48 protein-coding genes, 1 tRNA gene and 2 pseudogenes (1 of these 51 running past the window's edge) are annotated in these 57421 nt (G+C 73.0%); 24 read left to right on the top strand and 27 right to left on the bottom strand.

Features of this window, described 5'->3' with window-relative positions; all coding sequences use genetic code 11:
* Positions 1–443 carry the 3' end of a beta-N-acetylglucosaminidase domain-containing protein gene (locus ACZ52J_RS29535; RefSeq protein WP_465623090.1) on the top strand. It extends 3361 nt beyond the left edge of the window, so the window shows 443 of its 3804 coding nt (coding positions 3362–3804); its start codon lies beyond the left edge, outside the window; the stop codon is at positions 441–443.
* 145 nt (positions 444–588) lie between these two features.
* Here ACZ52J_RS29535 and ACZ52J_RS29530 read toward each other — a convergent pair whose 3' ends face one another.
* On the bottom strand, positions 589–1233 hold the full coding sequence (locus tag ACZ52J_RS29530; RefSeq protein WP_360506205.1) for an HNH endonuclease: 645 nt from the start codon (positions 1231–1233) through the stop codon (positions 589–591).
* Positions 1234–1735: 502 nt separating this feature from the next.
* Here ACZ52J_RS29530 and ACZ52J_RS29525 point away from each other — a divergent pair.
* Positions 1736–2920, top strand: a complete 1185-nt coding sequence (locus tag ACZ52J_RS29525; protein ID WP_465623088.1) for a mechanosensitive ion channel family protein — start codon at positions 1736–1738, stop codon at positions 2918–2920.
* Between the two features lie 40 nt (positions 2921–2960).
* On the opposite strand, the gene ACZ52J_RS29520 is transcribed toward ACZ52J_RS29525, so the two are convergent.
* The 4 genes from ACZ52J_RS29520 to ACZ52J_RS29505 form a co-directional block, all read right to left on the bottom strand.
* Entirely contained in the window at positions 2961–4205 is a 1245-nt protein-coding gene (locus tag ACZ52J_RS29520; RefSeq protein WP_465623086.1) for a tetratricopeptide repeat protein, read from the bottom strand.
* A 39-nt stretch (positions 4206–4244) separates the two neighbouring features.
* On the bottom strand, positions 4245–4985 hold the full coding sequence (locus ACZ52J_RS29515) for a hypothetical protein (RefSeq protein WP_465623084.1): 741 nt from the start codon (positions 4983–4985) through the stop codon (positions 4245–4247).
* A 442-nt stretch (positions 4986–5427) separates the two neighbouring features.
* Positions 5428–5625, bottom strand: a complete 198-nt coding sequence (locus ACZ52J_RS29510; RefSeq protein WP_465623082.1) for a DUF397 domain-containing protein — start codon at positions 5623–5625, stop codon at positions 5428–5430.
* A gap of 13 nt (positions 5626–5638) precedes the next feature.
* Positions 5639–6490 carry a helix-turn-helix domain-containing protein gene (locus tag ACZ52J_RS29505; protein WP_465623080.1) on the bottom strand — a complete coding sequence of 284 codons (852 nt, stop codon included), beginning with the start codon at positions 6488–6490 and terminating at the stop codon, positions 5639–5641.
* Between the two features lie 188 nt (positions 6491–6678).
* Here ACZ52J_RS29505 and ACZ52J_RS29500 point away from each other — a divergent pair, with 188 nt between their 5' ends.
* From ACZ52J_RS29500 to ACZ52J_RS29465, 8 genes are all read left to right on the top strand, one after another.
* Positions 6679–7032: a hypothetical protein gene (locus ACZ52J_RS29500; RefSeq protein ID WP_465623078.1), complete on the top strand. Its 354-nt coding sequence runs from the start codon at positions 6679–6681 to the stop codon at positions 7030–7032.
* An 869-nt stretch (positions 7033–7901) separates the two neighbouring features.
* The gene (locus ACZ52J_RS29495) at positions 7902–9092 is read left to right on the top strand and encodes an ROK family transcriptional regulator (protein ID WP_360503355.1); all 1191 of its coding nucleotides are present in this window, start codon (positions 7902–7904) and stop codon (positions 9090–9092) included.
* A gap of 135 nt (positions 9093–9227) precedes the next feature.
* Entirely contained in the window at positions 9228–10583 is a 1356-nt protein-coding gene (locus ACZ52J_RS29490; RefSeq protein WP_465623075.1) for an ABC transporter substrate-binding protein, read from the top strand.
* Positions 10584–10610: 27 nt separating this feature from the next.
* A complete protein-coding gene (locus tag ACZ52J_RS29485) occupies positions 10611–11627 on the top strand; it encodes a carbohydrate ABC transporter permease (protein WP_465623073.1) in 1017 nt (338 codons plus the stop codon).
* A 21-nt stretch (positions 11628–11648) separates the two neighbouring features.
* The gene (locus ACZ52J_RS29480; protein WP_465623071.1) at positions 11649–12566 is read left to right on the top strand and encodes a carbohydrate ABC transporter permease; all 918 of its coding nucleotides are present in this window, start codon (positions 11649–11651) and stop codon (positions 12564–12566) included.
* Entirely contained in the window at positions 12566–13879 is a 1314-nt protein-coding gene (locus ACZ52J_RS29475) for a 6-phospho-beta-glucosidase (RefSeq protein WP_465623069.1), read from the top strand. Before ACZ52J_RS29480 ends, ACZ52J_RS29475 begins: the two co-directional genes overlap by 1 nt.
* 98 nt (positions 13880–13977) lie before the next feature.
* Positions 13978–14997 carry an N-acetylglucosamine kinase gene (locus ACZ52J_RS29470; RefSeq protein WP_465623067.1) on the top strand — a complete coding sequence of 340 codons (1020 nt, stop codon included), beginning with the start codon at positions 13978–13980 and terminating at the stop codon, positions 14995–14997.
* 409 nt (positions 14998–15406) lie between these two features.
* Entirely contained in the window at positions 15407–16516 is a 1110-nt protein-coding gene (locus tag ACZ52J_RS29465; protein ID WP_360503369.1) for a hypothetical protein, read from the top strand.
* Between the two features lie 128 nt (positions 16517–16644).
* On the opposite strand, the gene ACZ52J_RS29460 is transcribed toward ACZ52J_RS29465, so the two are convergent.
* Together ACZ52J_RS29460 and ACZ52J_RS29455 are read right to left on the bottom strand one after the other, a co-directional pair.
* The gene (locus tag ACZ52J_RS29460) at positions 16645–17307 is read right to left on the bottom strand and encodes a response regulator (RefSeq protein WP_465623064.1); all 663 of its coding nucleotides are present in this window, start codon (positions 17305–17307) and stop codon (positions 16645–16647) included.
* Positions 17304–18482, bottom strand: coding sequence for a sensor histidine kinase (locus tag ACZ52J_RS29455; RefSeq protein WP_465623062.1), 1179 nt, complete (start codon positions 18480–18482; stop codon positions 17304–17306). Before ACZ52J_RS29455 ends, ACZ52J_RS29460 begins: the two co-directional genes overlap by 4 nt.
* A gap of 134 nt (positions 18483–18616) precedes the next feature.
* On the opposite strand from ACZ52J_RS29455, the gene ACZ52J_RS29450 reads away from it, so the two are divergent.
* Both ACZ52J_RS29450 and ACZ52J_RS29445 read left to right on the top strand, forming a co-directional pair.
* On the top strand, positions 18617–19528 hold the full coding sequence (locus ACZ52J_RS29450) for an ABC transporter ATP-binding protein (protein WP_465623061.1): 912 nt from the start codon (positions 18617–18619) through the stop codon (positions 19526–19528).
* Positions 19525–20370 carry an ABC transporter permease gene (locus tag ACZ52J_RS29445; protein ID WP_465623059.1) on the top strand — a complete coding sequence of 282 codons (846 nt, stop codon included), beginning with the start codon at positions 19525–19527 and terminating at the stop codon, positions 20368–20370. The genes ACZ52J_RS29450 and ACZ52J_RS29445 overlap by 4 nt, the downstream gene beginning before the upstream one ends.
* Positions 20371–20382: 12 nt before the next feature.
* Here the strand turns inward: ACZ52J_RS29445 and ACZ52J_RS29440 are convergent, their stop codons facing one another.
* Positions 20383–20946 (bottom strand): DUF4291 domain-containing protein, encoded by a 564-nt coding sequence (locus tag ACZ52J_RS29440; RefSeq protein WP_465623057.1) that lies wholly within the window; start codon positions 20944–20946, stop codon positions 20383–20385.
* Between the two features lie 148 nt (positions 20947–21094).
* A complete protein-coding gene (locus tag ACZ52J_RS29435; RefSeq protein ID WP_465623055.1) occupies positions 21095–21856 on the bottom strand; it encodes a tyrosine-protein phosphatase in 762 nt (253 codons plus the stop codon).
* Positions 21857–22106: 250 nt separating this feature from the next.
* Between ACZ52J_RS29435 and ACZ52J_RS29430 the strand changes: the two genes are divergently transcribed.
* The 9 genes from ACZ52J_RS29430 (at position 22107) to ACZ52J_RS29390 (ending at position 37590) form a co-directional block, all read left to right on the top strand.
* Positions 22107–22928, top strand: a complete 822-nt coding sequence (locus tag ACZ52J_RS29430; RefSeq protein ID WP_465623053.1) for a GntR family transcriptional regulator — start codon at positions 22107–22109, stop codon at positions 22926–22928.
* Between the two features lie 123 nt (positions 22929–23051).
* A complete protein-coding gene (locus ACZ52J_RS29425) occupies positions 23052–24167 on the top strand; it encodes a PucR family transcriptional regulator (RefSeq protein ID WP_465623051.1) in 1116 nt (371 codons plus the stop codon).
* Between the two features lie 215 nt (positions 24168–24382).
* Positions 24383–25186, top strand: a complete 804-nt coding sequence (locus ACZ52J_RS29420) for a hypothetical protein (protein ID WP_465623049.1) — start codon at positions 24383–24385, stop codon at positions 25184–25186.
* A 97-nt stretch (positions 25187–25283) separates the two neighbouring features.
* A complete protein-coding gene (locus ACZ52J_RS29415; protein WP_360503397.1) occupies positions 25284–27302 on the top strand; it encodes a flotillin family protein in 2019 nt (672 codons plus the stop codon).
* Between the two features lie 99 nt (positions 27303–27401).
* Entirely contained in the window at positions 27402–32138 is a 4737-nt protein-coding gene (locus tag ACZ52J_RS29410; RefSeq protein ID WP_465623047.1) for a DNA repair ATPase, read from the top strand.
* Between the two features lie 93 nt (positions 32139–32231).
* Entirely contained in the window at positions 32232–32987 is a 756-nt protein-coding gene (locus tag ACZ52J_RS29405) for an ABC transporter ATP-binding protein (RefSeq protein WP_465623046.1), read from the top strand.
* Positions 32981–35557 (top strand): FtsX-like permease family protein, encoded by a 2577-nt coding sequence (locus ACZ52J_RS29400; RefSeq protein ID WP_465623045.1) that lies wholly within the window; start codon positions 32981–32983, stop codon positions 35555–35557. Before ACZ52J_RS29405 ends, ACZ52J_RS29400 begins: the two co-directional genes overlap by 7 nt.
* 210 nt (positions 35558–35767) lie before the next feature.
* Entirely contained in the window at positions 35768–36622 is an 855-nt protein-coding gene (locus tag ACZ52J_RS29395) for a methyltransferase domain-containing protein (protein ID WP_465623043.1), read from the top strand.
* 8 nt (positions 36623–36630) lie between these two features.
* The gene (locus ACZ52J_RS29390; protein WP_465623041.1) at positions 36631–37590 is read left to right on the top strand and encodes an aromatic ring-hydroxylating oxygenase subunit alpha; all 960 of its coding nucleotides are present in this window, start codon (positions 36631–36633) and stop codon (positions 37588–37590) included.
* Positions 37591–37931: 341 nt separating this feature from the next.
* Here ACZ52J_RS29390 and ACZ52J_RS29385 read toward each other — a convergent pair whose 3' ends face one another.
* From ACZ52J_RS29385 to ACZ52J_RS29335, 11 genes and pseudogenes are all read right to left on the bottom strand, one after another.
* Complete coding sequence (locus ACZ52J_RS29385; RefSeq protein ID WP_465623040.1) at positions 37932–39629, bottom strand: FAD-dependent oxidoreductase; 1698 nt, start codon at positions 39627–39629, stop codon at positions 37932–37934.
* 63 nt (positions 39630–39692) lie between these two features.
* Positions 39693–40604 carry an AurF N-oxygenase family protein gene (locus ACZ52J_RS29380; protein ID WP_465623038.1) on the bottom strand — a complete coding sequence of 304 codons (912 nt, stop codon included), beginning with the start codon at positions 40602–40604 and terminating at the stop codon, positions 39693–39695.
* A 215-nt stretch (positions 40605–40819) separates the two neighbouring features.
* Entirely contained in the window at positions 40820–41875 is a 1056-nt protein-coding gene (locus tag ACZ52J_RS29375; protein WP_465623036.1) for an alpha/beta hydrolase, read from the bottom strand.
* A 137-nt stretch (positions 41876–42012) separates the two neighbouring features.
* Entirely contained in the window at positions 42013–43281 is a 1269-nt protein-coding gene (locus ACZ52J_RS29370) for an RNA polymerase sigma factor (protein ID WP_465623034.1), read from the bottom strand.
* A complete protein-coding gene (locus ACZ52J_RS29365; protein ID WP_465623033.1) occupies positions 43278–43685 on the bottom strand; it encodes a YciI family protein in 408 nt (135 codons plus the stop codon). Before ACZ52J_RS29365 ends, ACZ52J_RS29370 begins: the two co-directional genes overlap by 4 nt.
* Before the next feature lie 205 nt (positions 43686–43890).
* Positions 43891–44919: an RNA ligase family protein gene (locus ACZ52J_RS29360; protein WP_465623032.1), complete on the bottom strand. Its 1029-nt coding sequence runs from the start codon at positions 44917–44919 to the stop codon at positions 43891–43893.
* A gap of 67 nt (positions 44920–44986) precedes the next feature.
* The gene (locus ACZ52J_RS29355; protein WP_465623030.1) at positions 44987–45763 is read right to left on the bottom strand and encodes a MerR family transcriptional regulator; all 777 of its coding nucleotides are present in this window, start codon (positions 45761–45763) and stop codon (positions 44987–44989) included.
* 191 nt (positions 45764–45954) lie between these two features.
* On the bottom strand, positions 45955–47088 hold the full coding sequence (locus ACZ52J_RS29350) for a serine hydrolase domain-containing protein (RefSeq protein WP_465623029.1): 1134 nt from the start codon (positions 47086–47088) through the stop codon (positions 45955–45957).
* Between the two features lie 199 nt (positions 47089–47287).
* Positions 47288–48534: pseudogene (gene aroA / locus ACZ52J_RS29345) on the bottom strand (3-phosphoshikimate 1-carboxyvinyltransferase).
* 222 nt (positions 48535–48756) lie between these two features.
* The gene (locus ACZ52J_RS29340) at positions 48757–49431 is read right to left on the bottom strand and encodes a response regulator transcription factor (RefSeq protein WP_465623027.1); all 675 of its coding nucleotides are present in this window, start codon (positions 49429–49431) and stop codon (positions 48757–48759) included.
* Positions 49428–50681, bottom strand: coding sequence for a sensor histidine kinase (locus tag ACZ52J_RS29335; RefSeq protein ID WP_465623025.1), 1254 nt, complete (start codon positions 50679–50681; stop codon positions 49428–49430). Before ACZ52J_RS29335 ends, ACZ52J_RS29340 begins: the two co-directional genes overlap by 4 nt.
* A gap of 178 nt (positions 50682–50859) precedes the next feature.
* On the opposite strand from ACZ52J_RS29335, the gene ACZ52J_RS29330 reads away from it, so the two are divergent.
* Both ACZ52J_RS29330 and ACZ52J_RS29325 read left to right on the top strand, forming a co-directional pair.
* Entirely contained in the window at positions 50860–51906 is a 1047-nt protein-coding gene (locus ACZ52J_RS29330) for a DUF3048 domain-containing protein (protein WP_465623023.1), read from the top strand.
* A 118-nt stretch (positions 51907–52024) separates the two neighbouring features.
* Positions 52025–52495, top strand: a complete 471-nt coding sequence (locus ACZ52J_RS29325) for a hypothetical protein (RefSeq protein ID WP_465623021.1) — start codon at positions 52025–52027, stop codon at positions 52493–52495.
* A gap of 39 nt (positions 52496–52534) precedes the next feature.
* Here the strand turns inward: ACZ52J_RS29325 and ACZ52J_RS29320 are convergent, their stop codons facing one another.
* The 3 genes from ACZ52J_RS29320 to ACZ52J_RS29310 are packed head-to-tail and all read right to left on the bottom strand — an operon-like array spanning position 52535 to position 55018.
* Positions 52535–53089 (bottom strand): hypothetical protein, encoded by a 555-nt coding sequence (locus ACZ52J_RS29320; protein ID WP_465623019.1) that lies wholly within the window; start codon positions 53087–53089, stop codon positions 52535–52537.
* A gap of 2 nt (positions 53090–53091) precedes the next feature.
* Positions 53092–54891 (bottom strand): DEAD/DEAH box helicase, encoded by a 1800-nt coding sequence (locus tag ACZ52J_RS29315; protein WP_465623018.1) that lies wholly within the window; start codon positions 54889–54891, stop codon positions 53092–53094.
* Between the two features lie 4 nt (positions 54892–54895).
* Positions 54896–55018 (bottom strand): hypothetical protein, encoded by a 123-nt coding sequence (locus tag ACZ52J_RS29310; protein ID WP_465623016.1) that lies wholly within the window; start codon positions 55016–55018, stop codon positions 54896–54898.
* On the opposite strand from ACZ52J_RS29310, the gene ACZ52J_RS29305 reads away from it, so the two are divergent.
* Positions 55011–55295, top strand: coding sequence for a hypothetical protein (locus tag ACZ52J_RS29305; protein ID WP_465623014.1), 285 nt, complete (start codon positions 55011–55013; stop codon positions 55293–55295). The two genes, ACZ52J_RS29310 and ACZ52J_RS29305, sit on opposite strands and share 8 nt — an antisense overlap.
* Positions 55296–55989: 694 nt before the next feature.
* Here ACZ52J_RS29305 and ACZ52J_RS29300 read toward each other — a convergent pair.
* The 4 genes and pseudogenes from ACZ52J_RS29300 to ACZ52J_RS29285 all read right to left on the bottom strand — a co-directional run bounded on the left by ACZ52J_RS29300 (position 55990) and on the right by ACZ52J_RS29285 (position 57216).
* Positions 55990–56073, bottom strand: a tRNA-Leu gene (locus tag ACZ52J_RS29300).
* Positions 56074–56215: 142 nt separating this feature from the next.
* Positions 56216–56431 (bottom strand): DUF397 domain-containing protein, encoded by a 216-nt coding sequence (locus ACZ52J_RS29295; RefSeq protein WP_465623012.1) that lies wholly within the window; start codon positions 56429–56431, stop codon positions 56216–56218.
* A 79-nt stretch (positions 56432–56510) separates the two neighbouring features.
* A pseudogene (locus ACZ52J_RS29290) lies at positions 56511–56708 on the bottom strand (Scr1 family TA system antitoxin-like transcriptional regulator); the annotation flags it as partial.
* A 49-nt stretch (positions 56709–56757) separates the two neighbouring features.
* A complete protein-coding gene (locus ACZ52J_RS29285; RefSeq protein WP_465623010.1) occupies positions 56758–57216 on the bottom strand; it encodes a Scr1 family TA system antitoxin-like transcriptional regulator in 459 nt (152 codons plus the stop codon).
* Positions 57217–57421 lie beyond the last annotated feature (205 nt).

Genomic DNA, 57421 nt, shown 5'->3' with positions numbered 1-57421 from the left:
ACTTCCCGGCCTCGGCGGTCGCCGACGGCGATCCGAAGAGCCGCTGGTCCTCGCCGGCCAAGGACGACGCCTGGGTGCGGCTGGAGCTGCCGCAGGCGACCCGGCTGGGCTCGGCGGTACTGCACTGGCAGGCCGCGTACGCGAGCTCGTACAAGATCCAGGTCTCGGCGGACGGGAACTCCTGGACGGACGCGGCCACGGTGGACAACGGCAAGGGCGGCGACGAGACGGTGCGCTTCGACGCGCCCGGGGTCCGGTTCGTCCGGGTCCAGGGCGTGGCGCGGGCGACCAAGTACGGCTACTCGCTGTACGGGGTCGAGCTGTACGCGGTGACCCCGCCGGCCGCGCCGCAGCCGCCGGCCGGCCAGCCGGGCCAGCCCGGGCAACCGGGCGGTGCGCCGAGCGCCCCCGCGACTCCTCCGGCGGCGCCGCCGAAGCCGTAGCCATAGCCCGGCGCGCCCCGTCGGCTCGCCGGGCCCCGAAAAAAGGGACCAACGCGGCGGGCCGCCGTGCTCCCCGGTGCGGGGGCGCGGCGGCCCATGAGGCGCGTACCGACGGTGTGACGGGCGAGCCCTTGTGTCGCTTCGGTCAGGCGGAGAGCGGTTCGGGCTGCTCGCCGCGGCGGATGGGGGTGGGGTGGGCGCCGTGCACCCGGCCGATCGGGACCGAGTGGTTCGGCTCGGTATGGTCGAGGTGCTCGTACTCGCCCCACTGCGGGGCGCGCAGTTGGTCCGCGCCGCCGTAGGGCTCCAGGTAGGGGCGCCAGCGCGGGTCCTTGATGCCGGTGCCGATGATCCGCCAGGCGAGTCCGCTGGGCGGTGCGGGTGGGCGCTTCATCCGCCACCCGAGTTCGGTGAGGTGGCGGTCGGCCTTGGTGTGGTTGCAGCGGCGGCAGGCTGCCACCACGTTGTCCCACCGGTGCTGGCCGCCCCGGCTTCGCGGGATGACGTGGTCGACGCTGGTGGCGGCGGCCCCGCAGTAGACGCAGCGACCGTGGTCGCGGGCGAACAGCGCCCGGCGGGTGAGCGGGACGGGCCCGCAGAACGGGACCCTGACGAAGCGGGTCAGACGGACGACGGACGGCGCCGGAAGGGCGCTGGTGGCGCTGTGCAGAGTGACTTCCGAGTCCTCCAGGCTGACCGCCTTGTGGTTGAGGACCAGGATGAGTGCGCGGCGCATCGATACGACGCCGAGTGGCTCGTAGGACGCGTTGAGGACCAGGACATGCGGCACGGATGCCTCCTTGGACGCCTGCGGCGCGTGGCTCGCGCCGGGACGAGCGGTTGGATCGCGCAACGAGTACGCGATCTCCCCCAGTGTCGCCTTACGCCTTTGTACGGCGCCACCACTCCTGTGTAACGGAGCTGACGTGAACTCCGGGTGTGGTCTCTGTCATAGCCGGTATGCCCGGGGAAGGTCGGGTTGCACCCGGGTGCCGGCCGAGCACCGCGCGGGGGCCGCCCGGTGGCCCTCCCGGGGGACGACTCGGCCGGTCGGAGCAGTGTCCGGCCGGGTCGGGGCGGCGTCCGGGGCGGGGTGCGGGGGGAGCGCACCGGGGCGTTGACGGGGCGTCCGGGCCGTTCCGTACGCCCTTCGGCGGCTTCCCGCGAGGCGGCGGACGATCTTCGGCGTGTCCGGGCGGGCGTTCGGCGCCGGATAGGGTGAGGCGCACGGTCCGCGGGCCGCTTGCCGGCGGTGCGGACCCGACACGCCACCCAGCAAGGAAGGTCCGCACGTGTTCAGCTCCGGTGCCACCGGTCTGTCCGACGCGTCCTCGACGCCCTCCGCTCCGACGCCGGCCCCCAGCCCCACCGCGCAGCTGCCGAACCTGGACCTGCGGATCCCGACCAGCGCGCAGGAGGTCTCGGACACCACCAAGCAGGCCGCCAGCTGGTTCGACACCCACTGGCAGAGCTGGCTGGCCTCGGGCCTGCGGATCGTCTTCATCGTGCTGCTGGCGCTGGTGCTGCGGGCCATGCTGCGCAAGCTGATCACCCAGCTCATAGGGCGGATGGCGCGCACCCCGGAGCACCAGGAGGAGAGCCGGCTGGGCGGACTGCTGGCCAACACCGGGGTCGTGAACCCGGAGCGGCGCCAGCAGCGATCGGAGGCGATCGGCTCGGTGCTGCGCAGCGTGGCCTCCTTCACCATCCTGGGCACGGCGGCACTGATGGTGCTCTCCGCACTGGGCGTGAACCTGGCGCCACTGCTGGCGAGCGCCGGTGTGGCCGGTGTGGCGATCGGTTTCGGCGCCCGCAACCTGGTCACGGACTTCCTCTCCGGGGTCTTCATGATCATGGAGGACCAGTACGGCGTCGGCGACGAGATCGACACCGGGGTGGCCAGCGGCACAGTGCTGGAGGTCGGCCTGCGGGTGACCAAGCTGCGCGGCGCGAACGGCGAGATCTGGTACATCCGCAACGGCGAGGTGAAGCGGATCGCCAACATGAGCCAGGGCTGGGCGACCGCCTCGGTGGACGTCCAGATCGGCTACAAGGAGGACCTGCTGCGGGTCGAGGACCTCATCCTGCGGACCGCCGAGGAGCTGGCCAAGGAGGCACCGTACGACGAGCTGGTCTGGGCGCCGGTGTCGATCCTGGGCCTCGAATCGGTCGCGGCGGACTCGGTGATGGTGCGGGTCGAGGCGCGGACCGCGCCCGGCAAGGCCCCGGCGGTCTCCCGGGCGCTGCGGCAGCGGCTGAAGGTGGCCTTCGACAGGGCCGGTATCAAGGTCAAGGAGGAGACCCCGACGGCGGCCGGCGCGGCGGCGGCGAGCGCGGCTGGGGCGGCGACCGGAGTGGTGATCGCGCCGGCGCCGGCGCCGGCGGCCGAGCAGACGGCGCCGTCCGCGCTCAGCGACCCCAACTCGGCTCGCTTCAAGGCCAGCGAGCCGATCCCGGCCCCGAAGCCGGAGCCGTAGGGACACCCTCCCCTCGTAGAACCGACTGCTCCCGCCTTCCCTAACGAGGGACCGGCGGGAGGTTCGTAAGCGTGCGCAGAGCCTGATCACGCGCGCGGAAGCCGAAGCTGACGAGGGTGACGCTCTCTCCGGCACTGAGGGGCGTCCGGCCGTGCGGCGTGAGCGCGCCGTCGAAGACGACGCAGTCACCCGGGGCCAGGTCGCATTCGAGGTGGCCGTCGGCGTTGATGAAGACGGTGGTACTGGCCCGGGGCGCCCTGGCAGGGCGCTCGTGCTTGAGGCAGAGGATCAGGTTGGCCTCGCCGAAGCCGGACTCGTCCACGTGGAAGTCGAGGAACTGCCCTTCCTCCAGGTACGCGATGTAGACGGCGGTGTGCGGCTGCTCGACGTCCAGGCCGGTGGACCGCGCTACGACTGCGGCCAGATCGACTTGTGCGGCGAAGCGGTTCGCGGTCTCGCCGACTGCCGCGTTCCACTTGCCGTTGTGGAGGTATCCGTCAGCGGCTACGGCCTTCTCGGCCTCCTCCGCCATGGCGGCGACCAGCTCGGCGGGGAACGGCTGACCAGGCAGGTGGCGCGGGTGAACACGCTGGTGTGCAGTGAGGCCGCGCACGGCGTCCCGGAGAGCGGGGAAGTCCTCTGCCCACCGGGCCGGCGTCCGGGCCGTGGTGCGGGATTGGAGCCATGAGGTCCACTGACCGCTCCACCGGCGCGGCACCGCGTCGTCGGCCGCCGATGCTTCGGCCTGGCCGATCAGCAGCTCCACCCGGGCGAGCGCGGCCTGGGTGGACTCGATCAGCTCGGCGTCCCCCTTGGCGATCCGTAGCCGCAGCGCTTGTTGCAGATGGTCCCGGGCACCCGCGAGGTCGCCGCGCTCCATGAGGTGCTTGCCGGTGTGCTGGAGCGCGAAGTCGACGAGTTCCGGGTGCCGGCTTCGCGCAGTGTTCAGCGCGCTGCGGTAGAGCGCGTCCGCGGTCTGCACGTCACCGGCATAGCGGTGCGCGTCGGCGAGATTGAGCCCGGTGGCTACGACGGCTCGGGTGTTGCCGATCGCTGCGGCCAAGTCGAGCGACTGCCGGAGGAACACACGGGCCTCCTCGTGGTCGCCCAGGCACATCTGGCCGATGCCGATCCATCTCGTCAGGACCCGAGTACGCGCGGGATCGGTGCCCTCGTACAAGCCCTGCAGTTCCTGGTGGAGTCGGCCGACCGCAGTGGTCAGCTCGTTCCGGTCGGTGGGGACCATCCGCAGGTTGTCGTCGTGGGTGATGAGGTGCTCAAGCACTCGACCCCTCCGTCGTTCGATTCCATTCAGCGTGGCGCACTACAGCTGGTCGGTCTGATGGCGCAGGTCGGCCAACAGCTCCACCCCGTGGGGGGAGAAGTGCTCACGCAGGAGTTCGAGTTCGCGCATGAGGTAGCGGACGGCCGGCAGCGCCTCGCCGTAGGCGCTCTGGAAGCTGGCGCGCTCGTTGGGCGACAGGTCGTCGCGGCGCAGTTCGGTCTGGCGGAAGCGCAGCAGCTCGTTGTACACGCAGGTCGCGTGGAAGGCCCTGTCGATCTCCCAGTACTGGTTGCGGTCCTCTCCCTGCCCGGCCCGCCACCTGATCTCGATCCTGGGGGATGTCCTGGAGGAGTACCCGTCGGCGAAGACCTGGTTCTGGAGGACGTGGAAGCTGATCGACTGATGGGTGCCCTCGTGCAGGATGTTCTCCGCCAGGAAGAGGTGGGACGGCTCCTCGCTGACGGTGTTCGGCGGGATGTGGCGCCGGGCCTTCTCGGAGAACACGATGACGTACGGGAGTGCCGGGTCGCTGGAGCTGGTCAGCGAGGACGAGTGGACGCCCGGCTTGAGGCCCACCCACAGCAGCCCCCGAACGAATTCGCGCACGCGGGCGAACCCCTCAGGGTGGATCAGCGACAGGCGGTCCAGGGCCTGCGTCAGCGCCACGCGGCGCTCTTCGGTGTGCTGGACGATCTCGTAGTCCGTCAGGTTGATCTCGTCGGCGATCTCACCGGGAAGCTCGGCGTCGAACCAGCCGAAGGCGGCCCCGGCTACGGTCACGGGTTCACTGCGAAGAGAACGGGCGTGCTCCGCGTAGGGGGTGCCCGACTTCACCAGGCGCTGTGCAGTGCCATGATGGGCCTCCTGAGCGGGTCGGAGTCGATCGCCTTGAACGATCTTGCGGCACAGGTCGCCACTCGCACCATGAACTTGCTCGAACTTGCTCTGGCATTCCGCTACGACGACCGCTTGCTCGTCAACCCGCTGCCCTGCCACAGGCGAGTGGACACCAGCAGCTGGTTCTACAACTACGCTCACAGCTTCGAATCCATGGCGGTCTTGCGGTCCAGAGCTCCTTCGAGGGGCCCGCACAGCCTGCGACGCCTTGAGTGTGCGCCCAGAGCGGCGGGGCAGCGGCCCGGCATGCTCGTTCTCCGCCAGCGCTCTGGCCCGACAGGTCGGCTGGTCGCTTGTACGTCGATGCTTCCCCCGTCGACTCTCCTTACATTGTCAGATGGTCGAACTCTCCCGCCTTGACGCCGCGCAGGAACGCACGGAGTCCGTCAGGCGATGTGGTGATGACGACGTCGGGGTCATCGCTCTCGCGGATTTTGATGCTGCGGTCAGGGGCTGTGGCGAGATAGATGCAGTTGGCGGTGTCGCCGCTGAATGACGACTTCTGCCAGCCCTGAACGGCCATGATTACTCCCCTCTCAAATGCTCTGGGCGATACGGCGGATGAGGTCGCGGGACGTGTCGGGCTTGAGCGCGCTCGCCTCCAGCCGGTCCAACACGGCCCGATACTTGATCAGTTGCGGCTCGGTGTCAATGAAGTCGTACCGGTCCCCATCGACCTGCACGCTGTCCAACCGGGCGACCTCGGCGGCGAAGTACACGATCCCGGCGCCGGAGCTGGGGTAGCTACCGGTGCCGAACGGGATCACCCGCAGGTCGATGTGCGGGTACTCGCTCATGTTCAGCAGGTATTCCAGCTGATCGCGGGCAACTTCTGGACCACCAAAGCCCATACGCAAGGCGGCCTCGTGGACGACGGCCGACAGCGGGGTCTGTTGCTCGCCGTACAGCACCGCCTGTCGCTTGATGCGATGAGAAACAAGGTGTTCCACTTCGGGTGGAGACAAGGGCGGCACCACATCCCGGAAGAGCGCGCGAGCGTGCTCGGGGGTCTGGAGAAGGCCGGGGATATGGATCACCGTGGCGATCCGCATCGATTGCGCATGGTGCTCGATCTCCGCCAGGTCGAGCGCTCCGGCCGGCAGGATCTCGCGGTACTCCTCCCACCAGCCCCGGGTGCGACCACCGGTCATGTGGGTGAGCGCCTCGATCAACGCGTCATCCACGCAGCCGTAGAGGCGGGCCAGGGTCCGTACCCGGTCCGCGCTCACCGGATATCCGCCGGATTCGATGTTGCTGATCCGGGACTGCGGGATGCCATGCAGTTCCCCGGCTCGCGTGACCGACAATCCTGCCTGCTCGCGCAACCGGCGCAACTCCGTGCCGAGCCGCCGCTGCCGGATGGTCGGCGGATTCTTGCTGGGCGGCATCCACTGCCTCCTTACTCTCAACCGCCGTCGTCGATGCCGTCACCCTCCAGGGTGACGGTGATATGAATTTCTCGAAGGCGGTGGACTACATACTACCGAGTGGCTACTTTTGACTCTGCGTCAGGGATTGTCGCTGCCCGTGGTGGTGGCAGCGCGGCGCCCAACTCCCGTTTACGTAGGAGACTTCCATGACCGCTACGCCCTCGCCAAACCCCCACCCAGCCACACCCAGGCTGGCGGCCGAGCCGACCTTCGCCCAGGAGCTGTGCGAACTTGTGCTCGACACCGCACCCCAGCTCTTCGCCGTCGTCCAGGTGTGCGGCGAGGGCCCTGCGGACGCCGACGGATGGGTCGTCGCCTGGGGGCTCGTCGACAATGACGGGCCGACACACGTGATCGACATCAACGGGCGGGCGCGGATGACCCTCGCATCTCCCGAACGGGCCTTGCGCCACTTCGCCGGGCGACCGGGGATCACCTCGCGGCTGGTCTGGCTCGCGCAACCGGGAGCTGCCGGGCTGGACCGACCCGAAGCTGCCTGACCCCCAGCCTGATGACGCGCCTGTCGGCGGAGGAACCGACATGTCGGAATCGCAAGGGATGCGGCGGCTTCGCGTCTTGGGCGCAGGCTCGCCCGGTTTGCGTTGGTCACTCGCTTTCCCCTGGTTTCGGGCGCCCCGGCCGCTTCCGGCCGGGCCGCCGACCGATCACTGTGATTGCAGGTCGAACCAGACGGGAACGCCCTTGGCAGCGGGGCGGGTAGGCGGGGCGCCCATTGTTCTGGGCGGGCCCGCGTCCGAGGACGCGGGCCCGCCTTTCTCATCCGTTCCCTGCTCGCCCGCATTGCGCCCCGTTCCGCCGCGATCACGATCGCGGCGGAACGGGGAAGGAGCTGTGATTGACCACAACTTTCCCGCCCTCTGTGCAGGAAGTCGGTCTGGCCGACTTCCTGCACAGAGGGCCGGGCACTGCCGTCGCCGCTTCGGCCGTGCCGAAGCGTCCTCGGTGTGCCAGGACTTGTGTTGCCTGCCTCGCCACCCGGGCGAGGCAGGCAACACAAGTAGAGCCATATTTCATTCAGTCCGCACTTGAGCGTTTTCTGAGGCGTGGCCCCCTCGGCGCACCGAGGAGGCCACGCCAGAATTCTTACCTGCTTTAATTGTTTCACCCATCGGCACGCCACACACACTCAGGGGGATGGCAGAATTTATTCTTTCTTTATATTTATTTTCTTTTTTGAAGACCGAGAGAGCATTGGCCCCGCCCCCACCACAGCGGAGGTAACGCTTCGGCATCCTCCGGTCACCCGGCCATTGACACCCCGCTGACGCGGCCCTTACGGTCCTACCCAAGCGACTGGAAAGTTTCCTAACAGTTCTCTCGGGCGAGCCGAAGGAGGAGGATTCCGGGCATGACCAGGAGCACCGCCAGAGTCCCCCTCGCCGGCACGCCGAGCCTGCTGCGGGCCATCAACGACCGCGCCGCCCTCGAACTGCTGCTGGAGAACGGCCCGCTCTCCCGCACCCAGATCGGCACGCTGACCGGGCTGTCCAAGCCCACCGCCTCCCAGCTGCTGGCCCGGCTGGAGGCGGCCGGGCTGGTCCTGCCGGTCGGCACCACGGCGGGTGGTCCGGGGCCCAACGCGCAGCTGTACCAGGTGAATCCGGCCGCCGGGTACGTCGCCGGGCTGGACGTCACCAACAGCGGGATCCGGGTCGCGGTCGCCGACATCACCGGCACCACGCTGGCCGAACACACCGTCACCACCAAGGGCGTGCCGGCCGCCGAGACCGTTCCCCGGGTCGCGGCGGCGGTGGCCGAGGCGGTCCGGGCCGCCGGGCTCGCCGAGGGCAGCCTGCGCACCGTGGCGATCGGCGTCGGCGGCGCCCCCGACCCGGTCACCGGCAAGCTGCGCTACGCCTCCCACCTGCCCGGGTGGCACTCGCCGCGACTGGTCGAGGAGTTGTCCGAGGCGATCGGCGCGCCGGTGTCGATCGAGAACGACGTGAACCTGGCCGCCGTCGCCGAGCAGGCCTCCGGCGCGGCGGCGGGCTTCGAGGACTTCGTGCTGCTCTGGGCCGAGGCGGGCGTCGGCGCCGCGATCGTGATCGCCGGTCGGCTGCACCGCGGCTTCACCGGCGGCGCCGGGGAGGTCGGCTACATGCCGGTGCCCGACTCACCCGTCGAGTGGGACTCCCGCCGCCGCAAGTTCGGCGGGTTCCAGGCCCTGGTCGGCGCACCCGCCGTCCGGGCGCTGGCCCGCGAGCACGGGCTCGGCGCGCCCACCGCCGAGGAGTCGATCGCCAAGGCGCTGGCCACCCCGGGCGCCGGCGACGTCTTCCTCGCCGAACTGGCCGGGCGGCTCGCCGTCGGGCTGACCGTGATCGTCGCCGTGGTCGACCCCCAGCTGGTGGTCCTCTCCGGCGCGGTGCCGACCGCGGGCGGCGAACGCCTGCGCGCCCTGGTCGAGGACGAACTGGCCAAGCTCTCCATCGCCCGGCCGGAGGTGCGGAGCAGCGCCCTGCCCGGCTCCCCGGTGCTGCTCGGCGCCCTGCAACGCGCCCTGTCGGACGCCCGCGAGGCGGTCTTCTCCACCCACTGACGCCGCCGCCCACCGACACCGCCACCCACCGAGGCTCCCACCCACCGACGCTCCCCGCACCCACCTCTCCCCACCCCCCGAACGCGGGACCCGAGGCGACGCCGCCTGCCCGCGCACTCCCAGGAGGACCTCGTAGTGCACGCCACCACCTCCCGCCGAGGCCGCCGCACGATCGTCGCCGTCGCCGGCAGCGCCGTCCTGGCCCTGCTCGCCACCGCCTGCACCGGTTCCAGCGACTCGGGCGGCAGCGACGACTCGGCCAGCGGCAAGGACGTCACCATCACCTTCTGGCACGGCTGGAGCCAGGACAACGAGACCAAGGCGATCAACGACAACATCGCCGCCTTCGAGAAGACCCACCCCAACATCCACGTCAAGGCCGTGGGCAACATCCCGGACGACAAGGTCAACCAGGCCCTGCGGGCCGGCGGCGACGACGCGCCCGACGTGGTCTCCTCCTTCACCACCAACAACGTCGGCATGTTCTGCTCGACCAAGGCCTTCATCGACCTCAAGCCGCTGCTCCAGAAGAGCGGCATCGACGCGGCCAAGACCTTCCCGGCCGCGATGCTCAACTACACCCAGTTCCAGGGCGACCAGTGCTCGCTGCCGCTGCTCGGCGACGCGTACGGCCTGTTCTACAACAAGAAGGCCTTCGCCGACGCGGGCATCGCCAACCCGCCGAAGACCTTCAGCGAGTTCGCCGCGGACGCCGCCAGGCTGACCGTCCCCGACGGCGACTCGTACAAGCAGCTCGGCTTCATGCCGCTGTACCACGGCTACGAGTCCACCACCGAGCACTTCCTCGGCCAGTACGGCCCGACCTACTTCGGCGCCGACGGCAAGTCGAACATCGCCACCGACCCGAAGGTCGCCGCGATGCTCAAGTGGCAGAAGGGCCTGGTCGACCAGCTCGGCGGCTACGCCAAACTGGAGAAGTTCCGCTCGACCTTCGGCGAGGAGTTCAGCGCCAAGAACCCCTTCCTCACCGGCCAGGTCGCGATGGCCATGGACGGCGAGTGGCGCACCGCCGCGCTCGCCGACAACAAGCCCGACTTCGAGTGGGGCACCGCCGCTTTCCCCGTCCCGGACGACCAGGCCGACACCTACGGCCGCGGCTACCAGACCGGCACCATCGTCGGCATCGCCGGCACCAGCAAGAAGCAGGCCGCCGCCTGGGAGTTCGTCAAGTACCTGACCACCGACACCGACGCGGTCGTCGGCTTCGCCAACGCGATCCACAACGTGCCCAGCACCTTCGAGGCGCTCGACTCGCCGAAGCTGGTGAGCGACGACAACGTCAGGACCTTCCTGGACATCGCCAAGAACGCGCACTCCGGCACCACCCCGCCGGCCGTCAACGGCAGCGCCTACATCGTGTCCCTGCAGAACCTGGGCTACGACTACGAGTCCGGCAAGCAGACCGACCTCCAGGTCGGCCTGAGCGCCACCGCCAAGCAGATCGACACCGACATCGCCCAGGCCAAGTAAGCGCCGCGAACGGCCCACGGAGCTCCCATGTCACTCGCGTTCGGCACCCGCAAGGGAAGCGGCGGCAAGGCCGGCGCCGGACCGACCGACCCGGCGGCGCCCTCCACGCAGCACCTGCTGCGCCGGAAGCGCCGCCGGGAGGCGGCCCGCACCCTCGCCTTCCTCTCCCCCTGGCTGATCGGGTTCAGCGTCTTCTTCGTCTACCCGCTGGTCTCCACCGCCTACTTCTCCTTCACCCAGTACAACGGCTTCGGCCAGCCGACCTTCAACGGCCTCAAGAACTGGGACTACGTCTTCAACCAGCTGCCGACCTTCTGGCAGGGCCTGCGCAACACCCTGTGGCTGGTCGCCGTCATGGTGAGCCTGCGGGTCGCCTTCGGCCTCGGTGTCGGGATGCTCATCACCAAGGTCAAGACCGGCACCGGCTTCTTCCGCACCGTCTTCTACCTGCCGTACCTGGCCCCGCCGGTGGCCGCGACCGTCGCCTTCGCCTTCCTGTTCAACCCCGGCACCGGCCCGGTCAACCACCTGCTCGGCGAGCTCGGCCTGCCGCAGCCCGGCTGGTTCGCCGACCCGGACTGGTCCAAGCCCGCGCTCACCCTGCTCGCCATGTGGGGCGTCGGCGACCTGATGGTCATCTTCATGGCCTCACTGCTGGACGTCCCCAAGGAGCAGTACGAGGCGGCCGCGCTGGACGGCGCCGGACCGTTCCAGCGGTTCCGGTACGTCACCCTGCCGAACATCTCGCCGATCATCATGTTCGCGGTGGTCACCGGGGTGATCCAGACCATGCAGTACTACACCCAGGCGATCGTCGCCGGGAAGGTCGCCAGCGGCATCGCGGGCAACTCCGGCCAGCAGTTCGAGCCCGGCTACCCGGGCGGCTCCACCTGGACCCTGCCGCAGATGGTCTACAACCTCGGCTTCCAGCACTTCAACTACGGCGCGGCCTGCGTCGTCGCCCTGGTGCTGTTCGCCATCTCGATGGCCGTCACCTCGATCCTGCTCCGCCGCGAGTCCGGCTTCATGGCGAGCGACGACTAGCGGGCCAGTGAGGACCTGATCATGACTCTTGGCAACACACTCACCGAGGCGCCGGCCACGGCCGGCTCCACCCGCCCCCGCGGCCCCGGCAGTCCCGCCGCCCGGGCCGCCCGGCGCCGCGCGCTGCTCAACTGGGTGGCCGTCCACTCGTTGGCCATCGCCGCCGCGCTGTTCTTCCTGCTGCCCTTCGTCTTCGTCTTCCTCACCTCGGTGATGGACGACCGGCAGGCACTCACCACCGACTACTGGCCCACCCACTGGGAGTGGGGCAACTACAGCAAGGTGTGGGACACCCCCGGCTTCCTCACCTGGTGGCGCAACACCCTGCTGTACGCCGGCGCGGGCACGCTGCTGACCATCGTCTCCAGCCTGCCGGTCGCCTACGCGCTCGCCAAGTTCCGCTTCCGCGGCCGCAACCTGGCGCTGATGGCGGTCATCGCGATGATGATGCTGCCGCCACAGGTCACGGTCATCCCGATGTACCTGTTCTGGGCCAAGCAGATGGGCCTGAGCGGCTCGCTCTGGCCGCTGATCATCCCGATGGCCTTCGGCGACGCGTTCTCCATCTTCCTGCTGCGCCAGTTCCTGATGACCATCCCCAACGAGTACATCGAGGCGGCCCGGATCGACGGCTGCGGCGACCTGCGCACCCTGCTGCGGGTGGTCCTGCCGATGGCCAGGCCCGCCATCGCGGCGGTCGCGCTGTTCCAGTTCTTCTACTGCTGGAACGACTACTTCGGCCCGCAGATCTACGCCAGCAACGAGCGCGAGGCCTGGACCCTCAGTTACGGACTGGAGTCCTTCAAGGCCGCCCACCACACCAACTGGAACCTCACCATGGCCGCCACGCTGCTGGTGATGGCGCCGGTGATCATCCTCTTCTTCTTCGCTCAGAAGGCCTTCATCGAAGGCGTGACACTGACAGGGGTCAAGGGCTGATGTCCGCACCGAAGACGTCCGGAGCTTCCTCGCTCAAGCTGGCCATCGTCGGCGGTGGTTCCACGTACACCCCGGAACTGATCGACGGCTTCGCCCGGCTGCGCGACACCCTGCCGGTCGGCGAGCTGGTGCTGATCGACCCGGCCGCCGAGCGGCTGGAGCTGATCGGCGGGCTCGCCCGGCGGATCTTCGCCAAGCAGGGGCACGCCGCGGTCGTCACGGTGACCACGGACCTGGCGGCGGGCGTCGCGGACGCCGACGCCGTCCTACTGCAGCTGCGCGTCGGCGGGCAGGCGGCGCGCAACCAGGACGAGACCTGGCCGCTGGAGTGCGGCTGCGTCGGGCAGGAGACCACCGGCGCCGGCGGGCTCGCCAAGGCGCTGCGCACCGTCCCGGTGGTGCTGGACATCGCCGAGCAGGTGCGCCGGACCAACCCGGACGCCTGGATCGTCGACTTCACCAACCCGGTCGGCATCGTCACCCGGGCGCTGCAGACCGCCGGTCACAAGGCCGTCGGGCTGTGCAACGTCGCCATCGGCTTCCAGCGCAAGTTCGCCGGGCACCTCGGGGTGGACCCGGGGCTGATCCGGCTCGACCACGTCGGGCTCAACCACCTCACCTGGGAGCGCGGGGTGACCCTGCTGGACGCGCCGGGCGCCTCCGGCGGGCGGGAGGTGCTGCCCACGCTGCTCGGCGACTTCGGCAAGGAGATCGCCGAGGACCTGCACCTGCCGCAGGCCGTCATCGCGCGGCTCGGCGTCGTACCGTCCTACTACCTGCGGTACTTCTACCAGCACGACGCGGTGGTCGCCGAGCTGAAGGAACAGGGCTCGCGGGCCGCGCAGGTCGCCGAGATCGAGCGGCAGTTGCTGGAGATGTACGCCGACCCCACCCTGGACACCAAGCCCGAACTGCTCGGCAAGCGCGGCGGCGCCTTCTACTCGGAGGCCGCCGTCCAGCTGATCGCCGCGCTGCTCGGCACCGGCGGCGGGACCTCCGTCCAGGTGGTCAACACCCGCAACGACGGCGTCCTGCCCTTCCTGCCGGACGACGCCGTCATCGAGGTGCCCGCCGAGGTCGACGCGGCGGGCGTGCGCCCGCTGCCGCAGCGCCCGCTGGAGCCGCTGTACGCCGGCCTCGTCGCCGCCGTCACCGCGTACGAGCACCTCGCCCTCGACGCCGCCCTGCGCGGCGGGCGCGACCGGGTCTTCGACGCGCTGCTCGCCCACCCGCTGGTCGGCCAGATCGAACAGGCCGACCGGCTCACGGACCGGCTGCTCGCCCACAACCGCGAGCACCTCGCCTGGGCCTGACCCGGCGAAACCGTCCACCCCCGGCCGACGACACCCCCGGCCGGGCACCCCCGGCCGACGACTTCCCGGCCGGGCCACGTACGAGCCGCGGGGACTTGATGACCCACCAGCCCGAACCACTCCTGCCCGGCGTCCTCGCCATCGACGCGGGGAACTCCAAGACCGACGTCGCCCTGATCGGCGCCGACGGCAGCATCCTCGGCACCGCCCGCGGCGGCGGCTTCGAACCCCAGAAGATCGGCGGCGCCGCAGCCGTCGCCGGCCTCACCCCGCTCGTCGAACAGGCCGCGGCCCAGGCCGGCCACCCGGGCTGGCGCGGCGTGCTCACCAGCCACGTCAGTGCCTGCCTCGCCAACGCCGACCTGCCGGTCGAGGAGCAGGGCCTGCGCGACGCCCTCGAATCCCACCCGTGGGGCGTCAGCAACACCGTCGTCAACGACACCTTCGGCCTGCTCCGGGCCGGCACCGACGGCCCGCGTGGCGTCGCCGTCGTCTGCGGTGCCGGGATCAACTGCGTCGGCCTGCTGCCGGACGGCCGCACCGCCCGCTTCCCCGCCCTCGGCGAACTCACCGGCGACTGGGGCGGCGGCTCCGGCCTCGCCATCACCAGCATGTGGCACGCCGTACGGTCCGAGGACGGCCGCGGCGGGCCCACCGCGCTCGCCCGCGCCATCGCCGAGCACTTCGGCCTGCCCAGCGCCGGCGCCGTCGCCGAGGCCGTCCACCTCGGGCACCTGCCGAGCGCGCGGCTGCACGAGATCGCGCGGGTGCTGTTCGCAGTCGCGGGCGACGGGGACGCCATCGCCCTGGAGCTGATCGACCGCCAGGCCGACGAGATCGTCCGGCTCGCGGTGGTCGCGCTCGGACGCCTCGAACTGCTGGACACCCCCACGCCGGTCGTGCTGGGCGGTGGCGTGCTCGCCTCCGAACACCCGCTGCTGCTCGACAACCTGAAGGCGCGCCTCGCGCAGGCCGCGCCGCTGGCCGAGCCCCGGGTGGTCGTCGCGCCGCCGGTGCTGGGCGCGGCACTGCTCGGGCTCGACCACCTGGAGGCCGGCGCGCAGGCGCAGACCCGGCTGCGCGAGGCCTACGAGGGGCCGCGGCGGGCCGCGGCCTGACGCCCGCTCGACGACTTCCCTCCCCCGCCGGATCCGCACGTCCGGCGGGGGAGGGAACCGCGCTCCCGGACGGGGGTGAGCTGCCCGGCCCATACGGTGTAGAGGCTCCCCTCAACTGTTGATAGTCCGCTGCGCTACGCGCATCAACGCCCTGCCACCTGCGGGCTTTTGATGTTCGAGGCGGTACGTGTGGGTTTTCTTTGCGCTCGCCGTCGTTGACCCGGTTTCAGCGGCTCTGCTTTGCTTCGGGCCGTCGACGGCGGAACGGTCCCCCATCCCCACTTCGCCGACTGCTCGTGACGAGCGGTCCGCCGTTCCGTGCTGCCGTCGTCGTACTCCCCTTCGTCCCCCCACGGTGCCGCCGCGCCCTACCGGCGTGCGGTCGGCACATGAGAGAGGAACCCTCACGATGGGCATGTCCCCCACCTCCCGCCGGACGCGGACCCGGGCCCTGACCGGGCTCAGCGCGCTGGCGCTCGCCGCCGCCGGCTTCGCCGCCGCCCCGGCCGCCCAGGCCGACCAGCCGACCAGTGAGTTCGCCGGGAACAGCCACCCGTACCGGCACGGCGCCGTCCCCACCAAGGAGGGTGCCGAGCACGCCAACGCCTCCTCCGCGGCCGCGGCCCGCACCTCCAACCTGAAGTTCGGCGGCAGTGTCAGCGGCGTCGGTGTCACCACCGGCGCGCCGCAGGTGTACCTGATCTTCTGGGGCTCCCAGTGGGGCACCCAGGGCACCGACTCCAACGGGTACACCACCCTCTCCGGTGACCCGTCGGGCGAGGCCGTCCGCGCGCAGCAGCTGTTCAAGGGTCTGGGCACCAACAACGAGACCTGGTCCGGCGTCATGACCCAGTACTGCGAGGGCGTCGCCAAGGGCGCCACCAGCTGCCCGTCGACCGCCGCGCACGTCGGCTACCCGACCGGCGGCGCGCTGGCCGGCGTCTGGGTGGACTCGTCGGCCGCCGCCCCCGGCCAGGCCACCGGCAACCAGATCGCCAAGGAGGCCATCGCGGGCGCCGCGCACTTCGGCAACACCACGGCGGCCTCCAACCGCAACGTGCAGTACGTGGTGCTCTCCCCCACCGGCACCCACCCGGACGGCTTCAACACCTCCACGGGCCAGTTCTGCGCCTGGCACGACTGGAACGGCGACACCACGCTGAGCGGCGGCGCCGCCTCCTCCCCGTACGGCAACCTGGCGTTCACCAACGACCCGTACGTGACCGACATGGGCAGCTCCTGCGGCCAGAACTACGTCAACAGCGGCAGCGCGGGCCTGCTGGACGGCGTGACCATGGTGTACGGCCACGAGTACTCGGAGACCGTCACCGACCAGTTCCCGGCCGGCGGCTGGACGGACTCGTCCGGCGCCGAGAACGCCGACAAGTGCGCCTGGAAGGGCGTCGGCGGCACCGGCGGCTCGCAGAACGTGAACTTCGCGACGGGCTCGTTCGCCATGCAGGGCACCTGGTCGAACGCGGTCAGCGGCTGCCAGATCTCGCACGCGATCGTCCCGTGACGATCGGACGCCCCGTGACGGTCTGACGCGGGGAACGGCGCCGGGGTGGGCTGTGCGGGCCCACCCCGGCGCTCTCGCGTTCCCGGCCGGCTCGGCGCTCTCGCGTTCCCGGGCCGGCTCGGCGCTCCCTACGGGCTGACCAGTCCGAACTCGTAGGCCTGGATGACCAGGTGGACCCGGTCGCGGGCGTCGAGCTTGGTGAAGAGCCGGGCGACGTGGGCCTTGGCGGTGGCCACGCTGATGGTGAGCTCCTGCGCTATCTCGGTGTTGGACAGACCGCGCCCGACCAGGGTGAGCACCTCGCGTTCGCGCTCGGTGACGCCCCCGGTGACGGCCCGCCTGGGCTGCCGTCCGGCGGCGGCGTCCGGGCGGGCGGCGAACTCGCCGATCAGCCGGCGGGTGATGCCGGGGGCGATCAGCGCGTCCCCGGCGGCGACCACCCGGACGCCGTCCAGGATGGTCTCCAGGGCGAGGTCCTTGACCAGGAAGCCGCTCGCGCCGGCCCGCAGCGCGCCGTACACGTAGTCGTCGTCGTCGAAGGTGGTGAGGACGAGGACGTGGGTGGGCAGGTCCGGGTCGGCGGTGATCCGGCGGGTGGCCTCGATGCCGTCCGTGCCGGGCATCCGGATGTCCATCACCGCGACGTCGGGGCGCAGCCGGGCCACCAGGTCGACGGCCTCGGCGCCGTCACCGGCCTCGCCGACCACCTCCAGGTCCGGGGCGTCGGCGATGAGCACGCGCAGGCCGGTGCGGATGAGCGGCTGGTCGTCCACCAGAACGACACGGATCACGGTCCCACCTCCAGGGGGATCGGCAGTCGGGCGGCGACCCGGAAGCCGCCTTCGGGGCGCGGGCCGGCACTGAACTCGCCGTGCAGCAGGGCGACCCGCTCGCGCATGCCGGCGATGCCGTAGCCGGCGCCGGGGATGGCCGTCGCCGCTCCGGCACCCAGGTCGACGACGGCGACGGTCAGTTCGTCCGGCCGGTAGTCGACGGTGACGTGGCAGTCGCGGGTGCCGGAGTGCTTGACCACGTTGGTCACCGCTTCCTGGACGATCCGGAACGCGGCGAGGTCGACGTCGGCGGGCAGTGCGCGCGGCTCGCCGCCGCGGGTCACCGCGACCCGGACGCCGGCGCCCGCGCCCTTCTCCACCAGCCGGTCCAACTCGGCCAGCCCCGGGGCGACTTCGAGCGGCGCGGACTCGTTCTCGCCGGCCCGGAGCGCGCCGAGCATCCGGCGCAGCCCGGCCAGGGTCTCCCGACTGGTGACCTCGATCGCGTTCAGCGCGTTGCGGGTCTCGGCGGGCTGGGTGTCCATGACCCGGCTGCCCATGCCGGCCTGGATCGCGATGATGCCGATGTTGTGCGCGACCATGTCGTGCAACTCGCGGGCGATCCGCAGCCGCTCGGCGGTGACGGCCTGCTCGGTGGCGCGGCCGCGCAGGGCCTCGGTGTGGGTACGGCCCTGGTGGACGGTGTTCCCGACCAGCCAGGCGATCAGCGCGGTCGCGGCGAGGCCGCCGAAGGCGAACGGGTTGACGGGGAAGCCGGCGGCCAGACCCCGGACGAACAACCCGGCGAGCGTGGCGAGCGGCAGTCCCAGGGAGCTCAGCGAGACGCGGCGGGAGCGGGTGGCCGCGCAGTAGCCGACCACCGCGTCGGCGATCAGGAACTGGAGCACGGGGGTCTCCGGGACCTTCCACATCCCGAGCGAGTAGACGCTGCCCGCCAGTGCCCCCGCGACGGCGGCCAACGGCATCCTGACGAGCAGCGTCGCGACCAGGGTGGTGACGACCGCGGTGACCACCAGCGGCATGTCCTCCGGGTTGCCCTGATAGTCGAAGAGGTGGTGCAGCTCGCCCTCGCGGGTGAAGAAGCGGAACACGACCAGGGCAGCCCAGAACGCCCCCACCCACACCCCGGCGGGCAGGCGCCTGAGCAGCGGCGGACGGGCTTCGATGATCATGACGCGATGGTAGCCGCGGCCCGTCCGGCGGCACATCGGCCCGGGGGCGTAATCCCCGGGGCCAGTGCGGCGGCGGCCGGTTGTGGCCCGCCGCCCGATGCCGCACCCGGGCGCCGACCGGCAGCGTTGTCCCCGTGATCGAGATCGAGCGACTGACCAAGCGGTACGGCGCCACCACGGCCGTCGACCAGTTGACCTTCACCGTCCGGCCGGGCACCGTCACCGGCTTCCTCGGCCCCAACGGCGCCGGCAAGTCCACCACGCTGCGGATGATCCTGGGCCTCAACACCCCCACCGAGGGCACCGTCACCGTGGCGGGCGTGCCCTTCGCGAGCCGGCCGCGCGGGCTGCGGCACATCGGCGCGCTGCTGGACGCGGGCGACGTGCACGGCGGGCGCACCGCCCGGGCGCACCTGTCGGCCCTGGCCCGCAGCAACCGCGTCCCGCTCGGGCGGGTGGACGAGGTGCTGGCGGAGGTCGGGCTCGGCAAGGCCGCCGGGCGGCGGATCGGCGGCTACTCGCTGGGCATGAAGCAGCGGCTCGGCATCGCGGGCGCGCTGCTCGGCGACCCGCCGGTGCTGCTCTTCGACGAGCCGCTGAACGGGCTGGACCCGGAGGGCGTGCTGTGGGTGCGCGGGCTGTTCCGGCGGCTCGCGGACGAGGGGCGGACGGTGTTCGTCTCCAGCCACATGATGGCGGAGATGGAGCACACCGCCGACCGCCTGGTGGTGATCGGACGCGGACGGCTGATCGCCGACGAGAGCCTGGCGGAGTTCTCGGCCCGCAACGCGGCGACCTCGGTGGCCGTGCGCACGCCCGAACTCTCGCTGCTGGCGCCGTCCTTGCGCGCGGAGGGGGCCGAAGTACAGGAGATCGAGCCGCAGTTCGGAATCGTCACCGGGATGCCCGCCGAGCGGATCGGCGAACTCGCCCTGCGGGACGGCGTGGTGCTGGCCGAGCTCGCCACCCGCACGTCCTCCCTAGAATCCGCGTTCATGTCCCTGACCGCCGACAGCGTCGAATACCTGGCTGGAGAGGCCCGATGAGTACCGTCCTTGCCCTGGGCCTCGCCGAACCGGCGCCCCGGTTCGGCGACCTGCTCGCCGCCGAGTGGATCAAACTGCGCTCGCTGCGGTCGACGTACTGGGTGCTGGCGCTCGCCTCGCTGGTGGCGATCGTGATCAACATCAACGCCGTGCACAGCGACCTGACGTACATCGACCACCCGCCGGCGCCGATACCCGGCCTGCCACCGTACAAGTACGACCCGCTGTACCACGGCCTGAGCAACATCGCCGGCTACGTGATGGCGATCGCCGCCGGCAGCCTCGGGGCGATCACCGTGTTCGGCGAGTACACCACCGGCATGATCCGCACGACCTTCGCCGCCGTGCCCGAGCGGCGTGGGGTGATCGCCGCCAAGGTGCTGCTGATCGGCGGGATCACCGCGCTGGCGGGAGCCGTGGTGTCGACGGTGTCCTTCTTCACCACCAACGCCATGCTGGCCTCCCGGCACGTCGGGCTCTCCATCACCGAAGGCGTCAGCCTGCAGGCCGTCCTCGCCTACGCGGCGATCGTGCCGGTCTGCGCGCTGATCGGGATGGCGCTGGGCGCGGTGCTGCGGCACGCCACCGCCTCGATCGTGTCGCTGGTGCTGCTGATGTTCATCCTGCCGCTGATGTTCGCCGGGGACCGCTACCGGTGGTTGCACGAGATCGGCAGCCACCTGCCGCTATCCACCGTCAACCGGCTCACCTACAACCCCGACTCCTTGACCACGATCAGCAAGTGGGCGCCGAGCGTGCTGGACTCCTGGATCACCATGGGCGTGTGGGCCGCCGTCGCGGTGGCGGTGACGATGGTCGTGGTGCGGCGGCGGGACGTGTGAAGTCCCGCACGATCACCGGATGTCGAGACGCCGCGCGGTCGCGGCGGGCAGCGGGTACGGGCGCTCCGGCGGCAGCAGCCGCTGCGCCTTCGCCGCCTGCCCGCCCCGCACCAGCGCGGCGATCCGCTGTACCTGCGGGGTGAGGTCGGTGAGCCCGGCGACCCACTCCTCGGCGAAGGTCCGGACCAGTGACCGGCCGACGCCCACCTGGATGCTGTAGTGGTTCAGCGCCGCCCCGCGCAGCGTCCGCTCGGGATCCCACTGCACATGGACCTCCGCCCGGGCCACCTCGTCCGGGTGCGCCGTGGTCAGCACGGCGCGACCGAGCGCCTCCTCCCAGCCGGCCCGGGTGATCCGCACCGCCAGCACCCGGGTCTGCCCCGGCTTCTGCGCCCAGTTGCTGCGGTGCATCAGCCAGCGGAACGAGGGCTTGATCCAGGTCATCCGGCCGAAGCTGAACGGCGGCACGAACCGGCCCGCCGCCAGCGCGGCGTCCGCGACGGCGGGCGGGTAGGCCTGGTAGAGCACGACCGTCCGGTCGTCGTGGTCGGCGCGGATCTCGCGCAGCGCGGTCATCGCACACCCCCTGGTCTCCGTACCCCCGGCCGCCGGAAACCGTGGTCTCCGTACCCCCTGGCCCGGCACGCTGCCAGGCCGGGCGGGCCGGCGCAACGGGATTCCGCCGCGACCGCGGAACGGGGCCGGGCGCCGGCCGCCGGGCGGGTCAGGCCGTCGCCGCGCCGGCCTTGCCGCGGAAGGCGGCGAGGGTGGCGGCCGGGACGCCGCAGGTGGGGAGGAAGGAGGCGGCGCCGCCGTGGTGGGTGCGGACGCGGTCGAGGAAGACGGACATGGCCTCGGCCGGGGCTTCCAGGAGGGGCGCGGGGATGGTGAGGTGGCGGCCCTGGGAGTCGGTGACGCGGGAGGTGGAGCGGTCGTTGAGGGCCGTGCGGTGGCGTTCGGCGAGGCCGGCGAAGATCTGCGGGAGGGCGTCGGTGGTGCGGGCGTAGTCGGCGACGATGCGGTCGGCGGGGACGCCGAGGAGGTCGAGGAGGAGCGCGGTCAGCAGGCCGGTGCGGTCCTTGCCAGCCGCGCAGTGCAGCAGCACGGCGCCGGGACGGACGGTGGCCTCGACGGCGGCGGCGACCGCCCCGGGGGCGGACTCGGCCAGCAGCACGTAGAAGTCGCCGAGGTCGGCGGGCGTGACCATGGTGCTCATCCGCGCGGTGAGCGCGTCGGTGGCGGGGTTCACCGGGGCCGCGACGACGGCTATCCCGGCGGCCTCGGCGGCGGCCCAGTCGGCGGGGTCGGTCTCGCGCGGGTCGCGCAGGTCCACGATGGTGCGGATGTCGCAGGCGCGCAGCTGGGCGACGGTGGCCTCGTCGGCGGCCGGGAACGGCTGGGCGGAGCGGTACAGCACGCCGGGGCGGACCCGACGGCCCTCGGGGTCGCCGAGGACGGCGGCGTCGCGGAAGTTGACCAGGGACATGCGGGAGGCCTTTCGGTGGAGCCGCGCTCGGGAGGGGTGGGACGTCCAGGCGAACATCCAGACGTCTAGATGTCTAATTAGCCCCTCCGGGGGTCGCCGGGCAAGCGGCGGCCGACGGGCGCTCCCTCCATCCCACTCCCGTCCGAGGGCCGGGGCGAGCCGAGCGGGGCGAGCCGAGCGGGGCGGCGGGCTCGGGGCGGCGGGCTCGGGGCGGCGGGCTCGGGGCGGCGGGCTTCGTAGGATCGAGCATGTGGCGACGAACCCTCCTGGCACCCCGAGCACCCCGAGCACCCCGCTGTACCGCCGCCTGGCGCGCCGGCTCCAGGAGCGCATCGACGCCGGCGCGTACCCGGCGGGCGCCCGGCTGCCGAGCGAGCCGGAGCTGAGCGCCGAGTTCGGTGTGAACCGGCTGACCGTGCGGCAGGCGGTGGCGGAGCTGGAGCGGGCGGCCGTGGTGGAGATCCGCAGGGGCGTGGGCACCTTCGTCCGCCCGCCCGCCGTCCGCGTGTCGATCGCCGTCGACCCGCGCAGCCAGCGCTTCGACCTCGGCAGCGTGCACGCCGCACTGCCCTACGGCGGCCCGGACGGTTCGGACGGTTCGGGCGGCGGTCGGGGCGACGGCGGTCGGGGCGACGGCGAGTTCGTCGTCGCCGCACCGCCCGTGACCGGCTCGGCGGACGACGCGGAAGCGGCCCGCCAGCTGGGCCGTGAGCTCCGGGAGCTGTCCCGGGTGGACTCGGTGATCCGGCTGGGCGGGCGGGCCCGGGCGGCCTGCAGCTACTGGGTGCCGTTCGGCCCGCTGCCCGCCGAGCTCGTCCGGCCGGGCCGTCCCGGGAACCTGGTGCTGGATCTGGCGCGGGCCGCCGGGGTGGAGCTGGAGTACGACTGGCGGGCGTTCGGCGCGGTCGGCGCGGATCTCGCGGACGCCGAGCTGCTGGGCGTCCCGCCGGGCACCGCGCTGCTGGTCCGCGAGGGGGTCAGCTGCACGCCGGACGGCGCACCGACGCTGTACGTGCGGCGGCGGATCGACGGCAGCAGCGCGCGGTTCGTCCTGCACTTCCGCGACCGGTAGCGCCCGGGCTCCGCGACCGGTGGCGCCGGGTGTCCGGGACCGGTCGCGCCGGCCCCGGGCCGTATCGATCCTGCTAATGTTCAGCGCCGAAATACCAGGTCGTACGGGGGATGGCAGGACACGGTGACCGAGGGGATCGAGCACGACATACCCACCGAGCTGGCCGAGGCGTACCTCGACCTGCTCGCCGACGTCTCCCGCACCGGCCGGCTGCTGCGCCGCGACGAGCTGGAGGGTCTGCGCAAGCTCGGCGAGCACTGCGCGGAGGCCGGGTACGGGCTGCGCGAGGTGGTGGCGCACTGTCTGGCGGCGGCCCGCCGGGCCTGGCAGACGCTGCCCGGGACGACCGCCGCGAGCAGCGTCAACGAGCTGCGCCGGATGGGCGACGCCGTCCTCGCCGCCACCGACACCGCACTGGCGGCACTCGGCGAGGGGCACGAGCGCGCTCAGCGCCTGGCGGTCCGTCAGGAGGAGGCGGCCAGACGGGAGTTCATCGACGACCTGCTGTTCGGCCGCAGCGACCTCGGTCTGCTCGCCGAGCGCGCGGAGCGGTTCGGGCTGCGGCTGGCGGGCGCGTACACGGTGGCGGTCGCGGTGGGCGACGAGGCGTTCGCGGACGTGCATCCGCTGGTGCACCGGGTGGAGCGGGAGCTGGCCGGGCGGTTCGGCGAGCGGGACGTGCTGCTGGCCAGCAAGGACGGCCGGCTGGTCTGCATCGCCCCGGACTCCGAGCGGGCGGTGCTGGAGGCCTTCGCCGACCTGACGCTGCGCCCCGGCTCGGGGTACCGCCCGGTGCTGCGGGTGGCCACCGGCCGCCGGCACTCGGGGCCGAGCGGGGTGCTGCGCAGTTACGAGGAGGCACTGGACGCGCTGGACTACGCGCAGCGCCTGCGGCTGCCGGCCCAGCAACTGAAGGCGGAGGAGTTGCTGGTCTTCCCCGTGCTGATGCGCGACCGGGCGGCCATGGCGGACCTGGTGCGCAGCGTGCTCGGCCCGCTGAGCGAGGCGCGCGGCGGCGCCCGTCCACTGCTGGACACCATCGCGGTGCAGGCGGAGGCCGCGTACGTGAACGCGGAGGCGGCGCGCCGGCTGGGGCTGAGCGTGCGCACGCTGGGCTACCGGCTGGAGCGGATCAGGGCGCTCACGGGGTACGACCCGTCGGACGCGCTGCAGCGCTTCACGCTGGAGACGGCGGCGATGGGCGCGCGGCTGCTGAACTGGCCGGAGCAGCCCCTCTAGCCCCGTCGCCGCAAACCGGCGGGAGCCCGTTACGACAGCCCGGCAACCATCCTGTTGCCGGGCTGTTGCAGTGTCACGTGGGTCGCGCGTACCAGGGTGTCAAAGAGCCGTAAAGATTGCCGGATCCTGGCAATGTGCGGCGGGCGCCCCCACTGCCATGATCTCCCCGGCGCCGAAGCGCGGTGCCGTGGGGAGGGCGGGGGAGCGTGGCCGGGATGGGGGGATTCTTCGCGGCCGCGCTGGCCTTTCCGACCGCGCTGTTCAGCTTCGCGCTGGTGGTGGTCGTCGGGTACTGGCTGCTGATGCTGCTCGGCGGACTGGGGTTCGGCGCCGTGCACGGGGGGCACGGCGGCGGGCACCACCTGGACGCCGGGCACGCCGGGCATGTCGGGCACGTCGGGCACGGCGGTCATGTGGGTCACGTCGGGCACGGTGCCGGGGGGCACGGTGCCGGGGGGAACGTGGCACACGGGACGCCCGGCGGGCACGGCACCGGCGGCCACGACGTGGCCGACGGGGGGAACGGGGGCAAGGGCGCCCGCACGGGGGCCGACCACCACGGGGGCGTGCTGGACGCGCTGGGGCTGGGCGGGGTGCCCGTGACGGTGGCGGTGTCGCTGCTGGTCGCGCTCGCCTGGTTCGTCAGCCTGGCCGGCACCGTGCTCACCTCGGGGGCGCCGGCGCGCGGCGGAGTGTTCGCCGTCGCGCTGGTCGCCTCCTGGGCGGGCACCCGGGTGCTCGTCAAGCCGCTGAGGCGGCTCTTCCCGCAGGACCGGCCGACCACCCGGGGGGACTTCGTCGGCCGGGTCTGCGTGATCCGGACCGGCCGGGTGACGGCCGACTTCGGGCAGGCCGAGGTCACCGCCGAGGACGGCTCCACCGCGACCGTCCAGGTCCGCACGGCCACCCCGGAGCCCGGGCTGACGGTCGGGCGGACCGCCCTGATCTTCGACTACGACGCCGAGGGCGAGCACTTCCTGGTGGCGCCCTTCGACCCGTCGCCGCCGGGCCTCACCTGAGACCCCGCACCCGGGGCCTCACAGCTGACGCCCCGCCACTCCACTTCCATCGCTTTCCTCTTCGCACCAACTCGCCATCTCGTCAAAGGACTCCGTGATGGACACCATCGCCGTGGGTTTCGGCGTGCTCGTCGCCGTCGTGCTGCTCATCGTGCTCGCCATGCTGCTGTTCGTGGGCCGCCTGTTCCAGAAGGTCGAGCAGGGCAAGGCCCTGATCGTCTCCCGGACGAAGAAGGTGGACGTCACCTTCACCGGCGCGATCGTCCTGCCGGTCCTGCACAAGGCCGAGCTGATGGACATCACCGCGAAGACGGTGGAGATCCACCGGGCCGGCCGGGACGGACTGATCTGCCGCGACAACATCCGCGCGGACATCCGGATCTCCTTCTTCGTCCGGGTGAACAAGACCGTCGAGGACGTCGTCAAGGTGGCGCAGTCGATCGGCACCGTCCGGGCCAGCGACCCGCAGGCGATCCAGGACTTCTTCGCCGCGAAGTTCGCCGAGGCGCTCAAGACCGTCGGCAAGCAGCTGGACTTCACCGACCTGTACACCCACCGGCACGAGTTCCGGGACCAGATCATCGCGGTCATCGGCACCGACCTCAACGGCTACACGCTCGAGGACGCGGCCATCGACCACCTCGAACAGACTCCGATGAGCCAGCTGGACGGCGACAACATCCTGGACGCCCAGGGCATCCGCAAGATCACCGAGCTGACCGCGATCGAGCACGTGCGCACCAACGAGTACCAGCGCACCGAGGAGAAGGAGATCACCCGGCAGAACGTGGACGCCCGGGAGACCGTCCTGGAGCTCGAGCGCCGCCAGGCCGACGCCGAGATCCGCCAGCGCCGCGAGATCGAGACCCTGCGGGCCAAGGAGGACGCGGTGATCGCCCGGGTGCAGGAGGAGGAGCGGCTCAACGCGCAGACCGCCTTCCTGCGCACCGAGGAGGTGCTCGGGGTGCAGCGGGAGAACCAGGCCCGTGAGGTCGCGGTGGCGCAGAAGAACCGCGAGCGGGTGATCGCGGTGGAGAACGAGCGGATCGAGAAGGACCGCCTGCTGGAGGTCGTCGGCCGCGAGCGGGAGACCGAACTCGCCACGATCGCCAAGGTGAAGGAGGTCGAGTCGGCCAAGCGGGACGTCGCCGACGTGGTCCGCGAGCGGGTCGCGGTGGACCGGACCGTCGCCGAGCAGGAGGAGGCCGTCAAGACGCTGCGCGCCGTCGAGGAGGCCGAGCGCGTCCGCAAGGCCGTCGTCATCCAGGCCGAGGCGGAGGCGCAGGAGAAGCTCGTCAAGGACATCAAGGCCGCCGAGGCCGCCGAGCAGGCCGCCGCACACAAGGCCCGCGAGGCGCTGGTGCTGGCCGAGGCCCGGCAGCGGGCCGCCGAGCTGGACGCGGCCGCCAAGATCCGGATGGCCGAGGGCGTCCGGGCGGAGGCCGCCGCCGAGGGCCTGGCCCGCGTCCAGGTGCGGGAGCAGGAGGCCGCGGCGGTGGAGAAGGTGGGTCGCGCCGAGGCCGTCGTCCAGACGGAGAAGGCCAAGGCCGCCGCGCTGGAGGTCGGTGCCAAGCTGAAGGCCGAGGCCGAGGGCCTGACCGAGAAGGCCGCGGCGATGGCCAAGCTGGACGAGGCCTCGCGCGGGCACGAGGAGTACCGGCTGCGGCTGGCCGCCGAGAAGGACGTCCGGCTGGCCGGGCTGGACACGCAGCGGCAGATCGCCGAGGCGCAGGCCGCGCTGGTCGCCGCCGGGCTGGAGAAGGCCAAGATCGACATCGTCGGCGGGGACTCGGTCTTCTTCGACAAGCTGGTGCAGTCGGTGACGGCCGGCAAGAGCGTGGACGCCTTCGTCGGCCACTCGCAGACCGCCCAGGCCCTGGCCGGCCCCTGGCTGGACGGACGGGCCAGCTTCACCGAGGACCTCACCCGGGTGCTGTCCTCCGTCTCCACGGCCGACGTGCAGAACCTGACGGTGTCCGCGCTGCTGATGAACCTGATCGGCTCGGGGGCCGGCGAGCAGTCCGGACAGCTGCGCCAACTGCTGGAGTCGGCGCGGAAGCTGGGCGTCGCCGAGACCCCGATCGGGGCGCTGGCCTCGATGAACGGCTCCAGGTAGCCACCCGGCAGTCCGTCGTCACCCGGCGGTCGGACCCACCAAGCAGTCGGACCCACCCAGCAGTCAGCAGTCACCCACTGAGCACCCGAGGAACTGACCGTGGACGTCCTCGACGCCCGGCTCGACGCCGGCACCTACGAGGTCCTGCGCGACCGGCTCGCCCGGTCCGCCGCCGAACTCGCCGACCGAGCCCGGGCGTTGAACGCCCGCCGGGTCGAGGAGTTCGGCGGCGGGGAGCTGCGGCTGGCCGGCACCGGGCGGCTCACCACCGCCCGGGCCTGCCTCCCGCAGGACCTCACCGCCGTCGGCGGGCTGCTGCTGCTCGGCACCCGCCCGACCGACGCCGAGGACGGCGCCGAGGACTTCGCCGACGTCCTCGGCCTCCACGGCCCCGACCTCTCCGCCGCCCCCGCCGGGGGCAGCCTGCTGGACGACCCCCGGCTGCGCCAGGACCTCACCGACCTGCGGCGCTACTTCCGCGACGCCCGCCTGGAGCGGCTGCGCCCGGTGGAGGGCCGGCTGCTCGCCGTCTTCCGCACCGGCCCGGCCGCCACCGACGTCCGGGTGCTGCGCTGGCGCCTCGACGACAGCGCCGACGACGCCCTGCCCGCCTACCTGGACGGGCGCGGCGAGCGCGACCACACCCCCGCCGACGGGCAGCAGCTCGCCTGGACCGCGCTGACCCGCGACGACCAGCTGCCGGCCGGCCCCGGCCGCCCGCCCCGCGCCGACCTGGCCGGCGAACTCCACCTCGGCGTCGACGGCGGCCGGCTGACCATCGCCACCCCGGACGGCCGCGAGCTGCACCGCGAACCGCTGGCCGAGGCCCTGCAGACCCTCGCCGACGCCCAGATCGGCCACGCCCGGCTCGGCACCCTGCTGCTGGTGCGCGTGCGCCCGTACCAGGAGGAGACCGTCCGGCACCTGGTGGTGCACCTGCCCACCGGCAAGGTCACCCGGATCGACGCGCTCGGCCAGGCCTGCCTGCGGCTGCCCGCCGACCAGGGCGTGGCCTTCCCCGGCGGCTGCCACCTGGTGGACGGCACCGTGCGCACCTTCGACCAGCCGGTGGCCGGCCTGGCGTACGAGCGCACCGTCGTCTCGCCCAACGGCGAGGACGTGCTGTACGAGTTCCGCTCCCCCGCCGACGGCCGCGCCCTGCTGCAGCCCTACAACAGCGTCCGCCAGGAGGCCGCCGCCCCGCTACCCTGCCAGGGCTACGCGCTGCTCGCCGACGGCACCCTGATCGCCCTGCGCCCGGCCGAGGACGGACCCACCCGGCTGCACCCCGTCCAGCTCTGGCAGACCCCGTTCACCAGCGAGCGTTTCGCCGCGCAACAACCCCCCGGCAGCGGGCCGCTGGCCCGGATCGGCAACGCCGACCTGGTCCGCGGCCTGGCCGACTGCCTCGCGCTCGCCCGGCTCGCCGCGGCCGGCGCCGACACCCCGGCCGGCCACCGGGCCGTCCTCGCCGCCTGCACCCGCACCGCCGACCGGCACCACTGGCTCGGCCAGAGCGGCCTCGGCGACCTCGCCGCGCCGCTCGCCGAGATCCGCGACACCGCCCGGCAGGTCATCGCCGAGTACGACGCGATCGCCCAGCTCACCGCGCACGCCGCCCGGCAGACCGACGAGGCGGCCGAGCACGTCGAGGGCCTGCTGCGCACCGCCCGCGGCGAGACCCTCGCCGACGCCGCCGAATGGGTCGACCGGCTCGCCGGGTTGCGCCGCGCCCAGGGCCGGGTCGAGGCGCTGCGCGACCTGCCGCGGGCGGACCCGGAGCGGATCGACACGCTCGCCGCGCACCTCGCCGAGGGCCTGGCCGAGGCCGCCGACCGCGCCGTCGTCCAGCTCGCCGAACCCTCGGCCTTCGAACCGCACCGGCAGCGGGCCGCCGAACTGGCCGAGCAGTGCGCCGCCATCGCCACCGCCGCCGAGGCCGAGCCGCTGGGCCTCGAACTGAGCACCCAGAGCGAGGCGCTGCAGACCGTCTCCGAGCTGGTCGGCACCCTCGACCTGGCCGACGCCACCACCCGCACCGCGATCCTGGACCGGCTCGCCGACGTCCTCGGACTGCTCAACCGGGCCCGGACCGCGCTCACCGTGCGCCGCCGGGAGCTGCGCACCCACGAGGCCGCCGCCGAGTTCGCCGCCGAGACCGCCCTGCTCGCCCAGGCCACCACCGCCGCGCTCGCCGCCGCCGACACCCCCGAGGCCTGCGACGACCGGCTCGGCCGGCTCCTGCTGCGGATCGAGCAGCTCGAGACCCGCTTCGCCGACGCCGACCCGGCCCTCGGCGAGCAGCTCACCGACCGGCGCACCGAGATCCACGACGCGCTCACCGCCCGCCGCCAGCACCTGCTGGAGGAGCGGGCCCGCCGCGCCGACCGGCTCGCCGCCTCCGCCGAACGCATCCTCGACACCCTGCACCGGCGCCTGGCCGCTCTGGACACCGCCGCCGAGATCGACGCCGCGCTCGCCGCCGACCCGACGGCCGTCAAACTCCGCGACCTGGCCGGCCAGTTGACCACTCTCGGCGACCGGGTCCGGGCCGAGGAACTGACCGGACGGCTGCGCGCCGCCCGGGGCCGCGCCCAGCGCGCCCTGCGCGACCGCGCCGAACTCGCCGGGGACGGCCCCGGCACCCTGCGGCTGGGCCGGCACCTGTTCGCCGTCACCACCCAGCGGCCCGAACTCGCCCTCGTGCCCTGGCGCGGCCGCCCCGCCTTCACCCTCACCGGCACCGACTACCGCTCCCCCGTCACCGACCCGGCCTTCGCCGCCACCGAACGCTACTGGGACCGCCCGCTGCCCTCGGAGACCCCGCAGCTGTACCGCGCCGAGTACCTCGCCGCGAGCCTGCTGCCGGCCGCCGAATCGGGCTCGCTCGCCGACTCGCTCGCTGCGGACGCGGACCTGCTGGAGTACGTCCGGCGGGCCGCCGAGCAGCGGCCGGACGAGGGCTACCAGCGCGGCGTGCACGACCACGACGCGGCGCTGCTGCTCCGCGCCCTGCTCGAACTCGGCGCCGACGCCGGACTGTTGCGGCACCCGGCGGGCGCCCGGGCCGCCGCGCAGCTGTACTGGGCGTACGGCGCGGACGAGCGGCAGCGGCTGCTCTGGCACACCCGGGCCCGCTCGCTCGGCCTCGCCCGGCAGGCCTTCGGCGGCGTGCCCGCGCTGGACGCGCTGGCCGCCGAACTCTCCGCCGCCGTCGCCAGGTTCACCCACGGAGCGGACACCCCCGGCGCGGACGCCGCCGGACCGTACCTGGTGGCCGAACTCGCCGCCGACTCACCCACGTTCGTCTACTCGGCGGGCGCGGCCGCGCTGCTCGACAAGTTCCGCGCCGCCCCCGAGTCGGCCGGCCTCACCGAGGCGCTGGTCGCACTGCCCGACGAGCCCGGGCTGCTGCCCGTACGGCGCCAGCTCGCCGCGGCCTGGCTGGAGGCGGGCGCCGCCGACGCCGACCCGACCGACCTCGCCGAGGCGGCGGCCGTGCTGCTCTGCCCGTCGCTGCCGCGCCGGCCGGTCGAGGGCGCGGTCGGCACCCGGCTGACCGGTCTGCTCGGCGACCACCCGCGGCTCGCGGGCGGCGCGCTCGACCTGCGGCTGGACGAACTGCTCGCCCGGGTCCGCGCGTTCGAGGAGGTCGAGGTGCCCGGCTACCGGGCCTACCAGAAGCTGCGCGGCGAGCTGCTGGCCGCCGAGCACGCCCGGCTGCGGCTCGACCAGTACCGGCCCGCCCCGCTCAACGGCTTCGTCCGCAACCGGCTGATCGACCAGGTGTACCTGCCGCTGATCGGCGACAACCTCGCCAAGCAGCTCGGCACGGCGCAGTCCGGCGGACCGGTCGACCGCAGCGGCCTGCTGCTGCTGGTCTCCCCGCCCGGCTACGGCAAGACCACCCTGGTCGAGTACCTCGCCGAGCGGCTCGGCCTGCTGCTGGTCTCCGTCAGCGGCCCCGCACTCGGCCACCGGGTCACCTCGCTGGACCCGGCCGAGGCCCCCGACGCCACCTCCCGGCGCGAGGTCGAGAAGCTCAACTTCGCCCTGCACGCGGGCGACAACGTGCTGCTCTACCTGGACGACGTCCAGCACACCTCGCCCGAGTTCCTGCAGCGCTTCATCCCGCTGTGCGACGCGCAGCGCCGGATCGACGGCGTCTGGGACGGCGAGGCCCGCGAGTGGGACCTGCGCGGCAAGCGCTTCGCCGTCGTGATGGCCGCCAACCCGTACACCGAGTCGGGCCGGCTCTTCCGGCTGCCCGACATGCTCGCCAACCGCGCCGACGTGTGGAACCTCGGCGACGCCGTCGCCGGGCGCGACGACCTCTTCGCGCTCAGCTTCGTCGAGAACGCCCTGCCCGCCAACCCCCACCTGGCCCCGCTCGCCACCGCCGAGCGCGCCGACCTGGACACCCTGCTCGCCCGCGCGGCCGGCGTCCCCGGCGGCACCCTGACCGGCGCCTGGCCCGCCGCCGAGGTCGAGCGGATGACCGCCGTCCTCGCCGGCCTGCTCCACCTGCGTACCACCGTCCTGGCCGTCAACCGCGCCTACCTGCACTCCGCCGCCCAGGACGACCGCACCCGCACCGAGCCCCCGTTCCTGCTCCAGGGCTCGTACCGCAACATGGCCAAGCTCGCCCAGCGCCTCGACCCCGCCCTCACCCGGCCCGAACTCGACGCCCTCCTCGCCGACCACTACCGCGCCGAGGCCCAGCCGCTGGGCGCCGACGCGGAGGCGCAGTTGCTGAAGCTGGCGCAGCTGCGGGGGGTGCTGACGGAGGCGCAGGCGCAGCGCTGGGAGGAGCTGAAGCGCGTCTGGCGGGGCTGACGGGCGTCCCCGGGGGGGGTGTAGCCAGGTACACCCCCAGAACTGAACCCCTGACCATGGGAACCCACCGGTCGCGGGTGATGGAATGTGATCATGAACGTCACGGACTTTGCCGTCGAACTCCGATCGGTTCGCCGGACCTACCGGCGCGGGCCCGAGCCGGTCGTCGGCCTGGACGAGGTGAGTGTCGGGTTCCCCTTCGGCACCTTCACCGCCGTCATGGGCCCCTCCGGTTCCGGCAAGTCGACCCTGCTGCGCTCGGCCGCCGGGCTGGAGCCGGTCGACGGCGGCGAGGTGCGGGTCGACGGCACCGTCCTGGGCGGACTTCGGGACAAGCAGCTGACGGTGCTGCGCCGGGAGCGGATCGGCTTCGTCTTCCAGTCCTTCAACCTGATGCCCGCCCTGACCGCGGCGCAGAACGTGGCGCTCCCGGCCCGGCTGGCGGGCCGGCGCCCCGCGCCGTCCGAGGTGACCGCCGCGCTGGCCGAGGTCGGCCTCGCCGACCGGGCCGGGCACCGGCCGGGCGAGCTCTCCGGCGGCCAGCAGCAGCGCGTCGCCATCGCCCGGGCACTGCTCACCCGCCCGGCGGTGCTGCTGGCGGACGAGCCGACCGGCGCGCTGGACAGCCGCAGCGGCCGCGAGGTCCTCGCCCTGCTGCGCGGCGCGGCCGACGACCCCGGCCGGGCGGTGGTCATGGTCACCCACGACCCGGTCGCCGCCTCGTACGCGGACCGGGTGCTGTTCCTCCGGGACGGCCGGCTGGCCGGCACGCTGGAGCGGCCCACGGCCGAGCAGATCGCCGCCCGGATGACCACGCTGGAGACGGCGCTGGAGGCCGTGGCGTGCTGAGCCTCGCCCTCGCCACCGTCCGGCTCCGCTGGGCCTCGTTCGTCGGCAGCTTCGTCGCCCTGGCCTGCGGTGTCGCCCTGATGGCCACGTCGATCCTGGTCATCGCCGCCACCTCCGGCGTCCCCGACCAGGGCCGCCGGCGCTTCTCCGACGCCCCGGTGCTGGTGACCGCCGACCTGAGCGTCGACTACGCCGCCGCCGGCGGCGAGACCGTGCCGACCCCGGTCGCCGTCCAGCCGGGCCTGTCGGCCGGGCTGATCGCCGCCGTGGCCGGGACCGGGCGCACCGTCGAGGACCGCACCTTCTACGCCCAGCTCGCGGACGGGCCGCGCACCGCGACCGGCCCGAGCGACCAGGTCGGACGGGCCTGGTCCGGCGCGGAGCTGGGCGGCTACCGGCTGGCCGCCGGTTCGGCGCCGTCCGCCGACGACGAGGTCGTCATCGGCGGGGGCCGCCCGGACCAGGTCGGTCAGCGCGTCCGGTTCGTCACCGCCGACGGCCCGCACACCGCGACGGTCTCCGGCGTGACGGAGGCCGAGCCGTTCGAGCAGGCCGTCTTCTTCACCGACGCGCAGGCCGCCCGGTTCTGCCCCGCCGTCGGCGTCCTGGCCGCCTTCGGCGACGCCGACGCGGTGCGCCGGGCGGTGGCCGCCGCCGGCGGCGAGAGCGTCGCCCGGGTGCTCACCGGCGCCGAGCGCCGCCAGGCTGACCCGCACTACGCCGAGGTCAGCAGCCGCTTGGAGGGCGTGCAGACCCCGCTCGGCCTCTCCGCCGCGGTCTCCGGCGGCACCGCCGTGTTCGTGGTGGCCGGCACCTTCGCGCTGTCGATCGCCCAGCGGCGCCGCGAGCTCGCGCTGCTGCGGCTGATCGGCGCCACCCGCCGCCAGCTGCGCACCCTGGTCAACCGGGAGGCCCTGGTGGTCGGCGTGCTGGCCTCCGCGGCCGGGTGCGCGCTCGGCGCGGCCGCGGCGGCGCCGGCCGGCCGCTGGCTGGTCGAGCGCGACCTGGTGCCGGCCGGTTTCACCGTGCCGGTCTCCTGGTGGGGGCTGCTCGTCGCGGCCCTGATCGGCCTGCTGATCGCGATCGGCGGTGTGCTGATCTCCTCGCTGAAGGCCGGTCTGATCAGCCCGGGCGAGGCGCTGGCGGAGGCGGACGTCGACCGGCCCTCGCGCGCCGCGCTGGCGTTCCGCTGGGGCGGCGGCCTGCTGGTGCTCGGCGGCGCCGTCGCGGCCGTCGCGATCACGGCCCGGAGCTGGCCCGACGCCGCGGCGAACGTCGCGGACTCGCTCGGCCTGCTGCTGGCGGTCGTGGCCGGCTGCGTGCTGCTGGCGGGGGTGCTGGCCGGGCCGGTGATCCGGCTGCTGACGGTGCTGCCCGGCCTCCCGGCCCGGCTGCGCGGGCGCCCCGTCGAGGAGGCAGGCGGCATCGCCTGGTCCACCGCCCGGCTGGGCGCGCTGACCGCCTTCCGGCGCACCGCCGCGACCGTCACCCCGGTGGTGCTGATCATCGCCTTCGCGGGCTGCCTGCTCGGCAGCGTGCGGACCATCGACCGCTCGCTGGTCACCGAGGTCCGCAACCAGCTGTCCGCCACCGACTACGTCGTCACGCCGGCCGGCACGCCCGGGCTGAACCGGGCCGTGGTGGACCGCGTCCGCGCCGTCCCCGGCGTGCAGGCCCTGGCGATCACCCCGACCTCGGTGATGGCGGACCGGGACGGCGAGTCCCTGGTCGCGTTCCGGGCCGCCGAGGCGGACCCGGCCGCGCTGGCAGCGGTCGACCGGCTGCCGGTCGTCGCGGGCTCGGTCGCCGATCTGGGCCCCGACTCGATCGTGCTCAGCCGCACCTGGCCCGGCTCGCCCCGGGTCGGACAGCGGGTCCCGGTCCGGCTGGCCGACGGCACCCCCAGGACCCTGCGGGTCGCCGCCGTCCTCGGCACCGGCGCCGAGACCACCCAGGCCTGGGTGACCGGGGCCAACGCCGTCACCACCGGCGTCGGCGGCCCGACCCTGCCGAGCCAGTTGCACCTGCGGCTGCTGCCCGGCGCCGACCCGCAGCAGACCGTCGCCGCCCTGCGGACCGCCGTCGACGGGCTGGGCGCCCGGCTCGCCACCCCGGAGGAGATCGGGGCGGCGAACGCCGACGGCGACGAGAAGGCCACCTGGAACGCCCTGCTGATGATCCTCGGCCTGGCGATCTGCTACGCGGCCGTCGCGCTGGCCAACTCGCTGGTGATGACGGTCACCGACCGCAAGCGGGAGCTGTCCCTGCTGCGCCTGGCGGGCGCCACCAAGGCCCAGGTGCTGCGCGCCGTCGCCGTCGAGACGCTGATCTGCGTGGCGGCGGGCACCGTGCTCGGCGCGCTCGGCACGGCCGTCAGCGTCGGCGGCTCCTGGGCCGCCCTGACCAACCTGGTCGGCCCGACCCCTGCGGTCGTGCCCTGGGGGGCGCTGGGCACGCTCGCCGGCTGCTGCGCGGCCATCGCCCTCACGGCGGCGGTGCTCCCGGCCGCGCTGGCGCTGCGGGGGCAGGACGGCCGGGACATCCTGAGCGGGGCCGGCGGGGCGGGCTGAGGCCTCGGGTCGCATCAGGGGGCATCCGGGGGCACCGTGGGCGGCTTCGGGGGCATCGGGGGTGGCTTCGGGCGCCTGCGGGAGGTGCTGTTCAGCTGATCACTCATGTCATTCAGTCACTCAAGTCCGATGACCGTACAACCCCTCCCGGCGGGGCAACCGCCCGTGGCGCCGCCGGGAGGAGGCCGGGCCCGCGGTTAGCGTGTCCACATGGGCGCTGAGCAACTCGATCTGGCCGGGCTGCGCCGGGTGTACGGACGGGCCGGCAGCCGGTGGTTCTACACCCGGGTGGCACGCAACGCCCGGCACTGGGGGTGGACGGAGCCGGGGCAGTCGAAGTGGCGGCTGTGGCGGGCACAACGGCAGCTCGAGGACGTGCTGGGACGCAAGCTGGCACTGCGGGCGGGGGCCCGGGTGCTGGACGCCGGGTGCGGGGCGGGCGTGGTGGCGCGGGCGATGGCGGCGCGGTTCGGGCTGACGGTGACCGGCGTCGACGTCCTGGACTTCCACCTCGCGCAGGCCCGCCGGCTCAGCACCCGCGCCGCGCTGGACGGACGGACCGCCTTCTCCTGGGGCGACTACCACCGACTCCCGTTCGGCGACGACGAGTTCGACGGCGCGTACTCGATGGAGACGCTCGTCCACTCCTACGATCCGCCCCGGGCCCTGGCCGAGTTCCACCGGGTGCTGCGCCCGGGCGGCCGGCTGGTCCTGCTCGGCCCGATGAGCACCGTCCCGCTGGACGAACTGGAGCCGCACGCACGGGCGTTGCTCGAACCGTACCTGGACGCGATGGCGATGACCGGCGCGAGGCTCTACCACGCCCGCAACCTGCCGCGGCTGCTCACCGAGGCCGGTTTCGAGGTCGAGGAGGCGCTGGACGCGACGCCGTACTACACGCCCACCTCGGAGGCGGTGTACGCGTACTTCCGGCTGCCGTGGGAGGTCCTGCGACGCTTCGGCGATCCGGCGAAGTGGCTCAACCTCCGTTCCACGGTGGAGATGTACGCCGTCCGCGAGTACGTCGCCTGGTACGTTCACACCGCCGTCAAGCCCTCGAGGTGACCTCCGTCATGGACGAACGCCGCGCGCCGCTGCCGTACCCGAGCGGCTGGTTCTGTGTCGGCCGGGTCCGGGACCTGCCGCCCGGGCGGGTGCGGACGGCCCGGCTGATGGGCGAGGACGTGGTGCTGTACCGGACCCGTCGGGGCGCGGTGCGTGCGGTGGGGCCGCACTGTCCGCACCTGGGCGCGCACTTCGGGGCGGGCGGGACGGTCCGGGGCGAGGAACTGGTCTGCCCGTTCCACGGTTTCGCCTTCGGCCCGGACGGCTCGTGCACCGGAGCGCCGGACGGCACCCGGTTCCGGGCGTCGCTGACGACGCGTCGGCTCTGCGAGCGGGACGGCGCGTTGTTCGTCTGGCGGGGGGCGGACGGCGAGGCTCCCGGGTGGGAGCTGCCGCCGGCGGTCGGGGTGCGGCCGCTCGCCTGGTGGAGCGGGGAGGTGCTGTCCCACCCGCAGGAGGTGATGGAGAACAGCGTCGACTTCCGGCACGTGAGCGTGCTGCACGGCCTGGACACCCGGGAGACCGCCCCGCCGGAGGTGGACGGCCCGCTGTTCACCGTCCACCAGCGCACCACGACCCGTTTCCCGGGGCTGGGCGCGGTCCGTCTGGAGCAGCCGGTGACGCTGGCCGGGCTCGGGATGATGCGCCTGGTGGCCGACCTGCCGGAACTGCGCAGCACGTTGCGGGTCTGGTTGCTGGCGACGCCGGTCGCGCCGTGGCGGACCAGGATCCGGTTCGCGGTGAGCAGCACGGTGCCGGTGCCGGGGGTCGGGTCGGCGAGGGCCCTCGACCGGGCGGCGTCCTGGCTGGCGCTGCAGGCTTCGGTGCGGATCATCAAGCAGGACCGGCCGGTGCTGGCCCACAAGCGCTACCTGGAGCAGCCGCGGCTCGTCCCCGGGGAGCGCTCGCTCGGGCTGTTCCGACGCTGGGCCCGGCAGTTCTACCCGGAGGCGTATCCCGTGGGCTGACCCCCGCCGCCGGGCGCGGCCAGGGTCTCCCACACCGGGTCGGGCAGTCCGGGCACGGACCGCCCCTCGGCCTGCCACCGCCGGGCCAGCTCGGCGTAGATGGGCGCCTCCGGATCGGGTTCCCCGGGTGGCTCCAGCCCATGCAGGATCGTTTCTTCGACCGGCCGCCGACGCGGTACCGGCATCACCCCGAATCCACTCACACCGGCCCAACGCACCCCACCCGCGCCGGGACACGGTCGCGTCAACCCGGAGGCCCGCACATCAACCCCTCGCGGGGCCCGGCCCGGGGTTGATGTGCAGGAAGTCGGCCCGGTCGACTTCCTGCACATGTCCCGCGCCTACCGCCGCCGGCCCGCCGCCAGCAGCTCGGGCACGGTGGCGAGCTTCACCCGGGGCCGCCCCTCGGCCTCGCCCCGCTCCCGCTCGGCCCGGTCCACCGCCCGCAGTTCCCTCAGCCCGACGGCGTCCGGCCGCCGACGCCGCACCAGCCGGTCGAAGTCCTTGCGCCCCGCCCCCGGTACGGGCAGCGCGCGGGCGGCCGCGTCGTCCAGCAGCGCGTCCACGGTCTCGCGCGCGCAGGCCCGGTTGGCGCCGATCCCGCCGGACGGCCCGCGCTTGGCCCACCCCACGACGTACGTCCCCGGCAGCGGCTGCCCGGTCGCCGGGTCGACGACCCGGCCGCCCCGGTGCGCGACCGTCCCCGTCTGCTCGTCGAACGGCAGCCCCGGCACCGGCACACCGCGGTGCCCGATGGAGCGCACGACCAGCCCGGCCCGCAGCACCTCGTTCTCCCCGGTGGCCTCGGCCCGCTCCCCGTCCACCAGCGTGGTCCGCTCGACGGTCAGGGCCTCGACCCGCCCGTCCCCGGACAGCTCGACCGGCGCCGACAGGAACCGCAGCACGATCCGCCGCCCCGCGGCCGGGCCCGGCTCGGCGGCCCCGTCGCACGGGACCAGCGGCAGCCCGGCGAGCAGCGCGGCCTGCGAGTCCGGCGCGGTCCGCGAGTCCGGTGCGGTCTGCGGATCCGCCACCGCCGCCTCGATCGCCGCCCGCACCTCCGGGTGGTCCTCGACCACCACCTCGACGCCCGGCAGCTGCCGCAGCGCCAGGAACTCCGCCCTCGTCCAGGCCGCCTGCTCGGGACCGCGCCGGGCGAGCAGCACGACCTCCCGCACCCGGCTGCGGCGCAGCGCGGCGAGGGCGTGGTCGGCGATGTCGGTGGCGGCGAGCCGGTCGGGGTCGGTGAGCAGGATGCGGGCGATGTCCACGGCCACGTTGCCGTTGCCGACCACGACCACCCGCTCCGCCGACAGTTCCACGGCGTCGGCCGGCACGGTCGGATCGGCGTTGTACCAGCCGACGAACGCGGTCGCGGGCAGGCTGCCGGGCAGGTCCTCGCCGGGGATGCCGAGCCGGCGGTCGGCGGCCGCGCCGACCGCGTACACCACCGCGTGGTGGTGCGCGGCGAGTTCCCGGTGGGTGACGTCGGTGCCGATGTCCACGTTGAGGTGCATCCGCAGCCGCGGGTCGCGGAAGACGCTCGCGAAGCTCTCCGCGATCCGCTTGGTGGACTGGTGGTCGGGCGCGACGCCGTGCCGCAGCAGACCGCCGGTGACCGGCAGCCGGTCGATCATGGTGATCTCGGCGCTGGTGCTGCGCAGCAGTTCCTGCGCGGTGTACCCGGCGGACGGCCCGGTGCCGACCACGGCGATGCGCAGCGCGCCGAGTTCGCCCGGCAGGCTGCGCGGGAAGCTGGGCCGGCCCCAGGCGTGGTCGCTGGGGTGGTCGCGGAACCAGTCGCGGTTGAGGTCGCCGAACACGGTGTCCGGACCGCGCAGCCGGTCGACCGGGAACACCGCGTCCACCGGGCAGGCGTCGGCGCAGGCGCCGCAGTCGATGCACGCCTGCGGGTCGATGTAGAGCATGTCGGTGGTGCCGAACTCCGGCTCGTCCGGGGTCGGGTGGATGCAGTTGACCGGGCAGACGGACACGCACGAGGCGTCGTTGCAGCAGGTCTGGGTGATCGCGTAGGCCATGGCCGGAGTGGGGTCCTCGCTGTGTGCGATGGGCGGAAGTGACCTGACGTGCCTGACGGTCCGTCAGAGCATGTGCACGCGGCGGTAGATGGCCGCCGATCGACTGGTGAGCAGCCCGGCCTCGGCGAGGAAGGCCATCAGGTGCCGGGAGCTGGTGCGCATCATCGCCTTGCGGTGCTCGTTGGCCCGCGCCTCGGCGATCGCCCGCGGCACGTCGAGCCCGGCGGCCTTGTACACGCCCGGGTGGACCATGCTGGTGACGATGACGTACGCGCCCACGGCGATGCCGGTGGCCGAGGCGCGCCGCCGGGCCGGGCTCGCGTGGCGCATCCGCTCGCGGACCTCCTGCCGGGCGAACTTCATGTGCCGCGACTCCTCGACCACGTGGATCCGGGAGGTGCCGCGGACGATCTCCAGCACGTTCTCGCCGCGCATCCAGTCGCGCTGCATGACGTCGAGCACCTCTTCGGCCACCAGGATGCCGCCGTAGGCGAGTTCCCCCTTGGCGAGCGACTTGAACGCGCGGCCGGCCTGGGCGATCAGCTTGTTCGGCCGGTAGGCGGGAACGCCCATCTTCTCGCAGGCCCGGGCGAACATGATCGAGTGGCGGCACTCGTCGGCGATCTCGGTGAGCGCGAACTGGAACGCGGCGCCGGCGGGGTTCTTGAGGTACTGGTCGCGCAGCACCATCTGCTGGAGGATCATCTCGAACCAGATGCCGGTGTTCATGATCGAGCAGACCTCGTGCCGGGTCAGGGTGACCCGCTGCCGCTCGGCCATCTCGTCCCACAGCCGGGTGCCGTAGAGCGTGCTCCACTCGGGATTGAGACCGTAATGCTCCTCGGGGAGCGGGGCGTCCCAGTCGATCTCGGTCGAGGGGTCGAAGGAGAGGGTGGCGGCCGACTCCAGCAGCCGCTTCGAGACGTCGTCGTCGGCGGCGGTGTGGCCGTGCTCCGTCTGCCGGGTGAGAGCCATGGCTGCCTCCAGGTGCCTGCGCCGCGGGTTCCCGCTGACCCGCTTATTAGACGGACAGTACAATAAGAGCCCACTGCCGAGAACCCCCTGTGCGGCGGTGAACTGGTGCACGGTCGGCGGCGGACGCGCGAAGGGCGGGGCCCGCCGAGGCCCCGCCCTTCACTCCGCTCCCGTCGGCCCCTGTTCGGCCCGCCGACCCTTGTTCGGCCCGCCGGCTACGCCGCGCCGCCCAGCGCCTTCCGCAGCGCCTCGGCCGCCTCGGCCGTCGCCTCCCGGAAACGGTGACCGATGCCGAGGTAGCTGGCGTAGCCGTGGATGAGGTCCGGCTGCCGGCTCAACCGCACCGCCACTCCCGCCTCCTGCAACGCCCGCGCGTACGCCTCGCCCTCGTCGCGCAGCGGGTCGAAGCCCGCGGTGCCGACGTACGCGGGCGGCAGGCCGGACAGGTCCCCGGCGAGCAGCGGCGACAGGCGCCGGTCGGTGCGGTCGGCGTGGTCGGGCGCATACCGGTCGGCGAACCAGTCCATGTCGGCGCTGGTCAGGAAGAACCCGTCGGCGAACAGCTCGCGCGACGGGCGGCGGACCGAGGCGTCCGCCGCCGGGTACAGCAGCAGCTGGAACACCGGCGCGGGACCACCCCGCCGCACGGCCTCCTGGGTCGCGACGGCGGCCAGGTTGCCGCCCGCGCTGTCCCCGCCGATCGCGATCCGCTCCGGGTCCGCGCCCAGGTCGGCCGCCTTGGCGTGCGCGTAGTCGAACGCGGCCAGCGCGTCCTCGGCCGCCGCCGGGAACACGTGCTCGGGCGCCAGCCGGTACTCCACCGACAGCACCCGCACCTGCGCCCGCTGCGCCAGGAACCGGGCGACGTGGTCGTGACTGGCCCGGCTGCCGACCACCCAGCCCCCGCCGTGCAGGTACACCAGCAGGCCGGAACCCTCCGCCAGACCGTCCGGCGTGTACAGCGTCGCCGCCAACTCCCCCTGCTCCTGCGGGATCCCGACGGCCCGCGCGGCCACCGAACGCAGCGTCGGCCCGCCCACCAGGTGCCGCGCGTACTCCATCGCGGCCCGCGACGGCCCGACCCCGCCCGGCATCACCAGGGCCGCCTTCGACAGCCGCTGCAGCGTGAGGATCAACTGCGCGTCCAGCGCGAGCGTCTGCCCGTCCCGCACCACCGGCTTGCCGGCGATCGCCCGCCGCAGCCCCTCCGGCAGGGCGTACGCGCCCCGGACGACGGCGGCCTGGATCCGGACGGGGAGTGGGATCGTCATCTCTTCTGCCTCCTGGGGACGGTTCTGCCCGAACGGGAGCCCATGATGGGGCCGCCCCGGCAGCGTGGGAAGCCCCCTCGACGCCCCCTGAACCCACCCTCGACCCGCCGGGCCGGCCTGGCCGGCTGGCCCCCGCCTCAGCCCACGCCCCCTCCACCGGCCTCGAGCCGCTGGGCCCGGGCCGCCAGGTGGCGGCGTTCCGGGGCGCTGGAGGTCCGGGCGGCGGCTTCGCGGTAGGTACGGGCGGCGGCGGCCGGGTCGGTGCCGAGGCGCTCGAGGAGGTGGGCGCGGGCGGCGAGGAGGCGGTGGTGGCGGGCGAGGCGCTTGTCGGCGGCGAGCCCGTCGAGGAGGGCGAGCCCGGCCGCCGGGTCGTGCACCATCGCCACCGCGACGGCCCGGTTGAGGGCGACCATCGGGTTGGCGTCGAAGCACAGCAGCAGGTCGTACAGCGCCAGGATCTGCGGCCAGTCGGTGTCCTCGGCGGTCGCCGCCTCGCTGTGCACCGCGGCGATCGCCGCCTGCACCTGGTACGGCCCGGGCTGCCCGCCCGGGAGCGCGGCGGCGATCAACTCCAGCCCTTCGCCGAGCAGTTCGCGGTCCCAGCAGCCACGGTCCTGTTCGTCCAGCGGCACCAGCCCGCCGTACGGACCGGTGCGGGCGGGCCGGCGGGCGTCGGTGAGGAGCATCAGGGCGAGCAGTCCCGCCGTCTCGGCGTCGTCCGGGGTGAGGCGCAGCAGCAGCCGGGTCAGCCGGATCGCCTCGGCGGCGAGCCGCGGCACGGTCAACTCCTCGCCGCCGCTGGCCGTGTAGCCCTCGTTGAAGATCAGGTACAGCACGTGCCGGACCTCGCCGAGCCGCGCGGCCCCGCTCTCGCCGTCGGGCAGCGCCAGCCGTCCGCCCGCCGCTTTCAGGGCCTGCTTGGCCCGGCTGATCCGCTGCGCCATGGTCGCCTCGGGCACCAGGAACGCGGCGGCGATCTGCGCGGTGGTCAGGCCGCCGACGGCACGCAGGGTCAGCGCGATCCGGCTCGGCACGGACAGTGCCGGATGGCAGCAGAGGAACAGCAGCGCGAGCGAGTCGTCGGCCGCCGGGTCGGGCGCGTCGGCGGCGGGGGCGAGCAGCGCCGCCTGCGGGGTGGCCGGCGCCAGTGACTCCTCCCGGCGGCGGCGTGCCGACTCGCTGCGCACCTGGTCGATCAGCCGACGGTCGGCGACGGTCACCAGCCAGCCGCGCGGGTTCGCCGGCATCCCGTCCGCCGGCCATTGCAGCGCGGCGGCCAGCAGCGCCTCCTGCACCGCGTCCTCGCACGCGTCGAACGCCCCGCCGTGCCGCCGCACCAGCACGCCGAGGACCTGCGGCGCCAGTTCGCGCAGCAGGCCCTCGACGGAGACGTTGCCGATGCTCACTCACTCACCGGGAGGTCGCCCACCGGGAGGTCGTTCACCGGGAGGTCGTTCACCGGCGACTCGTGCAGGATCGGCCACAGCTCCACCGGCTCCACGTCCGCGAACGGCATGTCGGCGGCGATCCGCTGGGCGCGCTCCAGGCTCTCGCAGTCCAGGAGGTAGAAGCTGGCCAGGTACTCCTTGGTCTCCAGGTACGGCCCGTCGGTGACCACCGGCACCCCCTCCGCCCGCCGCACCAGCTGCGCGGCGGCCGCGTCCGCCAGCCCGTACGCGCCGACCAGTTCGCCGCTCTCGCGGTACCTGGCATTGAACGCCTCCTGCTTGGCGATCGCCTCCGGCCAGGCCTCGGCCGGGAAGGCGTCCCACTTGGCCTGGTTGCCGTAGATCATCGCGAGGTACTTCATCTCGGGTGTCCCCTCCGGTCCCACGCGCCCCTCCGGCGCGCTGTCACCTCTCGGTCGGAGCGGCGGGGCGGGCCCTCGACATCGGTCGAGAAATTTCTCCGAAGATTTTTTCCGCGCCCCCGAAGCCCCCCGGGAGGTACCGATGATCACGGTACGGCAGGCCCCCTGAGCAGTCGCGTCGCCCGGGCGCCCGTTCCGGCATCGCTCAGGTGCCGCGCCGCTCGTCCGCGTCGAAGGCCGCGAGGGCCAGCGCCCCCGGTTCCAGCGACCGCCGCAGCGCCGCCCTGGCGGACGTCTCCAACCCGCCCAGGGCTTCGGCGAGTTCGTCCGTCACGTCCTGCGCGATCTCCTCCGCCACCGCCTCCGTGGCTGTTCGCGGCCCCAGTTTGCTGACGGCGGCGGCCGCCCGGGCGGGGGTGAGCAGCGCCGATGCCTGGACCAGCAGCCACGCCGGCACTCCGGCCGCGCCTTCCGGCGGGGGCAGATAGGGGCGGGCGCCGCCGTAGCGCTCGTCTTCGGCGAAGGCCCGCTGTTTCACCTTCACCAGCGGCCGCACCACCGCCCCCTCCGTGCCCGACTCCTGCCATTGCCCGGCCGGTTTGAGGACGTACCCTTCCGCGAGGTTGTCCGCCAGTTCGGGCAGCCCGTTCAGCGCGGGCACCCGGCTCGGGAACAGCACGGGCAGGTCGTGCAGCGCGTTCAGCGGGCCGTGTGCGAGGAGCGGTACGCAGGTGAGCCCGGCGGTGGCCGCGATCGTGCGCAGGGCACGGTCGGCGATCCACCAGCGGCCCTCGGGTGTCTGCACGGTGGCGTCGAAGGGCAGCCAGCGCAGGCCGGGGTCGTACCAGATACCGGTCTGCACCGGGTCGACCCCGGCGACGGCAGGCACCTCGGGGTGGGGGTAGCGTCCGCCGGCCAGTTCGCCGTAGATCGTCACCACCGCCGAGGGGCCCCAGGTCTCGCGCACCGCACGGGCGAACCGGGCCGCGGCGACGGCGAGTCGGGGCCAGATGCGGCTCACCCCGAAGAAGTCGTCCAGGGCCTCGTCGTCCAGCAGTTCGCGCCGTTTCGCGGCCCGCACGGAGTCGCCTTCGCAGACGATCGCGAAGTGCGCGCCGTGCACCTTCTCCGCCGCGGTCCACTCGCGGCTGCCGGGTCCGCCGGAGCGGCCGCGCGCGGGGATCTTGGGGTAGGGCCGCAGCTCGGCCCCGTCGAACGCCGTCGTCTCGGACACGAACGGGATCCTCGCCGCTGGGCCCGCTCCCCGGCAACCGGGATTCCGAAGGAGCTCGGGTCTCCCGTCAGCGGCGGGGGGCGGGTACGCCGGCGGAGCGGAGTCTGGCCTCGGTGAGCGCGGTCAGCCGGGCCGCGACGGGTGCCTGGTCGCCGCGGTGGTTGTCGATCAACCGGTACTGGGCGGAGGCCCTGCTCCAGGCCCGCAGGCTGGCGGGGTCGCCCAGGAGGGCGGGGTTGGCGAGGTAGTGGTCGGCCATGGCGGTGGCGAGCTCCTCGATCCTGGGGTCGTCCGGTTCCCAGCTCTCGGCTTCCTGGCCGCGCTTGGCCAGGTCGACGTACGCGGGGTCGTCGAGGCGGTGTTCGAGCTGGGCCAGGAAGCCGTCGAAGCCCTCCGGCACGAGCACCCGGGCCAGCACCAGGGCCTCGCGTTGCGCGGCCACGTAGTCGGGGCCGAAGCCGAGGCCGGGCATCCGGTCCAGGATCGCGCAGGCGCGTTCGGGCAGCAGGGCCCGGTCGCCGTCGGCGAGCCGGTGCAGCGTGTCACGGCGTGCGCTCAGCTCCTCGATCCGTTCGGTCAGCCGCCGTCCGACATCGGCGACGGCAACGGCGAACTCCTCGGTGCCGGCATCGAGGAGGGGCCGGATCTCGGCGAGCGGCACTCCGGCGGCAGCCAGCGTGCGGACTTGCACGAGCCGTAGCAGTTCGGCCGATCCGTACCGCCGGTAGCCGGAGGCGTCGCGCGGCGGTTCGTCGACGAGCCCGAGCTGGTGGTAGTGCCGCACGGTCTTCACCGTGACGCCGACGTAGGACGCCGCCTGCCCGATCGTGACTCCGTTCGCCATCTACTCTGCCTGCCTCGTGCTCGGGCCCGGCGGCTGCGCGCACTGCCGCCGGCCGGGTGGATGGGGACCGCCGGGTGGATGGGGACCGCCGGGTGGATGGGGACCGCCGGGTGGATGGGGACCGCCGGGTGGATGGGGACCGCCGGGGACCGCCGGGAACGATCCCCCCGAAGCGTACGGGGCGCGGGTGTTCAGCCCGTCGGCCGTGCCGGGTCGGCCTGCCCGCCGCGGAACACCTCGTCGACGAGGCGCTGTTGGACGTTCTGGAACCCGGCCGCGAGGGTCATGTCGGCGTCGTCCACGTAGCTCAGCCCGGCGGTCAGGGTCGTGCGGCCGTCGGGGGTGGCGTACATCAGCGTCGCCGAGCCGATGGTGGCGCCGTGGTGGTGGTAGAGGGTGCCGACGCCCGGGCCCAGGTCCTGCGCGAACACGCCCAGGCCGTAGCCGACCGTCGCCTCCGGGGTACGCATCTCGGCGAGCAGATCGACCGGCTGCCCGGTCGGCAGGAGCCTGCCGCCCATCAGCGCGGAGAAGTACGTGTGCAGGTCCCGGGTGGTGGAGATCATGTCGCCGCCGGCCGCGACCCAGGTGGGGTTGTGGCGGGTGATGTCGACCGTCTTCTCCTGCCCGTCCTCCTCGTAGCGGTAGTAGCCGTGGTTGTGGGGCTCGGGGATCTCGGGCGAGGTGCCGGGTGCGACGGTGCCGGTCATTCCCAGCGGCCCCAGGATCAGCCGCTGCAGTTCCTCGGCGAACGTGCGGCCGGTGACCGCCTCGATCACCAGCCGGGCCAGCACGTAGTTGGTGTTGGAGTAGCTCCAGCCCGTGCCCGGCGCGAACCGGGCCGGCTTGGACAGCGACAGTCGGACCAGCTCCTCGGGCGGGTAGATGCGGAACCGCTGGTCCACCCATTCCCTGCCGCGCCAGGCGACGCCCGGCACGACCGTCCCGTCCTCGAGGAGTTCGCCGGTGTGGCTGAAGATCCCGCTGGTGTGCTGCAGCAGCATCCGTACGGTGATCCGCCGGTCGAGCCCGAACGCGGGCAGGTGGTCGGCGGCCGGGGCGTCCAGGGCGATCCTGCCCTCGGCCACCAGCATGAGCACCGTGGTCGCGATGAAGCTCTTGGTGGAGCTGCCGATGCGGAAGTGCCCGTCGGCCAACGCCTCCGCGTCCCGGCCCAGTTCGCGCACCCCGGCACTGCCGGCCCACTCGCCGTGTTCGTCGTTCACCCGCAGCTGCACCCCGACGAAGCCGGACGCGGCGATCTCCTCGATCGTCTTCCGCAGCTCCGGACGGTCCTGGCCCTGGTGGGAAGAGGTGGTGGACATGGCGCTCTCCTTCGAATCCGTGGTGCCCGGCTCGGTGCCGGGCCCGCTGCGATGAGCCTCCACCCCGCCCCAGGGTCAACCTCAAGCGTGATCCGGGTCACATCCATGGACCCGCCCGAGCCCCCTCGTCTCTCCGCCCCTCCGCCCCGTCGGCGCCCGGTCAGACCGCCCGGTCAGACCGCCCGGTCAGGCCGCCCGCTCAGACCGCCCACTCCGTCCGCAGCCGCGCGAAGGCCTCGTGGAACCCCGGGAAGGTCTTCCGCACGCACCCCGGGTCGTCGAACGTGATCCCGGGCGTGCGCAGCGAGGTGACGGCGAAGGACATCACGATCCGGTGGTCGGCGTGCGTGGCGATCTCGACCGGGCGGGGCGTGCCGGGGTGGATCTCGATCCAGTCGTCCCCGGTCGCCACCGTGATGCCCATCGCGCGCAGGTTGGCGGCGCAGGCCTCGAGCCGGTCGCACTCCTTGACCCGGGTGTTGTGGACGTCCTCGATCCGCACCGGCCCGGACGCGAAGGGCGCGATCGCCGCGAGGGTGGGCATGGTGTCGGAGATGTCCCGCATGTTGACGGTGAGGCCGTCGAGCGTGCCGTCGCCGGTCACCGTCGTACGGTCGCTCCCGATGTCCACCCGGACGCCCATCCGCCGCAGCACGTCCACGAAGCGCAGGTCGCCCTGGAGGGCGCCTCGGCCGAGGCCGGGGACGGTGATCTCCCGGCCGGCGAGGGCCGCGGCGGCGAAGAAGTAACTCGCGGTGGAGGCGTCCGGCTCGACGGCGTACCCGGTGGCCCGGTAGCCCCCGGACGGCACGTCGAACACCTCGCCGCGCGGCGTCCGCTCCCGCTTCACCTCGACCCCGAACTCCCGCATCATCGCGAGGGTGATGCCGATGTACGGGGCCGAGACCAGCCGGGTGACGGTGATCCGCAGCCCGTCCCGGGTGAGCGGGCCGAGCAGCAGCAGTGCGGTCAGGTACTGCGAGGACTCCCCGGCGTCCAGGGTGAGTTCGCCGCCGCGGACGCCGTCGGCGACGACGGTGAGCGGGTGGTGCCCCTCGGCTTCCTCGTGCCGCAGGTCGACGCCCAGCTCGCGCAGCGCCCGGGTCAGCGGGGCGACCGGGCGGCGGCGCATCTGGGCGGAGGCGTCGAAGCGGTAGGTGCCGTGGCCGGCGGCGGCGAGGCGGGCAGGAAGCGCGCGGTGGTGGCGCCGTCCCGGCAGTACACCTCGGCCGCCTCGGCGGCGGGCCCGGCCGGCCGTCCCGTGACCCGCCACCGGTCCGCCGCCCGCTCGACCTCGTAGCCGAGCGCGGCCAGTCCCTGCGCGAAGCCTTCGGTGTCGTCCGAGGCCAGTGGCCGGTGCAGGGTGGTCACGCCGTCGGCGGCGGCGGCCAGGAACAGCGCCCGGGCGGTGATGGACTTGGACCCCGGGATCTCTACGGCAGTCACGGCAGGCACTCCCCACACAGGTGTTGTCCGGACCGAGGTGGGTCCGGCGGCGTCGGCCCCGATCCTGCCCCACCGACCACCTGCCGTTCCCGACCATCCACGGACCGGACGACGACGGGAGGACGACCGGACGACGATGCCCGGACGACGACGACCGGACGACACGGCCGGACGACGACGGCCGGACGCCGTGGGCTCGGCAGCGCCCCCAGAGCCCGAGCCTCACGCACCCTGCAGGCCGGGCACGACCAGCCCGGACTCGTACGCGATCACCACCGCATGGGTCCGGTTCTGCGCGCCGAGCTTGGTCAGCACGTTCCCGACGTGCGTCTTCGCCGTCTCCAGGCTCACCGCCAGCGACTCCGCGATCTCCGGGTTCGACAACCCGGTCGCCATCAGCCGCAGCACCTCCTCCTCCCGCCCGGTCAGCGCCGCCCTGGGCAGCGCCTCGGCCGAGTTCAGCGGGCGGGCGGCCACCATCCGGCGCAGCGCGGCCGGGAAGAGAATCGCCTCCCCGGCCGCCGCGACCCGCACCGCCTCGGCGATCTGCGGGACGGGCCGCCGCTTCAGCACGAAGCCGCTCGCTCCGGCGCTGAGCGCGGCGGTCACGTAGTCGTCGTTCTCGAAGGTGGTGATCACGACGACCTTCGGCGGGTCGGCGCTGTCGTCGAGCAGTGCGCGGGTCGCCTCGATCCCGTTGCGGCGCGGCATCCGCACGTCCATCAGCACCACGTCCGGCCGCAGCCGCCGCACCTGCTCGACGACCTCGACCCCGTCCGCCGCCTGCCCGACCACCGCGAGGCCCGGCTGAGCCCCCAACAGGGTGCTCAGCCCGCTGCGGGTCACGGGGTCGTCGTCGGCGATCAGAACGGTGACGGGGGCTTGCGGGCTGCTCACGCCGCCAACCGTAGCGGCAGCCGAACGGCCAGCCGCCAGCGCCGCGGGGCGTCGCCGTCGCCGTCGCCGTCGCCGTTGCCGTTGCCGTTGCCGTCCGGGCCGGCCTCGAACTCGCCGTGCAGCAGGCGGACGCGCTCGGCGAGGCCGGTCAGGCCGTGGCCGGAGGTCGGGAAGCCGCTCGGCCCGGCCTTGATCCCGTTGACGACGCTCAACTCCAGCCCGTCCGCCGCCACCGCCACCCGGAGCCGGATCGGCCCGCCCGCCCCGTGCCGCAGCGCGTTGGTCAGGCCCTCCTGGACAATCCGGTACGCGGCGCGGGAGAGCGTGCCGTGCACGGCGGCCGGGTCGCCGACGGTCTGCGTCTCCACGACCGCGCCCGCGTGGCGCAGCCGGTCCAGCAGCTCGGGCAGGTCGGCGAGGGTCCGGGTCGGCGCGGTGCCCGAGTCTTCCTCCCTCAGCACCCCCAGCACGTAGTCCAGATCCTCCAGCGCCGCGCGGGTCGACTCCTCGATGCTGCGCATGGCGGCCCGGGCGGCCACCGGGTCGACGGCGAGCACCTCACCCGCGACGGCGGCCTGGATGGTGGCGGCGGTCAGGGTGTGCCCGATCGAGTCGTGCAACTCGTGGGCCAGCCGGTTGCGTTCGGCCAGCGCCCGCTCCCGCTCGGCGGCCAGCGCCAGCCGCTCCGCCGGCGACGGCCCGAGCAGCCGCGGCGCCAGCCACCGCAGCGCCCCCGACACCGCCACGAACAGCACCAGCGCCAGCGCCAGGAAGACCGCCGCCGCCACCCAACGCCAGCCGGCCGCCAGGTCCTTGGACCACCCGAACAGGCTCAGCTGCGCCTTGCCCTCCGCGTACCGGCCGGGCAAGAACAGCGCCATCACCAGCAGCACACCGCCGCCGAACAGCACCACCCACCCCGACACCACGTGCAGCACCAGGAACACCGGCGTCCGCCACCGCTCCCCCGGCGGCCCCTTCACCGGCTCCGGCACCGCCACCCGGAGCAGCCGCCGTGCCACCCGGACCAGCACCCGCCGCGTGCCCCCGGCCAGCCCGGTCACCCCGATCAGCACGGCCCAGAGCAGCAGCGCCGACCCCGCCTGTACCACGTAGGGAGCCGACCGCATCCCGGCAGCGGGTACCAGCGCGACGAGCGCCAGGGGCAACCCCGCCAACGCCCCGAGAACGGCGAACAGCACACCCGTGTAGGTGGAGCCGCGCAGCAGCGGCCGAATTCCGTTGATCATGGTCGCCAGTATTGCCGTGCCCGCCGGCGCCGACCTCCCCCGATCGAGGGAGCACCCGAACTCGTACACCTGCTCGGGCAACTCCGGTTGAGCGATCCGGAACTGCGGTACGTAACGGTAAGTGACGGCTTCGGGGAGCGGGCTCGCAGTCCGCCCCGCCCACGGGAAGGAAGCCCCCGTGAAGATCCGCACCACGACCCGGGCACCGGCGAACGCCCCACGTGCCCGAGCGAAGGTCACGCTGGCGCTCGCGGTGGCGGGGACGGCCGCCGGGCTCGCCGCCCTCCAGGGCTGCGGCAGCCCGGGACACAAACCCGTACAGTCCGCGCCCACCCAGCCCGCGCCCGCACAACCCACGCCATCGCCCACACCGCCCTCACCCACGCAGCCGTCGAACCCGCCGCCGTCGAACCCGCTGGACAACGTCGGCACGGCGGGCAACACCCTCGCCGTGAAGATCGACAACGTCGGCGCCCGGGTACAGGCGATCCACCAGGGGCTCGCCGCGGCCGACATCGTGTACTGGATCGAGGTCGAGGGCGGCCAGTCCCGGTTCCTCGCCGTGTACGACGCGAACCACCTGCCCGCCCTGGTCGGCCCGGTGCGTTCCGCCCGGCAGACCGACATCCCGCTGCTCCAGCAGTACGGGCACCTCGACTTCGCCTACAGCGGCGCCATCAGCGGGCTCATCCCGCTCCTCGGCGCGGCCGACCTGCGCAACGTCACCCCGTTCACCGACCCGGCCGTGTTCACCGACCGCGCCGTCGACCCCACCTTCATCGACCCGCACCGGATCCTCACCGCGCACCCGTCGGTGCCCGCCCGCTCCCCCGGCTTCACGTTCGGTGCCGCGCCCGCCGGCGGCAGCCAACTCGCCGCCATGACCTGGCACCTGCCCGCCGCGTCGATCGGCGTGCGCTTCAACGGCGGCGCGTACGACGTCGCCGTGGACGGCCGCCCGGCCTGGTCCGGCACCGCGACCGTCGTCGCCCAGCACGTCGGCATCGTTCCCGGCCTGTTCACCGACTTCAACGCCGGGCACCCCGACAACGAGGTGTTCACCCGCACCACCGGCTCCGGGACGGCCGAGGTGCTGCGCGACGGCCGGGTGTGGAGCGTGCGGTGGAGCCGGCCGGACCCTGCGGCGGGCACGTCGTTCACCCTGCCCGACGGCGCCGCCGTGCCCTTCGCCACCGGGCCCGTGCTGGTGGTGCTGGTGCCGTGACCGTGCACACGGCGGCACTCCCCGCCCGCCGCCACACCGAGCAGCACGCCGAGCAGCCGACCGAGCAGCACAGGAGCAGCCCACCGAGCAGCCGACCGAGCAGTAACAGGAGCCGACCATGGCCATCTCCCCGCTCCCCCGCCGCACCGCCCTCAGCCCCCGGGTGCTGACCGTCTGGCTGCTCAAGGCCCTGGCGGTCGCGGCGCTCGCCGTCGACGCCGCCATCCACGCCGAGCTCGCCCCCGACTACGACCCGTACGGCGCGGACATCTCCCAGGGCACGCTGTTCCGGGCCGAAGCCGCCGTGGCCTGCCTGGCCGCGCTGCTCCTCCTGCTCGCCGCCCGCCGGCGCGCGGTGTGGGCGTTCGCCTTCCTCGTGTCGGCCTCCGCGCTCGGCGCCGTCCTCCTGTACAGCCACGTCGACGTGGGCACGCTCGGCCCGCTGCCGAACATGTACGAGCCGGCCTGGTACCCGAAGAAGACCGCCACCGCGATCGCCGAAGCCGTCGGCACCGCCGCCGCCCTCGCCGGCTTCCTGGCCACCCGTCCGGGACTCCTCACCAGACTCCGGCGCCCACCCTGGCGCTGAACGCCGGCTCACCGGCAGGTCGCCCTCAGGCCGGCCGGGTCAATCGGCCGCCGTGAAGTAGGCGGCCGGATCAAGGGAGTTGAGCGCGATCCAGCGCTGCGCTTCGGTGGGCGCCCGGCCGCCGCCCGCCGAAGCGCGGAAGAAGCCCTGCACGTCTAGAGCGATGCGGGGATCGTCGTCGATGCGCCGCGCCATGTCGTAGTAGACGGACAGCTCATGGACGCACCGCGGGGTGGCGGACGGGCAGGAGCAGTCGACGCTGTCGAGGGCCGGCGCGGGCGGATGGCCCGCGTCGGCGAGCGCGCGGTACAGGTCGTCGGTGAGCAGGGGCTGGATGCCGCTCAGCTGACGGGAGATCTCGGCCGCCGCCTCCGGGGACATCGGCGCGACCTCGATCGTGACTACCGAGGTGCCGCGACCTCGGTGCACGACGGCACGCACGGTCCGGTCGTCGAACGTGATCCGGACCTTCCCGTCGCGTGCCGTGCGGCGTGCGCTCGGCAGCTGGGGATCAGGACGGGTCTGGCGCAACGACTCGGCGAACCGGACCCAGTCCTTGCCCCACTTCGTGTAACCGTAGTCGTGGTCGGCCATGGTCAGTTGACTCGCTTCCGGCGCAGGACCTCGATGAGACGGTCGTCGTCAAGTCGGGCCAGCTCGGCGACGCCGGACGTGTCGGCGATGTCCGACAGCGCGGACTTGCGGTCGTGCATGGCCGCGATGTGCTCCTCGACAGTGGTACCGGTGGTCAGGGTGGTGACGGTGACCGGGCGGGTCTGACCGATCCGGTGGACCCGGTCGGACGCCTGGGCCTCCACGGCCGGGTTCCACCACCGGTCGAAGTGGATGACGTCGGCCGCGCGCGTGAGCGTGAGCCCGGTGCCCCCTGCTTTCAGGCTGAGGACGAGCACCTTCGGACCGTCGTCGGACTGGAACCGGCGGACGATGTCGGCCCGCTGCTCCTGGTTCAGGCCACCGTGGAAGAACGGCGCACTCACCCCGAACTGTTCGGCGAAGTGCCGGACCAGCAGCTCACCGGTCTGCCGGTACTGGGTGAAGACGAGGGTCGGCGAGTCGTTCTCCAGGTTGTTGGCCACGATGTCGGCGCACAGGTCGAGCTTGCCCGACCTGCCCGACAGCTCACCGAGGTCGTCCGTGATCAGGCCCGGATGGTTGCAGACCTGCTTGAGCGACGTCAGGACCGCGAGCACCCGGGTCTGCCGCTGGGCGCCGCTGCCGAATCCGTCGTCGATGACCTGGTCCAGCAACCGGTCGTACAACTGCTCCTGCTCCTCGCTGAGGTCGCAGATGAGATCGGCGTGGATCTTGGCTGGGAGTGACCCTGCGACCTGGGACTTCTTCCGCATCAGCACGACCGGCTCGACGGCCCCGCGCAACCGGGCCGAAGCGGCCGGGGAGCCGTCCGCGATCGGCCGCACGAAGCGACGGCGGAACTGCGTCCGGTTCGCGAACAGCTGCGGTGCGACCAGATTGAGCAGGGCCCACAGCTCGTCGAGGTGATTCTCGACGGGCGTTCCGGTCAGGGCGATCCGCGCGTCGGCCGCGATGGTGCGCGCGGCCTTCGACACCTGCGTACGGGGGTTCTTCAGGACCTGCGCCTCGTCGAAGACCGCGGTGCTCCACTGGATCCCCGCCAGGGCCGGGCCGTGCGTGCGCAGCGTGGGGTAGCCGGTGAGCACCACCGTGCCGCTGTCCACCTCGGGCAGCGGCCCGCCGCGCCAGGTCGTGGTCCGCAGTCCGGGTGCGAACCGCGCGATCTCGTGCGCCCAGTTCCCCACCAACGACGTGGGGCAGACCACCAGTTGCGGCGCCCTCTCGGCGCGTCCGGCGACACAACCGATGGCCTGCAGGGTCTTACCCAGTCCCATCTCGTCAGCCAGCACCGCGCCGCCGTGCGTCTCGATGGTCTCGCGCAGCCAGCTCACCCCGCGCACCTGGTAGGGCCGCAGCTCGGCGGTGAGCGCCGTGCGCATCTCGACCCCCACCGAGGTGGTGCGGCGGAAGACGCCGCCCGCGTGCTCTGCCGTCGTCACCGCGACGCCTGTGGTGTCGGGGACCGCGTGCGCGGCGACCGGAAGGGCCGACTCGCCGCCCGCGATCCACGACCGCCAGGCCTTCACCGACCGGCCTGGCGAGTCGAGGGGCACGGTCAGGAGCCGGTCCGGCTCGATCAGCACGCAGTCGACGTCGGACACCTTGAGCCTGCCGAGGTCCGGCGTCGGCACAGCCAGGGGAACGGTCTCGACGTCGCCGACCGGCGGGGCCGCCCCCACGGCGCCGTCGGCCCAGGTCCACAGGGCGAACATGTGCCGGTCGGGCAGGTAGGTGGCCTGGCTGTCCGACCGCGTCTCGGGGAGTTTCTGCCTGGTTCCCATGGCGTCAGCGGGTGCCCACGTCGTGGCCCTCGCGGACGGGCCGGGCATCGGCCCCGGCAGCCGCGGGCTTGCGCTCCGGGCGCAGGGCCGGCATCAGGCCAGCCGCGCCGAGGAGCGCGATGAGCATGTTCCAGTTCGCACCGACGAACTTCGGCAACGCGGATGCAGTCATGAATACCTTCGGATGCGGTTCGGAAAACCTGACGAGCGGAACCGTAAACAACCGTCAGGCGGGTGTCAATTCCCTGTCGACCGATAACAGTCGGCGATTTTCCGGCGCGGTCGAGGGCATGCCGCCCAGCGTTCTGTCAATTTTTGCAGATGTGGCCGGGCCGATGATTCAGTACGGTCCGGGGGAAGGCACGCCGCCAAGTGCCCTGTCAATTCCTGAACCCGGTGTTTGACCTCGCGGGAATTCCGTGCCACGGAGGCGGGACACGGGGGCCGGCCGCCCCCGCCGGTGCGCCTGCTCCCGGAACCCGTCCTGGCGGGTGGCCTGGCGGGTGAGTGGCCTGGTGCGCGTCGGGAGCGGCAGAGCACCCCGACGGCCACCCTGCGCAGGCGGCTCTTTCGGCCTGCCGATTCAGCGACCTGAACGCCCTTCCCGCATATCTTCCGAATGGGAGGAGAAGAATTCACCCGGGTCAGTGGGGCGGAATTCGGCGAGTTTGCACGGAGAGGCAGAGAAGAGTGACCCTACAGGGCCAATGGTTACGTCCCGGACAATCCCTCGGCGTACCCATCGGATTCTTGCCGCTCGGGATATTCCATGCGCTGCGTCACAACAGCATACGGAAAGCGGATGTCGTAGCCGTTCTGCCCGTGACGGTGCTGCTGATCGCCTGCTCCGCCGGTCGCCACCTCGACACGTGATCACCGCCGGCTCGGACTCGCCCTCCCCACGGAACTGGCCGACATGGCCGTCCGCCCGGCGTCCCGTCACGCAGGAAGCACGAGATCACGACCTCGAAGTGCATGCTCACGACCGCGAACGCCGAGCCGCACCGCTGACGAACCAGCAGCAACCCAACGAGAAAAGGTGCCTCCCTCAGCAACTTTCGTCGCTGTGAGAAGCACCTTTTCGTCGGTGTTTCATTGTGCGCGAGGGGGGAGTTGAACCCCCACGCCCTTTCGGGCACTGGAACCTGAATCCAGCGCGTCTGCCTATTCCGCCACCCGCGCATCTGGGTGATGGGTTAAGCATAGACCATCTCAAGGGGTGCTTCTGACCACCTCCGGGCGACGCCTGCTCGCCCGCCGTCCGGCCTTGCCCGCCGGACACGAGCGGTGCGGCGATCCGGGCCGGCGCCGCTTGGAGTCCGGGTCAGCAGTCGACCGGGAAGTCGCCTGCCTGAACCGCCTCGATGAAGGCCCCCCAGGAGGAGTCAGGGAAGGTAAGGACCGGGCCGTGCGGGTCCTTGGAGTCACGGACGGGGACGAGGCCGGGGAATCCGGGGGCTACCTCGATGCAGTCCCCGCCGTTGTTTCCGCTGAAGCTGCTCTTCCGCCAGGCGGCTGCGGCGAGCTCGTTGCTCATCATCTCTGAAACCCTCCAGCGCCTCGGCGATCAGCCGAAGCGAGTCGCTCTCTGACAGACATTCGGCCCGGAGCTGATCATATCGACGCTGGTACTTGGCCACGGTGGCAGGAGCATCGCTCAGATGCCCTCGATCGAGACTCTCCGAGTAGACGGAGTACTGTCCGTCCGGCAGCTCCAGCAACACCATAGCCGTGTTGATGAGCGTCCGCCGATTCGCAAACGGCGCCACGTGAATGACGATGTTCGGGAGCTGGGCCACCCGCAGCAGGTGCTCCATCTGACACCGCATCACGCTCGGCCCGCCCACGACCGTACGGATGGCGCTCTCATCGAGAACGATTCAGCAACAACGGCCCGTCCGGCTCGAGGAAGCGACTCTGCCGACTGAGCCGAGCCCTGGTCAGCTCCTCGATCTCCTCCGTTTTGCCGGCCGCATCGCCAGTGTCGAAGAGCGCCCGCGCGTACTGCCAAGACTGCAACAGGCCATGGATCACGCTGTCCTGGTACACCCGCAGCCCGATCGCGACAGCCTCGCGGTCCACCTGTTCCTGGAACCAGTCCGGGTGCTCGACCTGCGCGTCCCAGTCAACCCGGTTGTACAGCCGCATCAACAGGTCGCCCGTGTTCAACAGTCGGCCGATTTCCTCGACTTCCTCGACCGACGGCTTCCGCTTGCCGCTTTCGGTCCGCGAGATCACCGTCCGGTCGCAGTGCAGGAGCCTGCCCAGCTCCTCCTGCGTGTAGCCCGCCGCCTCGCGCGCGTACTTGAGCTCCTCGCCGAACATGATCGCGGAGCTCGCCGTCGTCCCTCGCCTGGTTTTCCGCTGTGCCATGACTGCCCCCAGTTGTGCTCCGCACGTCCCGCACGTCGATCTGGCGTCACCGTACCTCTGCAGCCTCGATGATTGTCACCGGAACGCAATCATGTGCATGCATAGCGTGATTGCGCGCCTTTCGTACGCCCCCATTCCGCCCCCGAGGTGCTTCGCC

The sequence above is a fragment of the Kitasatospora sp. NPDC034035 genome (assembly GCF_055575755.1).
This window is presented reverse-complemented; position numbering and strand designations above follow the sequence as displayed.

Bases quoted from the DNA above. Each gene is read 5' to 3' on its own strand.
- ACZ52J_RS29355 (WP_465623030.1), bottom strand. From the start codon at position 45,763: ATGGCGAACGGAGTCACGATCGGGCAGGCGGCGTCCTACGTCGGCGTC.
- ACZ52J_RS29405 (WP_465623046.1), top strand. From the start codon at position 32,232: ATGAACGTCACGGACTTTGCCGTCGAACTCCGATCGGTTCGCCGGACC.
- ACZ52J_RS29440 (WP_465623057.1), bottom strand. From the start codon at position 20,946: ATGACCGCGCTGCGCGAGATCCGCGCCGACCACGACGACCGGACGGTC.
- ACZ52J_RS29365 (WP_465623033.1), bottom strand. From the start codon at position 43,685: ATGAAGTACCTCGCGATGATCTACGGCAACCAGGCCAAGTGGGACGCC.
- ACZ52J_RS29485 (WP_465623073.1), top strand. From the start codon at position 10,611: ATGTCACTCGCGTTCGGCACCCGCAAGGGAAGCGGCGGCAAGGCCGGC.
- ACZ52J_RS29380 (WP_465623038.1), bottom strand. From the start codon at position 40,604: ATGGCTCTCACCCGGCAGACGGAGCACGGCCACACCGCCGCCGACGAC.
- ACZ52J_RS29350 (WP_465623029.1), bottom strand. From the start codon at position 47,088: ATGTCCACCACCTCTTCCCACCAGGGCCAGGACCGTCCGGAGCTGCGG.
- ACZ52J_RS29310 (WP_465623016.1), bottom strand. From the start codon at position 55,018: ATGCTCATCGCGCTCCTCGGCGCGGCTGGCCTGATGCCGGCCCTGCGC.
- ACZ52J_RS29390 (WP_465623041.1), top strand. From the start codon at position 36,631: ATGGACGAACGCCGCGCGCCGCTGCCGTACCCGAGCGGCTGGTTCTGT.
- ACZ52J_RS29320 (WP_465623019.1), bottom strand. From the start codon at position 53,089: ATGGCCGACCACGACTACGGTTACACGAAGTGGGGCAAGGACTGGGTC.
- ACZ52J_RS29455 (WP_465623062.1), bottom strand. From the start codon at position 18,482: ATGATCATCGAAGCCCGTCCGCCGCTGCTCAGGCGCCTGCCCGCCGGG.
- ACZ52J_RS29500 (WP_465623078.1), top strand. From the start codon at position 6,679: ATGACCGCTACGCCCTCGCCAAACCCCCACCCAGCCACACCCAGGCTG.
- ACZ52J_RS29480 (WP_465623071.1), top strand. From the start codon at position 11,649: ATGACTCTTGGCAACACACTCACCGAGGCGCCGGCCACGGCCGGCTCC.
- ACZ52J_RS29415 (WP_360503397.1), top strand. From the start codon at position 25,284: ATGGACACCATCGCCGTGGGTTTCGGCGTGCTCGTCGCCGTCGTGCTG.
- ACZ52J_RS29395 (WP_465623043.1), top strand. From the start codon at position 35,768: ATGGGCGCTGAGCAACTCGATCTGGCCGGGCTGCGCCGGGTGTACGGA.
- ACZ52J_RS29335 (WP_465623025.1), bottom strand. From the start codon at position 50,681: ATGATCAACGGAATTCGGCCGCTGCTGCGCGGCTCCACCTACACGGGT.
- ACZ52J_RS29375 (WP_465623036.1), bottom strand. From the start codon at position 41,875: ATGACGATCCCACTCCCCGTCCGGATCCAGGCCGCCGTCGTCCGGGGC.
- ACZ52J_RS29465 (WP_360503369.1), top strand. From the start codon at position 15,407: ATGGGCATGTCCCCCACCTCCCGCCGGACGCGGACCCGGGCCCTGACC.
- ACZ52J_RS29285 (WP_465623010.1), bottom strand. From the start codon at position 57,216: ATGTTCGGCGAGGAGCTCAAGTACGCGCGCGAGGCGGCGGGCTACACG.
- ACZ52J_RS29445 (WP_465623059.1), top strand. From the start codon at position 19,525: ATGAGTACCGTCCTTGCCCTGGGCCTCGCCGAACCGGCGCCCCGGTTC.
- ACZ52J_RS29470 (WP_465623067.1), top strand. From the start codon at position 13,978: ATGACCCACCAGCCCGAACCACTCCTGCCCGGCGTCCTCGCCATCGAC.
- ACZ52J_RS29475 (WP_465623069.1), top strand. From the start codon at position 12,566: ATGTCCGCACCGAAGACGTCCGGAGCTTCCTCGCTCAAGCTGGCCATC.
- ACZ52J_RS29495 (WP_360503355.1), top strand. From the start codon at position 7,902: ATGACCAGGAGCACCGCCAGAGTCCCCCTCGCCGGCACGCCGAGCCTG.
- ACZ52J_RS29295 (WP_465623012.1), bottom strand. From the start codon at position 56,431: ATGATGAGCAACGAGCTCGCCGCAGCCGCCTGGCGGAAGAGCAGCTTC.
- ACZ52J_RS29315 (WP_465623018.1), bottom strand. From the start codon at position 54,891: ATGGGAACCAGGCAGAAACTCCCCGAGACGCGGTCGGACAGCCAGGCC.
- ACZ52J_RS29435 (WP_465623055.1), bottom strand. From the start codon at position 21,856: ATGTCCCTGGTCAACTTCCGCGACGCCGCCGTCCTCGGCGACCCCGAG.
- ACZ52J_RS29510 (WP_465623082.1), bottom strand. From the start codon at position 5,625: ATGGCCGTTCAGGGCTGGCAGAAGTCGTCATTCAGCGGCGACACCGCC.
- ACZ52J_RS29420 (WP_465623049.1), top strand. From the start codon at position 24,383: ATGGGGGGATTCTTCGCGGCCGCGCTGGCCTTTCCGACCGCGCTGTTC.
- ACZ52J_RS29325 (WP_465623021.1), top strand. From the start codon at position 52,025: ATGGCCATCTCCCCGCTCCCCCGCCGCACCGCCCTCAGCCCCCGGGTG.
- ACZ52J_RS29505 (WP_465623080.1), bottom strand. From the start codon at position 6,490: ATGCCGCCCAGCAAGAATCCGCCGACCATCCGGCAGCGGCGGCTCGGC.
- ACZ52J_RS29385 (WP_465623040.1), bottom strand. From the start codon at position 39,629: ATGGCCTACGCGATCACCCAGACCTGCTGCAACGACGCCTCGTGCGTG.
- ACZ52J_RS29305 (WP_465623014.1), top strand. From the start codon at position 55,011: ATGAGCATGTTCCAGTTCGCACCGACGAACTTCGGCAACGCGGATGCA.